This window comes from Streptococcus sp. k-402 (genome assembly GCF_013277515.1).
Taxonomy (GTDB): Bacteria; Bacillota; Bacilli; order Lactobacillales; family Streptococcaceae; genus Streptococcus.
The window spans coordinates 1-57,671 of sequence record NZ_VMNB01000013.1 but is presented as its reverse complement, the minus strand read 5'-3'; the positions used below and the strand labels follow the sequence as shown (position 1 = coordinate 57,671).

48 protein-coding genes, 4 pseudogenes and 1 riboswitch (1 of these 53 running past the window's edge) are annotated in these 57,671 nt (G+C 39.3%); of the genes and pseudogenes, 8 read left to right on the top strand and 44 right to left on the bottom strand.

The window, feature by feature from the left end; all coding sequences use genetic code 11:
• The 19 genes and pseudogenes from HT724_RS08995 to HT724_RS08905 form a co-directional block, all read right to left on the bottom strand.
• Window positions 1-770: the 5' portion of a hypothetical protein gene (locus tag HT724_RS08995; RefSeq protein ID WP_173276316.1), read on the bottom strand. It extends 34 nt beyond the left edge of the window; only the first 770 of its 804 coding nucleotides appear in the window; its start codon is at window positions 768-770; its stop codon lies beyond the left edge, outside the window.
• An 80-nt stretch (window positions 771-850) separates the two neighbouring features.
• A pseudogene (locus tag HT724_RS08990) lies at window positions 851-1,801 on the bottom strand (WYL domain-containing protein).
• A 136-nt stretch (window positions 1,802-1,937) separates the two neighbouring features.
• Window positions 1,938-3,803: an AAA family ATPase gene (locus HT724_RS10485; protein WP_173276315.1), complete on the bottom strand. Its 1,866-nt coding sequence runs from the start codon at window positions 3,801-3,803 to the stop codon at window positions 1,938-1,940.
• Between the two features lie 300 nt (window positions 3,804-4,103).
• Window positions 4,104-4,496: a 30S ribosomal protein S9 gene (rpsI, locus tag HT724_RS08980; RefSeq protein ID WP_000075964.1), complete on the bottom strand. Its 393-nt coding sequence runs from the start codon at window positions 4,494-4,496 to the stop codon at window positions 4,104-4,106.
• A gap of 18 nt (window positions 4,497-4,514) precedes the next feature.
• Window positions 4,515-4,961 carry a 50S ribosomal protein L13 gene (rplM, locus tag HT724_RS08975; protein ID WP_001044624.1) on the bottom strand — a complete coding sequence of 149 codons (447 nt, stop codon included), beginning with the start codon at window positions 4,959-4,961 and terminating at the stop codon, window positions 4,515-4,517.
• A gap of 216 nt (window positions 4,962-5,177) precedes the next feature.
• Window positions 5,178-6,377 (bottom strand): ABC transporter permease, encoded by a 1,200-nt coding sequence (locus HT724_RS08970; RefSeq protein WP_173276314.1) that lies wholly within the window; start codon window positions 6,375-6,377, stop codon window positions 5,178-5,180.
• Window positions 6,374-7,267 (bottom strand): ABC transporter ATP-binding protein, encoded by an 894-nt coding sequence (locus tag HT724_RS08965; RefSeq protein ID WP_173276313.1) that lies wholly within the window; start codon window positions 7,265-7,267, stop codon window positions 6,374-6,376. Before HT724_RS08965 ends, HT724_RS08970 begins: the two co-directional genes overlap by 4 nt.
• Before the next feature lie 235 nt (window positions 7,268-7,502).
• Entirely contained in the window at window positions 7,503-9,908 is a 2,406-nt protein-coding gene (pheT, locus tag HT724_RS08960; RefSeq protein WP_173276312.1) for a phenylalanine--tRNA ligase subunit beta, read from the bottom strand.
• A 76-nt stretch (window positions 9,909-9,984) separates the two neighbouring features.
• Complete coding sequence (locus HT724_RS08955; RefSeq protein ID WP_173276311.1) at window positions 9,985-10,494, bottom strand: N-acetyltransferase; 510 nt, start codon at window positions 10,492-10,494, stop codon at window positions 9,985-9,987.
• Complete coding sequence (gene pheS, locus HT724_RS08950) at window positions 10,494-11,540, bottom strand: phenylalanine--tRNA ligase subunit alpha (protein WP_173276310.1); 1,047 nt, start codon at window positions 11,538-11,540, stop codon at window positions 10,494-10,496. Before pheS ends, HT724_RS08955 begins: the two co-directional genes overlap by 1 nt.
• A 270-nt stretch (window positions 11,541-11,810) precedes the next feature.
• Complete coding sequence (locus tag HT724_RS08945) at window positions 11,811-12,260, bottom strand: GNAT family N-acetyltransferase (protein WP_173276335.1); 450 nt, start codon at window positions 12,258-12,260, stop codon at window positions 11,811-11,813.
• Between the two features lie 4 nt (window positions 12,261-12,264).
• Window positions 12,265-12,607, bottom strand: a pseudogene (locus tag HT724_RS08940) (chromosome partitioning protein ParB).
• Window positions 12,608-12,634: 27 nt separating this feature from the next.
• Window positions 12,635-13,285, bottom strand: a complete 651-nt coding sequence (locus tag HT724_RS08935) for a phosphatase PAP2 family protein (protein WP_173276309.1) — start codon at window positions 13,283-13,285, stop codon at window positions 12,635-12,637.
• A complete protein-coding gene (locus HT724_RS08930) occupies window positions 13,275-13,838 on the bottom strand; it encodes an ECF transporter S component (RefSeq protein WP_084861966.1) in 564 nt (187 codons plus the stop codon). The genes HT724_RS08935 and HT724_RS08930 overlap by 11 nt, the downstream gene beginning before the upstream one ends.
• A gap of 163 nt (window positions 13,839-14,001) precedes the next feature.
• A riboswitch (FMN riboswitch) is annotated at window positions 14,002-14,220 on the bottom strand.
• Window positions 14,221-14,279: 59 nt separating this feature from the next.
• Window positions 14,280-14,783, bottom strand: a complete 504-nt coding sequence (locus tag HT724_RS08925; RefSeq protein ID WP_000181382.1) for a tRNA (cytidine(34)-2'-O)-methyltransferase — start codon at window positions 14,781-14,783, stop codon at window positions 14,280-14,282.
• 192 nt (window positions 14,784-14,975) lie between these two features.
• Complete coding sequence (locus HT724_RS08920; protein WP_173276308.1) at window positions 14,976-15,806, bottom strand: energy-coupling factor transporter transmembrane component T; 831 nt, start codon at window positions 15,804-15,806, stop codon at window positions 14,976-14,978.
• A complete protein-coding gene (locus HT724_RS08915; RefSeq protein ID WP_173276307.1) occupies window positions 15,791-17,473 on the bottom strand; it encodes an ABC transporter ATP-binding protein in 1,683 nt (560 codons plus the stop codon). The genes HT724_RS08920 and HT724_RS08915 overlap by 16 nt, the downstream gene beginning before the upstream one ends.
• Window positions 17,474-17,641: 168 nt before the next feature.
• Window positions 17,642-18,187, bottom strand: a complete 546-nt coding sequence (locus HT724_RS08910; protein WP_000795928.1) for an ECF-type riboflavin transporter substrate-binding protein — start codon at window positions 18,185-18,187, stop codon at window positions 17,642-17,644.
• Window positions 18,188-18,202: 15 nt separating this feature from the next.
• The gene (locus HT724_RS08905) at window positions 18,203-19,051 is read right to left on the bottom strand and encodes an S-adenosyl-l-methionine hydroxide adenosyltransferase family protein (protein WP_173276306.1); all 849 of its coding nucleotides are present in this window, start codon (window positions 19,049-19,051) and stop codon (window positions 18,203-18,205) included.
• A 188-nt stretch (window positions 19,052-19,239) separates the two neighbouring features.
• Between HT724_RS08905 and trkA the strand changes: the two genes are divergently transcribed.
• Both trkA and HT724_RS08895 read left to right on the top strand, forming a co-directional pair.
• Window positions 19,240-20,589, top strand: coding sequence for a Trk system potassium transporter TrkA (gene trkA, locus HT724_RS08900; RefSeq protein WP_173276305.1), 1,350 nt, complete (start codon window positions 19,240-19,242; stop codon window positions 20,587-20,589).
• Window positions 20,590-20,592: 3 nt separating this feature from the next.
• On the top strand, window positions 20,593-22,032 hold the full coding sequence (locus tag HT724_RS08895; protein WP_173276304.1) for a TrkH family potassium uptake protein: 1,440 nt from the start codon (window positions 20,593-20,595) through the stop codon (window positions 22,030-22,032).
• Between the two features lie 125 nt (window positions 22,033-22,157).
• On the opposite strand, the gene HT724_RS08890 is transcribed toward HT724_RS08895, so the two are convergent.
• The 5 genes from HT724_RS08890 to HT724_RS08870 all read right to left on the bottom strand — a co-directional run bounded on the left by HT724_RS08890 (window position 22,158) and on the right by HT724_RS08870 (window position 29,051).
• Window positions 22,158-23,837, bottom strand: coding sequence for a PTS transporter subunit EIIC (locus tag HT724_RS08890; protein WP_173276303.1), 1,680 nt, complete (start codon window positions 23,835-23,837; stop codon window positions 22,158-22,160).
• Window positions 23,838-23,906: 69 nt separating this feature from the next.
• Window positions 23,907-25,319 carry a 6-phospho-beta-galactosidase gene (lacG, locus tag HT724_RS08885; RefSeq protein WP_173276302.1) on the bottom strand — a complete coding sequence of 471 codons (1,413 nt, stop codon included), beginning with the start codon at window positions 25,317-25,319 and terminating at the stop codon, window positions 23,907-23,909.
• A 9-nt stretch (window positions 25,320-25,328) separates the two neighbouring features.
• Window positions 25,329-25,673, bottom strand: coding sequence for a PTS lactose/cellobiose transporter subunit IIA (locus tag HT724_RS08880; protein WP_000836780.1), 345 nt, complete (start codon window positions 25,671-25,673; stop codon window positions 25,329-25,331).
• Window positions 25,674-25,840: 167 nt separating this feature from the next.
• Window positions 25,841-27,727, bottom strand: a complete 1,887-nt coding sequence (locus HT724_RS08875) for a DUF4838 domain-containing protein (protein ID WP_173276301.1) — start codon at window positions 27,725-27,727, stop codon at window positions 25,841-25,843.
• 1 nt (window position 27,728) lies between these two features.
• Window positions 27,729-29,051, bottom strand: coding sequence for a PTS sugar transporter subunit IIC (locus HT724_RS08870; protein WP_050090535.1), 1,323 nt, complete (start codon window positions 29,049-29,051; stop codon window positions 27,729-27,731).
• Window positions 29,052-29,218: 167 nt separating this feature from the next.
• Between HT724_RS08870 and HT724_RS08865 the strand changes: the two genes are divergently transcribed.
• From HT724_RS08865 to HT724_RS08855, 3 genes are all read left to right on the top strand, one after another.
• On the top strand, window positions 29,219-30,442 hold the full coding sequence (locus HT724_RS08865) for an ROK family transcriptional regulator (protein WP_173276300.1): 1,224 nt from the start codon (window positions 29,219-29,221) through the stop codon (window positions 30,440-30,442).
• Between the two features lie 1,012 nt (window positions 30,443-31,454).
• A complete protein-coding gene (locus HT724_RS08860; protein ID WP_050259685.1) occupies window positions 31,455-31,739 on the top strand; it encodes a hypothetical protein in 285 nt (94 codons plus the stop codon).
• Window positions 31,732-32,289, top strand: a complete 558-nt coding sequence (locus tag HT724_RS08855; protein WP_173217915.1) for a DUF6036 family nucleotidyltransferase — start codon at window positions 31,732-31,734, stop codon at window positions 32,287-32,289. Before HT724_RS08860 ends, HT724_RS08855 begins: the two co-directional genes overlap by 8 nt.
• 263 nt (window positions 32,290-32,552) lie before the next feature.
• On the opposite strand, the gene pflB is transcribed toward HT724_RS08855, so the two are convergent.
• A complete protein-coding gene (pflB, locus tag HT724_RS08850; RefSeq protein WP_000260631.1) occupies window positions 32,553-34,877 on the bottom strand; it encodes a formate C-acetyltransferase in 2,325 nt (774 codons plus the stop codon).
• Window positions 34,878-35,114: 237 nt separating this feature from the next.
• Between pflB and dinB the strand changes: the two genes are divergently transcribed.
• Window positions 35,115-36,176, top strand: a complete 1,062-nt coding sequence (gene dinB / locus HT724_RS08845; protein ID WP_173276299.1) for a DNA polymerase IV — start codon at window positions 35,115-35,117, stop codon at window positions 36,174-36,176.
• Between the two features lie 32 nt (window positions 36,177-36,208).
• Here the strand turns inward: dinB and HT724_RS08840 are convergent, their stop codons facing one another.
• The gene (locus tag HT724_RS08840; RefSeq protein WP_020900044.1) at window positions 36,209-37,054 is read right to left on the bottom strand and encodes an undecaprenyl-diphosphate phosphatase; all 846 of its coding nucleotides are present in this window, start codon (window positions 37,052-37,054) and stop codon (window positions 36,209-36,211) included.
• 61 nt (window positions 37,055-37,115) lie between these two features.
• Window positions 37,116-39,005, bottom strand: coding sequence for a DUF2207 domain-containing protein (locus HT724_RS08835; RefSeq protein ID WP_173276298.1), 1,890 nt, complete (start codon window positions 39,003-39,005; stop codon window positions 37,116-37,118).
• A gap of 138 nt (window positions 39,006-39,143) precedes the next feature.
• Here HT724_RS08835 and HT724_RS08830 point away from each other — a divergent pair, with 138 nt between their 5' ends.
• Entirely contained in the window at window positions 39,144-40,709 is a 1,566-nt protein-coding gene (locus HT724_RS08830; protein WP_173276297.1) for an ABC transporter substrate-binding protein/permease, read from the top strand.
• Window positions 40,709-41,449 (top strand): amino acid ABC transporter ATP-binding protein, encoded by a 741-nt coding sequence (locus HT724_RS08825; protein ID WP_050154979.1) that lies wholly within the window; start codon window positions 40,709-40,711, stop codon window positions 41,447-41,449. The genes HT724_RS08830 and HT724_RS08825 overlap by 1 nt, the downstream gene beginning before the upstream one ends.
• Before the next feature lie 106 nt (window positions 41,450-41,555).
• Here the strand turns inward: HT724_RS08825 and HT724_RS08820 are convergent, their stop codons facing one another.
• The 17 genes and pseudogenes from HT724_RS08820 to HT724_RS08740 form a co-directional block, all read right to left on the bottom strand.
• Window positions 41,556-41,771 (bottom strand): hypothetical protein, encoded by a 216-nt coding sequence (locus HT724_RS08820; protein WP_001130036.1) that lies wholly within the window; start codon window positions 41,769-41,771, stop codon window positions 41,556-41,558.
• 106 nt (window positions 41,772-41,877) lie between these two features.
• Window positions 41,878-41,991: pseudogene (locus HT724_RS10330) on the bottom strand (SPFH domain-containing protein); the annotation flags it as partial.
• A 538-nt stretch (window positions 41,992-42,529) separates the two neighbouring features.
• Window positions 42,530-43,780, bottom strand: coding sequence for a threonine ammonia-lyase IlvA (gene ilvA / locus HT724_RS08815; RefSeq protein ID WP_050242204.1), 1,251 nt, complete (start codon window positions 43,778-43,780; stop codon window positions 42,530-42,532).
• Between the two features lie 50 nt (window positions 43,781-43,830).
• Entirely contained in the window at window positions 43,831-44,187 is a 357-nt protein-coding gene (locus HT724_RS08810; RefSeq protein ID WP_173276296.1) for a ketol-acid reductoisomerase, read from the bottom strand.
• An 83-nt stretch (window positions 44,188-44,270) separates the two neighbouring features.
• The gene (gene ilvC, locus HT724_RS08805; RefSeq protein ID WP_000290683.1) at window positions 44,271-45,293 is read right to left on the bottom strand and encodes a ketol-acid reductoisomerase; all 1,023 of its coding nucleotides are present in this window, start codon (window positions 45,291-45,293) and stop codon (window positions 44,271-44,273) included.
• A 65-nt stretch (window positions 45,294-45,358) separates the two neighbouring features.
• On the bottom strand, window positions 45,359-45,835 hold the full coding sequence (gene ilvN / locus HT724_RS08800; protein ID WP_001253803.1) for an acetolactate synthase small subunit: 477 nt from the start codon (window positions 45,833-45,835) through the stop codon (window positions 45,359-45,361).
• Complete coding sequence (locus HT724_RS08795; RefSeq protein ID WP_000411738.1) at window positions 45,828-47,528, bottom strand: acetolactate synthase large subunit; 1,701 nt, start codon at window positions 47,526-47,528, stop codon at window positions 45,828-45,830. The genes ilvN and HT724_RS08795 overlap by 8 nt, the downstream gene beginning before the upstream one ends.
• A gap of 200 nt (window positions 47,529-47,728) precedes the next feature.
• Complete coding sequence (locus tag HT724_RS08790) at window positions 47,729-49,396, bottom strand: DAK2 domain-containing protein (protein WP_173276295.1); 1,668 nt, start codon at window positions 49,394-49,396, stop codon at window positions 47,729-47,731.
• A 2-nt stretch (window positions 49,397-49,398) separates the two neighbouring features.
• Window positions 49,399-49,764 carry an Asp23/Gls24 family envelope stress response protein gene (locus tag HT724_RS08785; protein WP_077804357.1) on the bottom strand — a complete coding sequence of 122 codons (366 nt, stop codon included), beginning with the start codon at window positions 49,762-49,764 and terminating at the stop codon, window positions 49,399-49,401.
• Window positions 49,765-49,911: 147 nt separating this feature from the next.
• Window positions 49,912-50,100 carry a 50S ribosomal protein L28 gene (gene rpmB, locus HT724_RS08780; RefSeq protein WP_001140948.1) on the bottom strand — a complete coding sequence of 63 codons (189 nt, stop codon included), beginning with the start codon at window positions 50,098-50,100 and terminating at the stop codon, window positions 49,912-49,914.
• A 105-nt stretch (window positions 50,101-50,205) separates the two neighbouring features.
• On the bottom strand, window positions 50,206-50,880 hold the full coding sequence (locus HT724_RS08775) for a hypothetical protein (protein ID WP_057488297.1): 675 nt from the start codon (window positions 50,878-50,880) through the stop codon (window positions 50,206-50,208).
• 4 nt (window positions 50,881-50,884) lie between these two features.
• The gene (locus HT724_RS08770) at window positions 50,885-51,331 is read right to left on the bottom strand and encodes a LytTR family DNA-binding domain-containing protein (protein WP_173276294.1); all 447 of its coding nucleotides are present in this window, start codon (window positions 51,329-51,331) and stop codon (window positions 50,885-50,887) included.
• 219 nt (window positions 51,332-51,550) lie between these two features.
• Window positions 51,551-52,054 carry a phosphatase PAP2 family protein gene (locus HT724_RS08765; RefSeq protein ID WP_173276293.1) on the bottom strand — a complete coding sequence of 168 codons (504 nt, stop codon included), beginning with the start codon at window positions 52,052-52,054 and terminating at the stop codon, window positions 51,551-51,553.
• A 95-nt stretch (window positions 52,055-52,149) separates the two neighbouring features.
• Entirely contained in the window at window positions 52,150-53,910 is a 1,761-nt protein-coding gene (locus tag HT724_RS08760) for an ABC transporter ATP-binding protein (protein ID WP_173276292.1), read from the bottom strand.
• A pseudogene (locus HT724_RS08755) lies at window positions 53,900-55,669 on the bottom strand (ABC transporter ATP-binding protein). Before HT724_RS08755 ends, HT724_RS08760 begins: the two are co-directional and overlap by 11 nt.
• Window positions 55,644-56,114: a MarR family winged helix-turn-helix transcriptional regulator gene (locus HT724_RS08745; RefSeq protein ID WP_173276289.1), complete on the bottom strand. Its 471-nt coding sequence runs from the start codon at window positions 56,112-56,114 to the stop codon at window positions 55,644-55,646. Before HT724_RS08745 ends, HT724_RS08755 begins: the two are co-directional and overlap by 26 nt.
• A 176-nt stretch (window positions 56,115-56,290) precedes the next feature.
• The gene (locus HT724_RS08740) at window positions 56,291-57,007 is read right to left on the bottom strand and encodes a YebC/PmpR family DNA-binding transcriptional regulator (RefSeq protein WP_000532883.1); all 717 of its coding nucleotides are present in this window, start codon (window positions 57,005-57,007) and stop codon (window positions 56,291-56,293) included.
• Window positions 57,008-57,671 lie beyond the last annotated feature (664 nt).

Here is a 57,671-nt window from a genome sequence, read left to right as displayed (position 1 = left end):
TCGACTCCCGCTTGATGTAAAATATCATATCTAGCACGACTTACTTCTGATTCATCGATTAAATTAAGAAGATGATCAATTTCTTTTCTTCCTTCTTCACTTAACTTTGGCTTTATATCATCTAAATTTTTTTGTAGTCTTAAAAACAATTGAATAGCTACTTCGTAATCTTTTTTCTCTTGTAATTCTTGCTGCTTGGCTAAAAATTCTTTTTCTTTCTCTTCGTTTTTCTTCCTATTTTGTTCAGCCATGTCACAAAGTATTTCATAATCCACTGTTTGAGTCTCAAAATCTTTTTTTACCAACTCCATCATTTGAGGCGTAATACGAATACGATTATAAGCTTCTTTTACTAAGGAAGTGATTTTATCCCAATAAGGTACTTCTGAGTCTTCTCGGAACATTAATATTTCTCGATCCGTTATGACAATTTTCTTTTCTTCATCAATGAAATAGCCTTTTTCTTTGTAATTATTTAAATCAGAAATATACTTCTCTAATCTCCACTGTTTGACAATTTTTTTACCACTGTCAGATAAATCAGAGTCGACCACATATCCATATAACCAATCAGGAAAATCAATATCACCTATAGTCCATCTTTGTTTCTCATCTGAGTATATTTTATTTCTTAATTCTCTGTCGGGAAATTTAACTTTATTAAAAACATACTTAATAATCTCGTCACCCTCTTGAATGTATTCGTTCCAATACTTGCTATACTTAGCGTAGGGGCTAAATGGACGAGTTCTATATATAACTCTACTCATTTCATCTTCTCCTTTAGTTGGTGAAATTCACAGTATTCTTTTATAACAGACAAAAATTTCTCCCAGTCTTTCTCAAACATCTAGTCAATGTAATTTTCTTCCATTTTCTTAATAAGAATCTTCATATCATCAATTAACGACTGTGGAGACAATACCCTTAAGGATCCCGCTTGGCCCAATAGCCACCTCTTCAGCCCTGGTGTATCCTGACTCACAAATTCAATAATATTACCATTTGATGTTTTTTCAATAATTTTTGCTGTAGGAAATTGATCAACAACAATTGCCGGATCATTAACGAATAAGACTCTGATCTTTAACTCTTTGCCTATGAATGGATCTACACGTTTATTACGAATGTCTCCATCACGAAATTTTCTTCCATATGAGAGAGAAGGTTTCTTTTCTTTAGATTCTACCCAACTAAGAATTCTATCTAGTTTCAAGGTCATATATGAATCAAAAACTAAATTATAAGCTACTATGTAAAAATAATGGGTATCATAATAGAGCGATACCGGGAAAATGGTATGATACTTTTTAGTATTATAGGGAGATTGATATTAAATATCTAGTACCAATTCCTTACGAATCATTTCAGACCATTCCCAAACCTTATCAATACGATTTTGTGTATCTGACAATGGTGCATAATTTAGCAACTCACTTGCAATAATACTGGAAACTTCATTTTGCTCATCTTTTGAAACAAGTGCTAATAAACTATCAAGTAATGACTTGTTTTCTTCCTTATTCAAAGAACGATTTTCTAGTAAAATCTTTGAAATTACAAGAATATCCTTTTTATTAAACAAAGATTTTCCTTTTAAGTATCTTGTATGGTGCTTTGCATCATAAGCAAGCTCTGCTGCAACCATTGGTTGTGTATCTAAGAAACCAGACAAGAGAGAAAAATCTCGTTGTATAGTTTTTTCACTAACACCAAATTCATCAGCAAGCTGAGCCTTAGCTAAATGCGCGCCAGACTGTAAGCGTAAAAATATAGTTAATAAGCGTTCTTGGTCGTTCATATAATTCTAATCCTTTACCAATATTATAGCATTTCCAATGATTCAGATTCAATCAATTTCTTAGTTCAAATCTTTTACTGATCGTACTATTTTTTAAATACCGATTTCTTCTTTTAAAGCCTACTATAGTTTTTTTCTACCTTCCAAATCCTATCAACGATATTGATTTTGATGATTTTGCTTCAAGAGCTACAATAGCCTTATTAATATCTATCAATGTAATTTGATTTAAAAAGTTTTCATCTTCTAACTGAATCTTATTGCCTTCAATCACTCGTTGTGCTTGACAGAAGATAATCTCATCTACTAATTTGCGGACGTATCTAGCATTTCCAAAATTGTTACAATTGATAACTTCTGAAAAATGATGAAGTAGTACCATCTTACAATCGTCAGTTAATTGATAATGTCTTTTATTGATCATCAATTCTAAAATAGCAATTAGTTGATCAATTGTATAATCAAAAAATTTTATTTCTCTGGAGATTCTAGAGGATAATCCTGGATTAGTTTCAATGAATTGGGCCATCAATTCTTCATAACCAGCAAAAATAACCAAAACCTCATCCCGACGATTTTCCATTTCTTGTATAATCGCTGAAATAGCTTCGTGTCCAAAGTCTCTCTCACTACTCGGAATAAGACTATAGGCCTCATCTATAAAGAGTACTCCCCCTTTTGCGTCATCAAAAGCTCTTTTTACTTTTGGAGCAGTTTGGCCAACATATTCACCGACCAATTCTGTTCGCCCCACTTCCACTAACTTATTCTCTTGAATTATCTTATTATTGTATAAAATTTCTGAAAAAAGCCTAGCAACTACTGTTTTGCCAGTTCCAGGATTTCCAGAAAAAACAAGATGTCGATTTAATACTTGGTTACTAAATCCATGAGCTTGACGCAATGCAGAAACCCGATTATATGCTAACTGCTGATTTAGGACTATTTTCACTTCTTCTAAACCAATTAATTCACTCAACTTTTTCTCCGCATTTTCTTCATCTTCAACTGACGATTCATTCTGGAGAATAAATCCATCGAGATTTAATTCGTTTTTATCTGAAGGATTATAATTATTTCGTACTGCAAATTCAACAAGCTCTTGAACAAAAAGACGAACTTCTTTAGCATCCTTTAGTACTTTATTTTCAGCTATTAATCGCTCAAAATCTTCGTTAGTCAATCGAACACCTTTTTGATTTAGCATTTGAAGACCAATACCTTTAAGTTCCGATTCATCATACTGCGGAAAATTAACTATTGATACCTTATTAAAATCTTCAAGCAACTCTTTTCTAATAGATCCCGCCTCCTGAATATTTCTAGAGATAATAATATTAAAGGAATTCCCCTTCTTCTGTCGAAAATTATCAAAAATGTCTGATTTTGTTTTTGATCTTGCCGAAAGATAATCAACTAATACAGGGAAATCTTTTTCACCTATTTTAGGAACAAAATATTGATTGCAATTAACAAATATCGCATTCATTCCAAAGAGAGACTCAAGAAAATTGATTGCAAACTTTCTACCCGAACCTTTCTCACCAGTAAAAATATAAAAGTGTTGCTGTTGTTCATTATTGTTTATTTTTTCTTGAAATGAAAGGTATGTAATTAGTCCTTGAACAGCCTTCTTAAAATCGGTAAGACCAAAAATGTTTTTCAATTCATCCAGTTTTTCAAAATTAGGCTTTAGATAATGAGGCATTGTCTCTTTATTTGCACTCAATAAGAATTTTACTAGTTCTCTTCTATCACTTGTTTCAAGTTTCTTTATAAAATCACTTTCTGTTAGAGTTTTAACTTTTTTTAATGTAAACTCATGATCAAAAAAATCCTTTATTTTCCCCATGATTTCTTGATCATTGTAATTTTCTTGAGAAATAAGGTAATAAGCGTCATCCTCTTTAAATAGCAATAAACGATTAGTCTTAATAAAATCTTCTGTTTGAGTTTTTAAGAAATCATCAGGATTCTTAAACTCAACTTGATAATAATTCATTTAATTTCACCTCTTTTTATTGATAATTTAAGTTTACAAAAAAGAGTGGACGTTTATTGTCCAGTTAATTATTTTTCAAAGACACGAAAAAAGCACCCATAAGGTAAACTTTTGAGTGATTTGAAACGTTGATAGTATAGTATTGATTAACGTTTTGAGGCAACTGACTTCGTCAGGTTGCAGCCACATTTGTAAGCGACTAAAGTCGCAACAACTGTATCAATTGCACCAATTTAGCAAGAAAGTACAAAAAAGAACACCCCGAAAGGTGCTCTTTGTAAGTATAGTAATTCTTTCGAATTAACGTTTACTAAATTGTGATGCTTTACGAGCTTTCTTAAGACCTGGTTTCTTACGTTCAACTTTACGTGAGTCACGTGTAAGAAGTCCTGCGCGTTTCAATGAATCGCGGAAGTCTGGGTCTACTTGAAGAAGGGCACGAGCGATACCGTGACGGATAGCTCCTGATTGACCAGCGTATCCACCACCTACAACGTTAACGAAAACGTCGTATGAACCTGCAGTTGAAGTAACTGCGAATGGTTGGTTGATGACAAGACGAAGGTCAGCGTGTGGGATGTACTCTTCAACATCTTTTTTGTTAACAGTGATTTTACCAGTTCCTGGAACAAGGCGAACGCGTGCAACAGCGTTTTTACGACGTCCAGTACCTGCATATTGTGCTTGTGACATACTTTATTGTTCCTTTCCTTAGATAAGTCCTGAAATATCAAGAACTTCTGGTTGTTGTGCAGCGTGAGTGTGCTCAGCTCCAACAAATACTTTCAACTTCATACCTTGAGCGCGTCCAAGAGTATTGTGTGGAAGCATACCTTTAACTGATTTCTCGATCAAACGTACTGCATTTTTAGAACGAAGTTCACCTGCAGAGATTTGTTTCAATCCACCTGGGTGGTTTGAGTGAGTGTAGTAGATTTTATCAGTTGCTTTTTTACCAGTCAATTTAACTTTTTCAGCATTGATAACAATCACAAAGTCACCTGTATCAGTGTGTGGTGTAAATGTTGGTTTGTTTTTTCCGCGAAGTACGCTAGCAACTACTGCAGAAAGACGTCCAAGTGGTACATCAGTTGCGTCAACTACGTACCATTTACGTTCAACTTGGCCTGGTTTAGCCATAAATGTTGTTTTGTTCATGATTTCTCCTATATATAGTTCGATTTTTGTTTACGGTGATGGGTGTTCCTTCCCATCAAAAAGTATTTGGAAGGTTCCGGGGCCTTTCAAATGGGGTAAACAATACCGCCTACTATAATACCAAATTTCACCCCTAAAAGTCAATAGATATGAAAAATATTTTTCTAAATTCCACTCTTTTTATCTCTAAAAAAACCTCGCTTTCGCGAGGCTCTTCTATTTATAAGATAAGGCACGTTTAAAGGTTTTCCAAGGACCTAAATCATCTGTTTGCAGAACGAGGCTAGCATACATACGTCCGATAAAGACTGTTGCCGTTACTGCAAAAGCAATCGTAATCGCAAGCGAAATCCAAGCTTCTAACCCATTTGCATAGCCATTAATAGCTCTAAACGGCATGAAGAAAGTCGAAATAAAGGGAATATATGAACCAATCTTCAAGATGAGATTGTCACCAGCTGCACCTAGAGCTGTCACTCCAAAAAAACCACCTAGAATCAAAATCATCAAAGGCGACAAGGCTTTCCCTGCATCCTCAGGACGAGAAACCATAGAACCTAGGAAGGCTGCTAAAACAACGTACATAAAGAGGCTAACCAAGACAAACAATAAGGTGTTGAGCGAGAAAGCCTCTCCTATATGGTTTAAAATACCAGATTGTGCCAAGATTGGTAGGTCTTTAAAGAGAAGAATGGCAGCAAGTCCACCCACGACGTAAATGCCAATATGGGTCAAAATCACAAGCAACAAGGCAAGCATACGAGCATAGAAATAATGACTGGCTCGAATGCTGGAGAAGACCACCTCCATGATTTTAGTACCTTTCTCACTAGCCACTTCCTGGGCAGTGACACTAGCATAAGTAATTAAAATCATATAGAGAAAGCCACCAACCGCTGTAGCCGCGATTGTTTGAATCATTTTTTTATTTTCCTTGGATTCATCAATTTTCTCCGTAAAGTTAACTGTTTGTTCCAAGCGTTTTTCCTGTTCTTGTGACAAATTGGCTGCCGAACGATTGAGTTGATCTTGAAGCTCATTTAACTTGCTCGTTACTCCTAGCTTAATAGCAATCTCAAGGGAAGTTTCACCGTGATAAACTGCCTTCAAGACACTATCCTCTTGGTCAATGGTCATATAGCCTTTTAATTTTTCATCCTTGATAGCAGCTTGAGCACTTGCTTCATCCTGATAATCAAAATTGAGACCATTGGTAGATTTAAGACTGTCTGTCACAGCTGGAACAGTGCTGACTACTGCTATCTTGCCACTCTGAGCCATAGAAGAGCCTTGAAGATAGCCAATTCCCCCAGAGAGACCGATAAACAAGAATGGTGAAATCACCATAAAGAAGAAACTCCACGATTTGACATGTCGAAGATAGGTTTCCTTCATTACAACCCACATATTTCTCATACTTCCACCCCTGATTCTAGTTTAAAGATTTCATCGATTGTTGGCGCTTGCTGATCAAAGGTTGCGATATATTGCCCTTGAGTCAAGATTGGGAAAAGTTCCCTTCCAGCGCTCTCATCCTCCAAGATCAATTTCCAACTGCCTTGTTTGGTCAAGCTCACCTGTTTAACATGAGGAAGTTTTTCCAATTCTTCCTTGCTTCGTTCACTTGAAACAAAGAGACGCGTTTTCCCGTATTGATTGCGGACATCCTGAACTGGTCCATGCAAGACCACACGGCCATCTCGAATCATTAGAATATCGTCACAAAGCTCCTCGACGTTGGTCATGACATGGTCAGAAAAGATAATGGTTGCCCCACGTTCTTTTTCCTGAAAAATAACTTGCTTGAGCAATTCTGTATTGACTGGATCCAATCCACTGAAAGGCTCATCCAAGATAATCAAGTCTGGTTCATGAATAAGAGTAATGATGAGCTGAATCTTCTGTTGATTTCCTTTTGACAGACTCTTAATTTTATCTGTCAGCTTCCCTTTCACTTCCAACTTCTTCATCCATTGAGGGAGTTTTTCCTTGACCTCCTTGGCATCCATGCCTTTTAGAGTCGCCAAGTAGCGAACCTGTTCAAGGACTGTCAATTTAGGCATGAGACTGCGTTCTTCAGGCAGATAGCCAATCCGAGTATAGGTTTCCTGACGGATATCCTGCCCATCCAGACTGATGTCTCCTTGGTATTCTAAAAACTTCAAAATACTATGGAAAATCGTTGTCTTCCCAGCACCATTTTTCCCGACTAGTCCCAAAATACGACCTGGTCGTGCTTGAAAGTCAATACCAAACAAAACTTGCTTGGATCCAAAACTTTTCTCTAGATTTCTTACTTCTAGCATCTTTCACCTCCGAAATGTCTTGCACTCATTATACTCTTTTTTGATAGCCTTTACAATGATTTCTGTCCATTTTTATCATCCTCATTTTAGTAAAAAATCTTAAGGTACTTTGAGTTATGAGTACATTATACACTGGTAAACTCCAATTTATCTTCTCTGTTCCTCAACTGTCTATTTTTAATCCTGAATTGTTATTTGAAAAGCAAAAATCCACCCCGAAGGATGGATTGATACTTTAACGCACTTCTGCATTGACTTTTTCTTCAAGTGATGCTTGGATTTTTTCCATGTAGCGTGCGACTTCTTCGTCCGTTAAGCTGTCTTCTGGATTTTGGAAGGTCAAGCTATAAGCCATTGACTTCATACCAAGTCCCAATTTTTCGCCTGAGAAGACATCAAAGAGTTTGATATCTGTCAAACGTTTCACGCCGGCAGCTTGGATAGCATCTATAACTTCTTGATGAGTCACTTCTGCCTTAAGAAGGAGGGCAACGTCACGGCTAACTGCTGGGAATTTAGTAATTTCCACAAATGGAGTAGCTGGTTGAAGGGCAGCTTCGATGGCTGAAAGGTTAAGCTCAGCTACATACGTTTCTGGAATATCGTAAGCTTTAGCAGTGACTGGATGCACTTGACCAAGGAAACCAAGCACTTGGTCACCGAGTGAAATCACAGCTGTACGACCTGGGTGAAGGCTAGCGATTTCAGATGTTGCTGTATAAGTTACTTGGAGTCCCAAACGAGCAAAGAGGGCTTCAAGGATTCCCTTAGCATAGAAGAAATCAACTGGAACTGCTACTGTTTGGAAATCTTTTTCAGCAACCAAGCCTGTCAAGGCAAAGGCAAAACTGTTGATTTCATTTGGAAGTTCTTCTTTTGGATTGCCAGTTTGTTCAAAGACTTTTCCAATCTCGTAAAGAGCCAAGTTTTTGTTCTTACGAGCCACATTGTAAGCAACTGTATCTAGGATACCTGAGATCATATTTTGGCGGAGGACAGAACGATCCACTGTCATTGGCCACATAAGTTCCGTAAGGTTACTTGGTTGAGCTGTGAACTCTACTGCTTTTTCAGGAGTTGTCAGAGCATAGGTGATGATTTCTGTCAAACCTGCCCCTTCAGCAATAGTACGAACTTGACGGCGGAGTTTTTGTGTAGCTGTCAATTCACCAGCTGTCCCATCGTCTTTTGGAAGACTGGTTGGCAAGCGGTCATAACCATAAATACGAGCGATTTCTTCAAAGAGGTCTGCTTCAATAGTGATATCCCAACGACGACGTGGGACGCTGACTGTAAAGCTTTCTGCATTTCCAGAAAGACCAAAGCCAAGACGACGGAAGACGTCTTCTACATCAGCATAAGAAAGATCAGTTCCGAGGACACGGTTAACATCAGCAAGAGTTGAAGAAACTTCTACGTCTGATGTGTCAAGTTCCCCAGCTGAAACAATACCTTTACGCACAGTCGCACCTGCAAGTTCTGCAATCATGCTAGCCGCCGCATCAAGGGCTTCGTTAACAGTTGTCACATTGATCCCTTTTTCAAAGCGAGAAGATGACTCAGAACGAAGGTTGAGGCGACCACTAGTCTTGCGGATAGATTTTCCATTGAAAACAGCAGCTTCAAGGACGACACGAGTAGACTTTTCAGAGATTTCTGTTGCTTGACCACCCATAACACCTGCAAGGGCTACTGGCTTGTCTGCGACAGTGATGACTAGGTCATTCACGTCCAAGTCACGTTCTTCACCGTCTAAAGTCACCATTTTTTCACCAGCACGCGCTTCACGCACACGGATGTCATTTCCTTCAAAGGTATCCAAGTCAAAGGCATGCATAGGTTGACCAAAGTAGAGCAAGATGTAGTTTGTCACGTCTACAACGTTATTGATGGGACGGATTCCTTCGTTCATGAGAAGGTTTTGCAACCATTGTGGACTTGGTGCGATAGTCACATTGTCCAAGATACGGGCTGCATAGTAAGGTGCCTTGTCTGTTTCAATGCCCACAGAAAGAGCATCTGTTGCAGCTTGGTCAGTTTCTGAAAGAGTAAATTCTTTAAAGTTGACTGCCTTGTCATAGATAGCTGCCACTTCGTGAGCCACTCCACGCATAGAAAGGGCATCTGCACGGTTTGGGGTGATAGACAGTTCGATGATTTCATCATCCAAGTCTAGGTATGAAAAGACTTCATCCCCAGGAACGGCATTTTCTGGCAAGATTTGGATGCCATCTGCGAATTCCTTAGGTACAACTGAGTCAGAAATTCCCAATTCACCAAGCGAACAGATCATCCCAAGTGACTCAAGACCACGGATTTTTCCTTTTTTGATTTTGTAGTTGTCAGCGATACGAGCTCCTGGAAGAGCCACCATAACCTTGATACCAGCACGCACATTCGGTGCACCACAGACGATTTGACGGGCTTCTTCTTCGCCAACGTTAACCTGACAAACATGAAGGTGAGTTTCTGGCACATCTTCGCAAGACAAGATCTCACCGACGACAATTTTCGAGAGACCGGCAGCAGGTGATTCGACACCTTCTACCTCGATCCCTGTAGTTGACATTTTTTCAGCCAACTCTTGTGATGGCACATCAATGTCCACCAATTCTTTTAACCATTTATAAGATACAAGCATAATTTAGTTTTCCAGAATGACAGTTGTCACTCTAGTTCTTTTCCTTTCCTATCATTTCAATAGAAGAATCCTCTTCTTACCTTAATTTCTTTTTCAGTAACCAATCCGTATCTACTTTTTGACCAACCATAAAATGATGTTGGCTAAATTTTTTAAAACCATATCGGTTATAAAACGCTTGAGCTTTTGTATTATGCTCCCAAACACCTAGCCAAGCCCAGAAAAAACTATTTTTTGTAGCAAGTTCAAGAGCAAATTCAAACAGTTGCTTACCGAGTCCAAATCCTTGGAATTTTTGTAGCACATAGAGGCGCTGAATTTCAAAAGCATCCTCTAATTCTCTCTCAGTCTGAGCACTTCCCCAGTTGACTTTGAGAAAACCAGCTATCTCCTCTTCATGCATAATGAAATAGGTTTCGGATTCTGTATTTTCCAACTCAGTTGACAAAACTCTCAGACTATAAGCCTCTTCAAAGTATTCCTGTAACTGCTCTTCCGTATTATCATGCGCAAATGTTTCACGAAAGGTTTGTTTGGCTATGTTAGCCAACACCTCAACATCTGCCTTTTCTACTTTTCTAATCATTATTTAAACTGTTCTGAGAAGCGGACATCTCCTTGGTAGAATCCACGAATATCGTTGATTCCGTAACGGAGCATAGCTACACGCTCTTGTCCAAGACCAAAGGCAAATCCAGAGTAAACAGTCGCATCGATACCACTCATTTCAAGGACACGTGGGTGAACCATACCGGCACCCATAATTTCGATCCAACCTGTTTTCTTACATACGTTACAGCCTTCTCCACCACACTTGAAGCAAGAAACATCCACCTCAACAGATGGCTCTGTGAATGGGAAGTAAGAGGGGCGCAGACGGATCTGACGCTCTTCACCAAACATTTTTTTCACAATCAACTGAAGGGTTCCTTGAAGGTCTGCCATAGAGATGTTTTTCCCAACAACCAAGCCTTCGATTTGGTGGAACTGGTGACTGTGGGTCGCATCGTCTGTGTCACGACGGAACACACGCCCTGGCGAAATCATTTTCAAAGGACCTTTAGAGAAATCATGGGCATCCATAGCACGCGCCTGAACTGGAGACGTGTGAGTACGTAGCAAGATTTCTTCTGTGATATAGAAAGTGTCCTGCATATCACGAGCTGGGTGGTCTTTTGGAAGGTTCATACGTTCAAAGTTATAATAGTCTTGCTCCACTTCAAAACCATCCACGACTTGGTACCCCATACCGATGAAGATATCTTCGATTTCTTCACTGGTTTGTGTCAAAACGTGACGGTGACCAGTCGCAACTGGACGACCTGGAAGTGTCACATCGATACTCTCGCTAGCCAGTTGAGCCGCAACTTTCTTTTCTTCCAAGAGCTTAGCTGTTTCTTCAAAAGCAGCTGTCAAGACATCACGAGCTTCATTGACGTGTTTCCCAATGATTGGACGCATCTCAGCAGAAACATCTTTCATCCCTTTGAGGATTTCAGTGAGCGAACCTTTTTTACCAAGGACTGAGACACGCAATTCTTGCATCTCTTTTTCATTTTCAGCAGTAATCTGCTTCAAGCTTGCCAGCGTTTCTTCACGAAGCGCTTTTAATTGTTCTTCAATAGTTGACATAATTCCTCCATCAGTCTCTCGTAGATAAAAAGAAAACCACATGCCAAAAACTCCACTCGGAGCGTTGACACGCGGTACCATCCGTTTTCATCTGACAAGTCAGACCTTCATTTCTAAATCCATGCGCAAGTGAATTCACCCAGCTTTCATATAGAGAGCTTGCAGTCACGGCTCTCCTCCCTGATATACTTCCATTGGGCTACTAGTCTTGCGGATTGCTATTCAATTACTACATAGTTTATCAGATTTTGAGTTAAAAAACAAGTTAGATTAGACTAATTTCAATATAAAACTCATTCCTTTTTCTGTTGCTCCATTTTCCACAAATCCAAGCGACTTGAAACACCTCCTAGAAGCATGATTGTAGGTGTAGATTTCCTTGACTCTCAATTCTTTCCATCCTTTTACTCGAGCCAATTCAATTAAAGCACTTAGAATCTTTTTTCCAAGTCCTCGATGTTGGTAAGCGGAATTCCCAATCACAATGGGGAGATTATCCTGAGATAGTGTAACATCCCCAATTGGAAACCATTCCCCCTTCTCCTTGACTTCAATCCAAAAAAGTTCACCATGCTGATCCAAATGGGAATACATAGCTTCCAAAGTTTCTTGACTATAAGGTCTCTTCACACCATCTACGAGGTGAACCAAGTTCACATCCTGATACCAAGCAAAAGCTTCTTCACAATGATTGACCTTATAATAAGGAACAAGACGCAGTGCATTATCTATTTGTAAAATCCGTTTCATCTGCTTTCCTTTTCAACAAAAGAGTTGCTGCTTGATTAAAACCATCACACCAGTTATACCATTTTGCTTCATACTCATTTTTAGCTAAGATATGATTTTTTAAATCCAGAACAGAGTAAATTTTTCTTTCTTCGCAGGCTTGCGCATAGAGATGATATAGTTCATCACCACCATCTCTATCCCACTCAGCAGAAATCGTATCCCTACCTGCCAATAAAGTCTGATAAGCCCTGTGATGCCCATCTGTAATCAACAAGCAGTTTCTTTTCTGATAAGTATAGTTGAGTCGGATGAAGATCTGCTATATTGACTTTCATTTCTTTCTCCTCAAAGGAATTTGATATTCACTTCTGCTTACCTTTAAATCGCCATTGGAAGCGGAGCTTGTCATAGAAGGGAAACTCTATAAACAGGACTCCCAAGCCGACACAGAGACTGGCAAGGACATCTGATGGGTAATGAACTCCCAGATAGACCCTCGATACCAGCACACTGACTAGGTAGAGACCTAGCACGATTTGCACGATTTTTCTCCAGACTGGATCTTTCATCCGTTGACTGAGGATGACAATCAGAGTGCCGACCATCAAGGTTACAGCCAGAGAATGCCCACTTGGAAAGGAAAATCCCTTCTCCTCAACCAAGTGTAAAATAGCTGGTCGTGGGCGCTGGTAGATGTTTTTAAAAGTCACGATTAAAAGACCCGCTAAAGCCAAATTCCCCAGCATAAAGAAACTTTCTATCTTCCATTTCTTACGATAAAAGATAAAAGCTACCAGCATAACCCAAGTGATAATTACTGGGATATCAATCAAGCGTGTGATGGCTCGGAAAAGAATAGTCAAGTAATCTGGCAAGTCTCCTCGAACAACAGTCTGTATCGGTTGGTCAAAACCGACCAGCGTGTCAGGGTAAAATTTGACCATGTAGCCAAGAATAACGAAAAGTAAAAGGGCAAAACTGCCCTTCATTAAAAATGTTTGTTTATCTCTCATAATGTTTTAAGGTTGGTTTCAAGAGAACATACAACAACCAGAATGAAACGGCAAAGATTACACCCTCAATCAAGTTAAAAGGTAATACCATGGTCATTAGGTAGTTGGAAAGTCCCAAAATTTTTCCAATATCAAAGTTAGCAAACTTAGCGTACAAAGGAACAGCATAAACATAGTTGAGAACCAACATTGCCACGGTTAAACCAATAGTCCCAGCTAGAGAGCCTAGCAGGAAACGAAGAGTTGTCCGTTCCTTTTTCCAAATCAAAGCAAATACGATGACAAAAACTCCCAAAGCTACGATATTCATTGGCAAACCAATGTAAGTATTCACTCCCTGGCTGTTAAGAAGCAGTTTCAAGAGTGAGCGAAGCAAGAGAACTCCTAGAGCAGCAGGCAAATCCATGACCACCAGACCCACAAGGACTGGCAAGATACTAAATTCGATCTTGAGGAAGGATGCCGCTGGCAAGAGCGGAAAGTCAAAGTACATCAGCACAAATGAGATGGCTGATAGAATTGCAATGGTCGAAAGTCGACGTGTGTTTGTCATAACAGGTTCCTCCAATTTTCTATAAAATCAGAAGAAGTTAGAAAGGATTCCTCTATCTATTCTCACTTTTTATATCCCAAATCTTCCCTCTCACTCTATTAAGAAAATTCAAGCAAGCGGTTACAGTTTAGCTATAAATCTATCAGAACAGACAAAGCCATTCTTTCGTCTTCTCCCATCCAGACTATACTGTCGGTTGTGGAATCTCACCACATCAGCTTGCGCTCGCGGACTTATTTGGCTAAGATATTTTAGATTTATCTAGGCGTCGCAGTCGAAGATAATACTTAAAGTATATCGAGACAAGACAACGACGAGAAAGCTAAAATAGATAGTCAAATTTACCGCCGGTCGGGAATTTCACCCTGCCCTGAAGACTCTTTTATCATAACAAAAAACGCTTGCAAGCGCAAGCATTTTGTTCATTTTCATTTTCATTTTTTATTTCAATTTATCCACTTCATAGGTATGAACGAGCTCAAGACCTGCAAAGTTCTGCTGGCGGAGGGCTTCGTAGACAATCATGCAGACGGTATTAGACACATTGAGACTACGGACATGTTCATCATTCATGGGAATACGGAGAGCCTTTTCAGGATGTTCTCGCATAAAGTCCTCCGGCAAGCCCTTGTCTTCACGTCCAAATAGAAAATAATGGTCCTCGTCAGTCGATAAATCCACATCAGAATACACTTTCTCAGCAAATTTTGAGATCAGATAGAGTTTGCCCTTCATCTGAGACATGAAATCCTCCAAACTCTCGTAAAAATAAATCTCTAGTTTATCCCAGTAATCCAATCCAGCTCGCTTCATCTTGCGGTCATCAATAGGAAAGCCCATAGGCTTGATGATGTGGAGGGGAGAATTGGTCGCAGCGCAAGTACGCGCGATATTGCCTGTATTTTGTGGAATTTGAGGTTCAAATAATACAATGTGATTTGTCATGACTTGCTTCCTTTCACCATTGCAAAAAAATAGCCACACTGCCCGGAGTCAAGCTCAGCAAACAGCGTGGTTAAGGCATCGTTAACTTACCTCACAACAGGTTTGAAGTAAATCAGCGAAACTACTTTCTTAGTATAACACTTTCAGAATCATTGTCAATAGAAACGACTTGATTTTTTCAATTTTTTCAAGCTATTTCCAAGGGTTGTAAAATCGTCCCTGATTCTGCAAGATAAGTAGTAAACTAGCTACTAAAAACAAGGCTGCCAAGAGCAAGGTAAGATAGTCTCCTTTTTTCAAGGCCTGATAACTATACCAAGTGCGTTTTTTCTCTTTCCCAAAGCGACGAAGCTCCATGGCGGTCGCGATAGTATCAATGCGTTCTAGCGAGCTAAAAATCAAGGGCGTAATAATGCGCAGATTGCCTTTGATTCGTTTCATAAGAGAAGCTTTCTTGGATAATTCCATCCCACGCGCTTCCTGAGACATCTTGATAGTAAAGAATTCTTCCTGCAAATCTGGAATATAGCGCAAGGTCAGGCTGACAGAATAGGCAATCTTATAGGACACACCGATTTGATTTAAACTGGAAGCAAACTGACTAGGGTGGGTTGTCATCAAAAAAATAATAGCCAGAGGAATGGTACAAAGGTACTTAATAGCCAAATTTAGCAGATAAAAGAGCTCTTGGCTGGTCAGAGTGTAGGCACCGATTCCCTGCCAAATCACACTTCTCTCTCCGTAAAGTCCAACCCCATACTCGGGAGAAAAGAGATAGACCATCAAGACGTTTAAAACGGCAAATACCGTCGCAAAAACTGCCACAAAAGAAACATCTTTGAAGCGGATCTCTGACAAATAGAGGAGAAAGACCGAAAAGATGGCAATCAGAACAAGCAGTCTGGTATCATAGCTAATCATGGCCGCCAATGACACGAGGATGAAAAAAAGGAGTTTAGCAGCTCCTGACAAGCGATGAATCACAGTATCTCTATGCTGGTAACCAATTAATTTAGCTTGCATCCTTCTCTCCTTTCTTTGTAAAATGCCGTTAAAGCAAGTGGATCCACGTCTAGTTTCTTGGCCAAGTTAAAGATAGAGGTTTCTTTTAGATTGGCTTTTACTAACAGCTCAGGATTGCTCAAGAGACTAGCTGGATCGGTATCGGCAATCAATTCCCCATCCACCATGACAAGGGCCCGATCTGAATAATCCAGCATCAATTGCATATCATGCGTAATCATGACAATGGTATGACCTTTTTGATGCAGTTCTTCAAGAAATTCCATAATCTCAGTATAGTTCTTCTGGTCTTGACCAGCAGTCGGTTCATCTAAGAGGATAATTTCAGCCCCTAAGACCAAAATTGAAGCAATGGTGACACGTTTTTTCTGACCAAATGACAGAGCAGAAATGGGCCAATTACGGAATTCATATAGACCACATATTTTCAAGGTTTCATAGACTTTCGTTTCAATTTCCTGCTCGTCCACACCTCGCAAACGAAGTCCCAGAGCCACCTCGTCAAAAATCATATTGGTTGAAATCATTTGATTAGGATTTTGCAGCACATAGCCTACTCGTTCCGCCCGCTCTGTAACAGAATCTCCTTTTATATCCTGCTCTTCCCAAAGATAGCGGCCTTCCGTCTGGATAAAGCTACTTAAGGCCTTGGCAAGGGTTGATTTCCCAGCCCCATTTTTCCCGACAATGGCAATCTTTTCGCCTTTTTTGATGTTCAGATGAAGAGATTTTAAAATCGGTCTATCATCATAAGAAAAAGACACGTCCTCTAATCTAAAGAGCGACTGTAAATCTGGGGTTTCTTTTGCCAATTCCGTCTGTAACTGAACCTGACCTTTTGAGATGGACAAGTTATCCAGATCTGCTAATTGTTCTTCCTTCTTTAAATCCACACCCAATTGACGGAGAGTCGTTAGATAAAGAGGTTCTCGAATTCCATTTTGTGTCAATAAATCAGTCGCCAGTAGCTGGTCAGGGCTCCCATTAAAGAGGATACGACCATCGTTTATCAAGACAATCCGATCGACAGGGCGATGCAGAACATCCTCCAAACGGTGCTCAATAATAAGGGTCGTCGTCCCCTCCTCCTTATGAATCTGGTCAATCAATTCGATAATATCCTGACCTGACTTGGGATCCAGATTGGCGAGCGGCTCATCAAACAAAAGAATCGGACTTTCATCAATCAAGACACCAGCCAGACTGACCCGCTGCTTTTGTCCACCTGACAAATCCTGGGGACGCTGATTCAGTAAAGGAAGAAGGTCCAGCTTTTCAGCCCATTTATGAACACGGCTTTTCATCTCTTCTAGTCCTGTTACATCATTTTCCAGAGCAAAAGCCAAGTCCTCTGCCACAGACAGGCCGATAAACTGCCCATCTGTATCCTGCAAAACTGTACTGACTAAATGAGATTTATCGTAGATGCTCATATCAAAGGCCGCTTGCCCCTTAATCAAAAATTCTCCAGACATCTGACCCTTGTAAATATTTGGAATGATTCCATTTAAACACTGACCCAAGGTAGATTTACCTGATCCAGATGGGCCAACAATTAAGACTTTCTCTCCCTTGTAAATGGTCAAATTCATCCCTTGCAAGGTCGGTTCTTGTTGTGTTTCATACCGGAAAGAGAAATCCTTCCACTCAATTATAGCTTCTTTCATCTTACTCTCTTCATTCGCTTCTTAGACTTCTATTTTATCATAAATCGAACCCTTCTTGCAGTCTCTTCTCTTAAAATCTTAGCACCAAAAAGAGTCCTATCCTAGCTTACTTGCCTAACTAATCTATAAACATCGAAAAAGACTGGTTGCCCAGCCTTCTCCATCATTTTAGTCCTTTTTCAAACTTCCTGCACGAGTTTGAGTTCCTGCATAGGCAAGTAAGAGAAGAGTTCCTGCAATAGCTACAGATACACCATTAGCAATTCCCGCAACAATCCCTTGGGCAAATACTTTTTCTGCGGCTTCTTGATAAATCACAACATCTCCAAGTGGTGCCAAGACACCCCAAACAAGAGCATTTGCAAGTAGTTGAATGAGGTTAAAAATAAGAATATCTTTCCAGTCAAAGACACCATTGATCACGCGAACATACTTTCTAAATAGCCCCACAGCTAGACCAAAGAGACCACTAGCAATAATCCAAGTCCACCAAAGGCCGTAGCCAGCGAGAGAGTCCTTCACTGCATGACCAATTAAACCAACAAGTAATCCCACTAGAGGGCCAAAAATGATAGACAAGAGGCTCTGTACCGCATACTGAAGCTGGATGCTTGTATTTGGAACAGGTGTCGGAATGCTGATCATTCCGATGACAACAAAGAGCGCAGCTCCAACACCGATAGCAACAACTTGTTTAATTGATTGATTTTTCATCTATATTCTCCTATTTTATGATTCTATTTTCTTTATTTCAATGGTCCAAGATGAACCGACACCCACATTATAGGCCTTGGCAAAGGAACCTTGGTTGATAGCCAGACCTAAACGATAGAGAGAATTGATGTAAAGGATGGGTTGCCCAATTCTCACATCTGCAAATGATTTGCCATAAACAACCTGATTTTGATAGACCAGCATATCAGCATGATAGATGGTCACTTCAAAACGGTCACCAAATTCTGGTTCCAACTTGTAAAATTCTTCTCGTGTGATAGAGGTCCAAAGCGAGCCGAAACGCACATCCAGAATATCAATAGCTCCCCTTACCAGATGATCTTCAATGATTGTCTCTACGACTGGAAGCTCCACAATCTGATCCACACTGAGCTCTGGCCCCACTTCCTCAAAAGTAATGTGACCGCTGGCTAGTTTAGCACCAGTATAAGCATAAACATCACGACCGTGGAAGGTATAAGAATGCTCTGTATTTTGACGTCTATTGGCCACCTCAGAAATCTCACGAATGGCTACAATGCCAACGTGTTTCTTGATAAAAGAAAGCGTTCCATTGTCTGGCGTGACAATGTATTGATTTTTTGCAGTCTTGGCAACTACACTCTTACGTTTCGAGCCGACACCTGGATCGACCACCGATACAAATGTCGTTCCCTCAGGCCAGTAATCCACCGTCTGAAAGAGACGGTAACTCCCCTCAAAAATATTATAAGGCGTGATATCGTGCGTCAAGTGATGAATTTTTAAGGTTGGAGATTCTTCTAAAGCCACTCCAATCATAGCCGATACCGCACCATCAACCAGACCAAAGTCTGATTGTAATACCAGTAAATTATTATTCATTTTATCTCCTTGTATATCCTTTATCATACCATATTTCAGAGAAAGTCGCTAATAGCTATTTCAATTGGTTAGGGTATAGTTTTACCTTATAGCAAATTTCCTACTAAAAGCTCTGGTTATTAGCTAGTAGGTGCATTTTTTCTTGAAAAAAGGTATGATAGTTACATCATGAAAAAGTAGGTTTTATTATGAAAATTATCCTTGTCGGAGGGGGAAAAGTTGGTTTTGCCCTCTGTCGCTCCTTGGTTGCAGAAAAGCATGATGTTTTGCTGATTGAGCAAGACGAAGCCGTCCTCAATCATATTGTCAATCGCTTTGATATCATAGGTATCCTTGGTAACGGGGCGGATTTTGCCATCCTTGAGCAAGCCAGTGTCCAGGATTGTGATATCTTTATCGCCCTGACTGAATACGATGAAGTCAACATGATTGCAGCCGTTCTAGCCAAAAAAATGGGAGCTAAAGAGACCATCGTTCGGGTGCGGAACCCTGAATATTCTAACTCTTATTTCAAGGAAAAGAATATTCTCGGTTTTTCTCTTATCGTTAACCCTGAGCTCTTGGCTGCCCGCGCTATCGCGAATATCATTGACTTCCCCAACGCCCTATCTGTCGAACGTTTCTTTGGGGGACGGGTCAGCTTGATGGAATTCACTGTTAAATCCTCCAGTGGTCTTTGCCAAATGCCCATTTCTGATTTTCGGAAAAAATTTGGCAATGTCATTGTCTGTGCGATAGAGAGGGATCATCAAATTATCATTCCAAGCGGTGACATGACTGTACAGGATAAAGATAGAATCTTTGTCACTGGTAACCGTGTTGACATGATGCTCTTCCATAATTATTTTAAATCTCGTGCCGTAAAGAGCCTTCTTATTGTTGGAGCTGGTAGAATTGCCTATTATCTACTAGGTATCCTCAAAGATAGTCGTATCGATACTAAGGTCATTGAAATCAATCCCGAAATCGCTAGTTTCTTTAGCGAGAAATTCCCAAATCTCTACATCGTTCAAGGAGATGGTACCGCAAAAGATATCCTGCTGGAAGAAAGCGCCCAACACTATGATGCCGTTGCAACTCTAACAGGAGTCGATGAGGAAAATCTGATTACCTCTATGTTCCTTGACAGCGTAGGTGTACAGAAAAATATTACCAAGGTCAATCGTACCAGTCTACTCGAGATCATCAATGCGCCTGATTTTTCAAGTATCATCACCCCTAAAAGCATTGCCGTAGACACGATTATGCACTTTATTCGTGGTCGGGTTAATGCCCAGTATTCAGACCTTCAAGCCATGCACCATCTAGCCAATGGCCAAATCGAAACCCTGCAATTCCATATCAAGGAAGCTAATAAGATGACTGCCAAACCTCTTTCTCAACTGAAATTGAAAAAAGGGGTTCTTATTGCAGCCATTATTCGAAAGGGCAAGACTATTTTCCCAACTGGGGAGGATATGTTGGAAGTTGGAGACAAGCTCCTAGTAACAACTTTGTTGCCAAACATCACCAAGATTTATGACTTGATCGCGAGGTAAGAAATGAATAAAAGTATGATTCGCTACCTCCTTTCAAAATTACTTTTGATTGAAGCTGTTCTCCTCTTAGTTCCTGTTGCGATTGCTGTCTATTACCGTGAATCGAGCCAAGTCTTTACAGCCCTCTTTACAACGATTGGGATTCTCGTATTACTAGGCGGTTCAGGAATTTTACAAAAGCCAAAAAATCAACGAATTTATGCCAAGGAGGGAGTCTTGATTGTTGCCCTCTGTTGGATCCTTTGGTCCTTCTTTGGTGGTCTCCCCTTTGTCTTTGCTAGACAAATTCCCAGCGTTATCGATGCCTTTTTTGAAATCAGTTCGGGCTTTACAACTACTGGAGCAACTATTCTGAACGACGTTTCTGTTCTCAGTCGTTCCCTCCTCTTCTGGCGAAGTTTTACCCACTTAATTGGAGGGATGGGGGTGCTTGTTTTTGCGCTTGCTATTATGGATAATGCCAAGAATAGCCACCTAGAAGTGATGAAGGCTGAGGTTCCTGGCCCTGTTTTTGGCAAGGTTGTATCCAAACTCAAAAATACTGCCCAGATTCTCTATCTCCTTTATCTAGCTCTCTTCTCCCTCTTTGTCATCATCTATTATCTAGCCGGCATGCCCCTTTTTGATAGTTTTGTCATTGCCATGGGGACAGCAGGTACAGGAGGATTTACCGTCTATAACGACGGAATTGCCCACTATGGTAGCTCACTAATTACCTATCTGGTTAGTGTCGGAGTTCTGGTTTTTGGGGTAAATTTCAATCTCTACTACTACCTCATGCTCCGTCGTGTCAAAGCCTTCTTTGGTGACGAAGAACTTCGTGCTTACTTGGTCATTGTACTGCTTTCTACAGGCTTGATTAGCCTTAATACCCTCTATCTCTATCCAGGATTTTCCAAGAGCTTTGAAATGGCCTTCTTCCAAGTTTCCAATATCATTACAACGACTGGTTTTGGTTACGGAGACATTACCAACTGGCCCCTCTTCTCCCAGTTTATCCTTCTCTTCCTCATGGTAATCGGTGGCTCTGCTGGATCAACTGCAGGTGGACTCAAGATTATTCGAGGCCTCATCCTTTCAAAAATTGCCAAAAATCAAATTTTGTCAATTCTATCTCCCCACCGTGTTTTGACCCTCCATGTTAATAAAACGGTGATTGACAAGGATACCCAGCATAAGATTCTCAAGTACTTTGTCATCTATGCTATGATTTTGCTATCGCTTATCTTTATTGTCAGCCTAGATAGCAATGATTTTCTGGTCGTGACCAGCGCTGTCTTTAGCTGTTTCAATAACATCGGGCCTATTCTAGGAACCACTTCTAGTTTCTCAATCTTTAGTCCCATCTCAAAAATTCTCCTCTCCTTTGCAATGATTGCAGGGCGCTTGGAGATCTACCCAATCCTCCTTCTCTTTATGAAGAGAACTTGGTCTAAGAGATAAAATATAAAATCCCTCTTTTTACAATTGTGAAAGAGGGATTCTTATATTAAAAAAGGGGGAACGTTTTTAAATCCCATCTTTTCTTTACGCATAGTCCTTACTTAAAGAAAAGATGGAAAAACTAACTACATAACTTGGTAATGCTCCAATACAAATTGTAAGGCTTTACTTGGATTCTTTGTTAAATGAATATATTCCATTCCTCTGGTAGCAACTATCTGAATACCTAATCTTTCTGCATCCACCTTCATCTCTCTATAATAACTCCGAACTTGTGGAGCCAGAATGATCAAATCATAAACACCCATAATATCATAATGAGCTCCGTACGCTCCTGAATTCGCAATCACTCTAACTTCTGCTAATTGAGCCCCCTCGTTAATTGCATTGGCTAATTGCGCACTTGTTCCAGACCCTGCACAAAGAACCAGTACTTTCAACTCCTTACTTTTTATTTCATCTAACTCACCAGGCATTATTTCACTTGTATCCTCCTCTAAAATAATATCATTTGAGCTTGAAACATCTTCTTTCATCAGTAACTGTCTATCATACGCTCTACAGAATGGTAAATAAATCAATATGTCGACAACTAAAATCAAAGATAAAAATACAAAGGAGATAGGTTGAAAATTCGTTCCAATTAACAATCCCAAGGGACCAGGAAAGGCCCAAGGTAACTGGATATAAAATCCATTCATTCCAAAGAAATCAATAAAGACCTTTCCTAGAAATACATTCACTGGTGGAGTCATCAAAAAAGGGACAAAAAGATAGGGATTCAAAATAACAGGCATACCAAATAGAAGAGGTTCATTTACAGCAAATAAAACAGGAGTAATTGTAGCTTTACCTACCGATTTTAATTGTTTAGACCGCATAAAGAAAATCAAAATAAATGGTACAACAAAGGTAGCCCCCGTTCCTCCAATAGCAGCGATATAATTCCCGAAATTAGGTGTTAAAGAATGATAAGGGAACTGCCCATTTGCAAGGAGTTGAGCATTCTCTTCCATATTGCTCAGTTGTAAAGCTGTAACAGCAGGTAAGACAATAGATGGTCCATGAATTCCAACAAACCAAAGCAAAGCACACATAAACCAAATCAACATCATAGCAGGATATGATTCTGCACCCTTAAAAATAGGAGTCAATAGTTGTTGAAATACTTGGGCAAAAGGAACATCTAAACTAAACCGAGATACAATATCTAACAAACCACTAATAAGTAAAACAAAAGAAAAAGGAAAAATATCTCTAAAAGCTTGTGATATAGCCCCAGGAACTTCCTTAGGTAAATGAATAGTAATGTCTCGCTTAATACAGAATCGGTAAACATTTACAGTAATAAAGGCACTGACAAACGAAGTTATCAATCCTTGAGATCCTAAATAGTTTGTCGACAAACTTGTAGATCCCGTCTTCTCATCAACTACAAGCGTTACAGTTAATACAAGATAGCCACATATGGCCGCCAACATTGCAGAAGTATCATTTATTACCTTTCCAGGAGGCATTTTTCTATTAACATTTCCAGCCAATGACTTTGCAACTGTCCCTGAAACAATAACACCCAAAACTCCCATGGTTAGCATATACACTTTCCTCATCCAGGCAATAGCTGGACTCGGTAACTCTACTCCGAAATTTTTAGGAATCATAATAATAATCATCAAAAAGCTTGAAAACATAATTAAAGGCATAGTAGCAATGAATCCATCTTTAATAGCCATCATATAATTATTAGTAGAAATTTTTTCAAATTTCCCTTGTTGCTTTTCAATGGCAGCGACTAGCTTATCCATAAAAACTCCTCCTGTAAAAAATTTAAGCTCATAGTTAAAACATATTAAATATCAGTCAAATCGCTAACCTTAATTCCGTTTTAGCCCTTTTACCCAAAGAGCACTTTTCTTAATATATCTCTTCTGTGTTTCATAATCAACAAAGAAAAGACCATATCGCTTATTGTAGCCATTCGCCCAAGAAAATTGATCTTGCAAAGACCATATAAAATAGCCTTGAATATTGACTCCCCTATCTCGAGCCTCTAAAACTTTGTGTAAATGTTGCTCAATATAACGGATTCTCTTACTGTCATCAATAATATCATTCTCGCCCTCTGGCTTAACCTCTTTAAGGGCTGTACCATTTTCAGTTAAATAAATGACCGGATGTTGAGGATATTCTTCTTTGATACGAAGCAACATATCAAATAAGCCTTGAGGATAAATATTCCAATCCCAATCTGTTGTCGGAATACCAGGCTTTTTTACAAATTCACCTAGAGCATTTAATTTAAAAGAGGACTGTCCTTTTATTCCTGTTGAATTAAATTCTTGTCTATTTTCACCTTTGTATTCACTAATAAATTCTGAACGATAATAATTCATCCCAAACATCGTATTAAGAGGTGCAGCTCTTTTCATAATTTCTAAATCACCATCTTCAATAATAAAGCTAGAATTATTAGCTTCCAATATTTGATTCAAGTGAAAAAGCGTGTCATCACTGTAGTAGCCCAAAAAAGTTCCATCTAATAGAAATTTATTATTATAAACATCATACCGTTTAGCTGCCAACATATTTTCTTTTTGCCCATCAATAGGATAGCCTGGTTTTAAAGCATGAATACAACCTACCTTTCCCTCAATCCCTAATTGATGAAATTCGAGGACTGCACGAGCATGCGCCAACAACATATTATGATTCGCTTGATTTGCTTCAGATAATTGAAAATGGTGATTTGGAGGAAACTGACCTCCTATATATTGACCTGCAGCAAGAGACATCAGTTCATTGATTGTAAACCAATGCTTGACTTCTGTAAATTCTTGAAAACAAAAGCGAGCATATCGTATGAAACGATCAATATTCCCTCTATTCAACCAATCCCCTGTTTCTAACATTTTCTGAGGCGAATCAAAATGATGTAAAGAAACAAACGGAATCACATTATATTTTAAGCAGGACTGAAATACTCTATGGTAATACTGAACAGCCAATATATTAGGCTCCCCATCTATATCAGGAAATATGCGAACCCAAGAAATAGATAAGCGCAAAGCCTGTAAACCATGTTCTGCCGCCAAGGCTATATCTTCTTCGTAACGATAATAAAAATCACTAGCTGGATCTGGTAAGAACGGACTATTTTCTTGCAAATAAACATCCCACATATTTATTCCTTTGCCATCTACCCTAGTTGCACCCTCCACTTGATAAGCAGCGGTGGCTGCTCCTAATAAAAACTCTTTTGGTAGGGCATTAACCTGTAAATTTTCCATGACTAATCCTCATTGCAAACCAATGTGTTCTTCAATCTTTCGAATTCGTTCATATTCATCAATAAAAAACTTTACCTGATCATACAATAGCATCGTTGTCATCAAGGTATCTTGACCATGAATCATGATAAAACTCACTTCAAAATTATCTCCAGATGCCTCCTCCGCTAATAAATTAGTCTGTTCTCGATGGGCAGATACTATTGAGTCGTTTGCAGACTCAACCAATTCTCTTGCCTGTTCAAAATATCCATCTCTCGCAAACGCCAAAGCATCCATCAAATCTGACCTTGCATCTCCTGCGTAAGCGACAATTGTAAAACCAAGCATATTTATTTCTTCTTTTGATTTCATCTTTCTTCCTCCTCAATCTTGATCCATCTTTCACACATCATTATTAAAATGACTTCGCTACGATACAAATAGAAAGTTGACCCTAAATATCTTAAAAATCCTTAAATTTCATAATATTTAGGATCAATCTTCTCTGAATACCTTAGTTCATTTTCTATACTTATGATTTATAAGTGGAAACCAGCGTAATTTTTTGCTACTTCAATTACACGATAAACATCCAAATTAGATTGGAATAGTAATTCGTGCCCACGGATATAATTCAAAACATTTTTCCACTCATCTTGAGCTTGCCTTGTTTTTCCAGTTGCTTGAAGATATAAAGCCTTCGCCATCTTAACAACATATTCACGATGATAACTGAGCTGTTTCCATTCATCCTTTTGACTATTTAATAACTTAGAAATATTTTCCTCAATAATTGGTAAAAAATTATCAGCTAGATTGTAAGCTATATAATAATGATTCGCTAAAACATCATTTTGACGACTGCCAATTGCATTAAAATAATCACATGAGGAATAACTAGATAATTTTTCTAAATATTCAACAACAGACTGCCAATTTGATCCATACAAAGCAGAAAAGTATTCTTCAATCAATTCTTCATAACTTCTTGTCTTCTTCCAGAGCATTTGCCCCATAACATAATTAGGAAAATTATGAGGGAATCCTGCACGTAATTCTTGACAAGAAATGTAACCGTTCAAATGTAGGTTGGAAAGATAAGATACATCTCTGTAAATAGTTTGACTAATTTTCATATAGCCTAAATCGCCATAATGAGCACGCCCTAAAGGATAGTCATATACGAAACTATCTCCTTTAAATGTTTTTTGCCACTCAAAAAGATAAGATAAATTTTCCTCAAGAGAATTCGGAAGTATAATTTTATTACGCAGATAAGGTTTAGGCGTAGGTATGGAATTGTCAAAATCTACATCTGCATAACTCATTTCAAATGTTCTTGTAATCGGTGCAAACATCATGGTAAAGCGTTCAGGATTATCTAATTTTTCTTTCTGAGGTGCCCATAACAACTCATGGTAAAGCAGAAAACAAATCTTTGTATCTAATCCCTCACTCATTAAAGCCCTATCCAATTGATTGAGAATACGAATATACTGATCCGAAACCAATTCTTGTCTACAGTTTTTGCATTCACAAATATTATTACGAGCATCCGACAACCATACATGTAAGTAATTCACATCAGGTCTTTTCTTGGCATAATCCGTAATAATTTCTACCATCTTATCCGCCACATCTGGATTTGAAAAATCCAGGCTGGTTAAAATCGGAGCCGTATTAAACAATTCTCGTTTCCCGTTTATTTCAGCGACATAGGGTTTCTTCTCCTCTGAAATACTAAGACCTGATTCCCAGCCAAATTTTGAAGAATAACCTAAAACCTCTCCTGTCCATCCATGACCAACACGATGATGAATAAGACCTCTTTTTTGCAATTCTTTATCCAACCTATCACTCAATTCTTGTACTAATTCATTTGAGAATTTTTCTTTATTTAGATATGGATTAAATTCATGTTCATACCAACGTTTCAAAAAAGAGTAAGGATTTTCAAACTGAATGAAAAAACTGTTCATCCCAATCTTAGGTAGCCAATCAATGAAATCTAGTATATTTTCAAATGAATCCGCTCCCTCTATACATACTCCCCTATGATAGTAACTGGCTGTTTCATCTATAGATAGCTGTTTATCTAAAAAATCTTCAAATCGTAACTCTGGAACAAAGTCATGTCCGCGCCCTGGTCTAGTATACACAACCCCAAATTCATGAAACATTCGGTAAATTCCAATAAGTAAACCTACAATTGTATTAGACTCAATTCTTCCCTTACCCTTGTCTAATGAGATAAGAACATGGTCTTTTCTATCCTCTTTATTGACTAATCCTACAAAAATATCCGCTTCCTTCTCCTCGACAAGTTCTATGTCAGTCTTAAAGACCCGATTCATATAGTAACTCAATTCCTCTAAGGCGAAGCTAGAATAAGCATTTTTCTGCTGATCAAATACTCTGATAACCATCTTATTTCCCTCCAACAGTAGCTTTTTCTTTTTCAAGATTGCGTTTATCTGCAATTTTGAAGAATGGATAATAAATTGCCACAGAAACCAAAATTAACACAACTTGTAATAGAGCTCCTCGCCAACTAGCCCCTGTCGCAAGGAATCCTCCTATGATCGGTGGCATTGTCCACGGAAGGATTACACCTGTTGTATAAGGTACTAATCCTACAGCCATTGATACATAGGTAATTAAGGCATTGATTGTAGGAGTAGCAATAAACGGAATCAGCATAATCGGATTTAAAACCGTTGGAAACGTAAATAGAATAGCTGTATTGATATTAAAGATAGACGGTATAATAGCTAGCTTACCTAATGTTTTATTAGCACGACTCTTACTAAATAGGAAGAGACAAATCGCAAGACCAATAGTCGCTCCACCGCCACCAATAAATACAAATAAATCTTTAAACGGTAATGTAATAATGTGTTGTAGGGTTTGTCCTGCAGCCACAGCTTCTTGGTTTTCTGTAGTAAATTGTAACCAAACTGGGTCTACAAAAGCATTTAAAACTTGTCCCCCATTAACTCCACAGAACCAAAAGAATGAGTTTACAATAACACATAGAATCATACCTGGAAGCGTTCCTGCAATTAACTTAAGCGGTGTTCCAACAATTGCACCTAAAAGTCCGTTGAGACCTCCTGCAACTCCTGCCGCTTCAAGACCTTTTAAGACCAGAGCCCACAAAACAAAAGTAGTAAAACCAGGTAAAAGAGCTGAAAATGATTTACTTACTACATCTGGGACACCACTTGGCATTTTTATCGTAATTCCGCGCTGGATAAACATACGATAAATCTCTGCTGTAACCAATCCAATGGTAATCGCCATAAATAAAGAAGATGCATTCAGGCTAGAAAATGGTATTGCGCCGCCAAATAACTGCTTGACCTGCTCCCCATTTTTATCATAAACCATACTCGAAAAACGAGGTGCCATCAATACAAAACTGGATAAGGCTATGATCCCTGCCGACGGACCATCTGTACCATATCCTTCCGACAACCTGTAGGCAATACCGAAACAAGCGACCAAGGAGATAATCGCTACTGTTGACTGATTCATAGTTGTCAAGATACTTAGCAATCCAACACTATTCAGCCAATTTGTAAAAGCCTCTTGAGGCCAACTGATTAGAATAAGAAATAAAGAGCCGACTAAAATCAAAGGCATTGCCATCATAAATCCTTCACGAATAGCTTTCAAATGCCGTTGGTTGCCAACTTTTTCACCAAACGGAGCGACTTTCGTTTCTAAAAACGTTAAAATATTGTTCATCACCGGAACTCCTTTTTTTATTTTTTATAAATTAAATATACCACTAACAGAAAGCGTTGTCAATATATTTTTTGCTGTTTTTACAATATTTTTTTCTTTGTATAGAATAATAATTTTAATTGATTTTTTCTTATGTTTAATATAAAATAAACCAAAGGAGGAAACAAATGATTACAAAACAATCAGCCTTTTTACAAAATAGAGCCACTATACTGGAGTTTCTATATCGAAATCCAGCAACATCTCGTACAGATATTGTTAATGAAACAGGACTTACTCCAGCAACAACGACTAACATCATAAAAGAGCTAAGTGAACAGTCCCTCATATACGAAACTGGTGATGAATTTAGCGAGTTTTCCGGATCTGGAAGACGTAGAAAAACTATTTCTATTACAGATAATATCCCATATGTTGTTGGAGGTATTGAAATAAACGTCCTAGGTATCTTTCTCAGTCTATGTGACTTACAAGGGAAAACTCTTTTCGAGACAGAAATTTTGAATGAAGATTATCCTATTTCAGAAATCAATTCCACCATTACCAATATGATAAAAACAGCTATAGAGTACGTCCCTTTGGAGACAAAATTACTTGGATTTGGCTTATCAATACCTGGACATTATAACAAAGACTCCGGAAGCATCATTACAAACAATCCCATATGGGAATCATTTAATTTATTAAATGTAATTAAAAAATTCGATTTCCCTTTTATTGTAAAAAATAATATCGATTGTATGGCTATAGGACAATACCTTTTTAACCCACACAATACCCCCGATAACTTTATTTTCCTACACGCTGGATTAGGTATTTACACTTCCTTTTTCACAAAAGAAAAAATAGGAGCCTCTAAAAATCCTTATATCGGAGAAATTGGACACACCATTGTCGAATTGAATGGGCAATATTGTGAATGCGGAAAAAAAGGTTGTTTACAAACATATATTTCGGATGCTTGGTTAATCAAACATGCCCAATTATTATTTAAAAATTCTCAACTAACTGTACTAAAAAGCCTTGTAAAAACTGAAAAAGACATTTATTTAGATACTCTTTTAACAGCTTACAACTTAGGCGACTCCGCTTTACGTCAACAAATTGATAAAGGAGTCAATTTATTGGCCACTTCTATTGCAAATCTTCTCCTCATCAATCCTGCTGATAAAATCTATATCAACAGTCAATTGCTTAATTATCAACCTTTCACTCATGAAGTCAGGGATAAAATCCAAGATCAGCTCCACTTCGTTCCCTTTACTCGTAATATAGAAATTGAAATTTTACCTTACAACAAACATCGTGGAAGTATAGGAGCTTGTGCATTAGCTATCGTTGCTTTTTTCATAGAGCATAACAATGTATTACAAGATATTATTTCACCTTAATATATATTCGAAATCTATAGACCTGTTTAAATCAACTATAACCTGTAGTAAATATCTCGTATTTAGACAATATGAAAACAAGACGACTTCCATATAGGAAACCGCCTTCTCGCTATGTTGCATGAAACTGTAAAAATAGATGAAATTGATAGCGGTAGTCAGATCAAGAGGCATCATAACTCTAAAAAGTCACAATATATAAGTTCATCCTCGGAAAAATATCATTCTAATTGTTGAAATGCCTACATGAAAAGGAACGTTAAATGCTCATGAAACAAGGAATACAGGTATCAAAACTGTGACAAAACAAGTCCCTAAATTTACTAAAGACACTACTCAACTTTACACCTGTAAATGGTTGTTGTATAATAAAGTTACAAAGATGTACGACCACACTGTTGTAAATCATAGTATTCGCGAATATATTACTGATAGCATTTCTACAAATACAAGTATAGGGATTGGATGAGATTCAAACGAAATATGTCAGTGTTTTGGCATTCCTAGCCTTCATATCATTTAAAGAATTGTATAGACAAAATTTTTCCCAATACAGACACTCGTAACAACTGCTTCATTTTTCTACCAACATATTTAGGAACAAGATAAGATACAAGAGGATCAATCCATAAATCAGTTCTATACCAATCTAAGACAAATAAGCTAAAAAAACGATTGATAATAAGCAAATAGATTCCAAATTTTCTCTATCTCCTCATTTTAATAAACAATACTAGTGTAACTATCCTTCCAGTCAGAAGCTTGTCAAATCACACCGAAAATTCTTCTAAAATTTATCTCGTTAGGCAATCAAGCAAAAACTCGACGATAGTACAAACATTATCATACAGGATTGACTTCCTAAATTATATACTTTAGTAAGATTTTTGGATAAGAAAAAAGGTTCATTTTACATTTCTAAACACTCTTTTCTAATACGAGCTAAGTAAAAAAACTACATTTTTAAATATAAACTACAATAAGATAAACTAAATTCCATAGGAGGAAGACAATGGATTGGTACGATTATATGATACAGGCATCCAAACAATCACAATTCAACGCAAGCCATTGGTTTCGCTATTTGCGAAAAGTTATTTTTGAAGACTATTCTTATTTAACAAACCAAGATGTAGAAAAGTTGCTAGACTCCAAAGAACTAACTCATTTTCAAAAAATTAGCTTGAAGTATGCCTTTCAAGAGCATACTCCAACTCATAAATATGTGATTTCATTAAATAAACCTGCTAAGTTAACCAATGTTCAAAAATTGATGGAGAAATACAAGCATGGATAAAATGAAACCGGTCTTCCAAGCCCTAAATAAGGAATTAATTCGGGAAAATCTGACTTTAACAATTATCTGTGTCGGTGGTTATGTCTTAGAATATCATGGTTTACGTGCCACACAAGATGTTGATGCTTTTTATGACCAAAATCAGAAAATCAATGAAATTATTGCTCGTGTAGGAAAACAGTTTAATCTTAACACCCACGAAGAGTTATGGCTCAACAATCATGTTGCAAATATGAACAAACAACCTCCCTTAAGTTTATGCGAATCCTTGTACTCATTTGAGAATCTGACCGTTTTAGTAGTCCCTATTGAGTATGTGTTAGGAATGAAGATGATGAGTATCAGAGAGCAGGATTTGAAAGATATTGGTGCAATTATTAAATACAAAAACTTTCATTCACCATTCGATACCTTTAAATATTTAAAAGACATGGGATTTGATACTATTGACCTCTCTGTTCTATTAGAAGGTTTTAGTTATGCTTATGGTATGGATTGGTTAGAAAAATTTTTTAAAGAAAATCAAGATAAACTTCGCGAATTTTATTAACAGTATCAAACAAGATGATTGTCAATTAGCCAGTCGTCTTGTTTTTATGATGAAATGAAATAAAAACTGAACAAATCGCTTAGAGAATTCCAGTCAATTTCTAGCACTGTTTGAGCCGTTTCAGCAGGCTATTTCAGATTCGGTCCACTATTCCTTCCCAAAAACATTGCATATTGCGCCGAAGGAATTGCTCACACTATCCCAAGCACAAAACCCTCAGTCGACTGACCGAGGGTTCCTTATTTCATTACTTAAACACTTGATTAGCTCAATGCATCCAAGGCGTCATCCATTGAAAGAACTTCGTGGAAGACACGTTGTGTCAATTCAGTTTTTTGTTCTGGAGTGAGGTATTTAGTGTTTACACAGTATCCAGAGATACGTACGATAACGTCTTCACCTGACATGATCTTTTCGTAAACATCGTTCAAGTCCATAACGTTCAAGTTAACGTGTTGTCCACCGTTTTCAAAGTAACCATCAAGGATTGTTACCAAGTTATCAACTTGTTCGTCACGAGTCTTACCAAGAGCGCGAGGTGAAACTTGAGTAGTCAATGAGATACCATCAGCTGCATAACTAAAGTCAAGGCTAGAAAGTGAGTTCAAGTTTTGCAACCAGCCACCTTTAGCTTTGTTAGATGGGTTAGCACCTGGTGAGAAGAATTCAAGTTTAGACAAGTTTACAGAACCATCTTCGTTGAGGTATACACCTTTGTGGACTGGTGAGTTACCAGTTTGTTTAGAGTAAGCAACGTTAGATGTGATTGTCAAAAGTGATACAGTAGCTTCTGCGTCTTTATAAAGTTTGTGGCTACGTAGACGAGTTGTGTAAGCTTCGATCAACCATTCTGCCAATTCGTTTGAACGTGGGTCATCTTCACCCCAACGTGGGTATTCACCGATTGTTTCGTAATCGTAGATGTAGCCATTTTCGTCACGGATTGGTTTAACTGTAGCGTATTTGATAGCTGACAATGTATCAACAGTGTTGGCAAATCCACAGATACCGAATCCCATGTTAGCGCGTTGTTTAGTTGGCAAGAAGGCCATTTGAACAGCTTCGTAATTGTACTTATCAGTCATGTAGTGGATGATGTTCAAAGCATCTACGTAAGTGTCAGTCAACCAGTCAAGAGATTTTTCAAAGTTAGCTTTAACTGATTCAAATTCAAGAACTTCGTCACGGATTGGTTCGATGTCAAATACTTTGTAGTCTTTGTGAACATCGTCGTAACCACCGTTCAAACCAGTAAGAAGGGCTTTCAATACGTTTACACGCGCACCGAAGTACTGGATGTTGTGGCGTTGTTCTTCATTTTCTGGGTCAAGTGGAGACACACAGCATGAGATACAGCTCATTTCACCATATCCGTCTTTAGCCATTGTTGTTACACCTTCGTATTGGATAGAAGAGTGTTTGTGGCTCATGTGCATACAGTAGCGACGGAAGTTGTATGGCAATTTGTCAGTCCAAAGAACTGTCAAGTTTGGTTCTGGTGAGTTACCGATGTTGTCAAGAGTGTTCAAGAAACGGTAGTCCATCTTAGTAACACGGTGACGACCGTCGTTACCCATACCAGCCATAGAAGTTGTGATGAAAGTTGGGTCACCTGAGTACAATTGGTCGTAAGCTTTTGTACGAGCAAATTTAACTGTACGAAGTTTCATAACGAAATCATCAACGAATTCTTGGATTTCTGATTCAGTAAATGTACCACGAGCAAGGTCACGTTCTGCAAAGATGTCCAATACGATTGGTACACGTCCTAGAGATGTAGCAGCACCGTTGATAACACGGCAGACAGACATGAAGGCGATGTTAACCCATTGGATAGCTTCTTTAACGTTCATCGCTGGTTTGCGAACGTCAACTCCGTAAAGGTCACCCAAGCGAACAACTTGTTGCAATGCTTGGTATTGAAGGTTGATTTCTTCACGAAGACGGATTGTTTCTTCATCGATTTCTTCGATTGCATTCCAATCGTTTACTTTTTCTTGCATCAAGTAGTCTGCACCGTAAAGAGCAAGACGTGCGTAAACACCGATGATACGTCCGCGTGAGTATGCATCTGGAAGACCAGTTACAGTGTGAGCGTGACGAGCGCGACGAATGTTTGAAGTGTAAGCACGGAAGATACCGTCGTTAACTGTTGTTACGTATTTAGTGAAGATTTCGTGAACAGCTGGGTCTGGTTCGTATCCATTTTCTTTCAAAGTAGTTTCAGCCATACGGATACCACCTTTTGGCATGAAGTTCAATTTGAAGAGTTCATCGTTTTGGATACCGAAGATAACTTCATTTTCTTTATCGATAAATCCTGCTGGGATATCAGCGATAGATGTTGGACGAGTGTCCATTGGGAAACGAGTTTCTTCGTAGTGAGCCTTAGTTTCTTCTACAATTTTTTTGATGTGAAGTGAACGTTCTGTTGGTCCTGCGAGGAAGCTTTCGTCTCCATCATAAGGTGTGTAGTTAGCTTGTACAAAGCGTGATACACTTGCTTTTTCTTTCCAATCTACGCCTTTGAAGCCTTCCCAAGCTTTGTCAAAAATATCTTGTGCTTCAACAACTGTCTTAACAACCATGTTAATGTCCTCTTTTTTCTTTCTAGTAACAACCATCTGTTACATTCATGAGTCAAGTATACCATACAGTAACCGATTTCAACAAGTGAAAATTCCCTATTTTTACACTTTCTTTTCTAAAACAGTCTACATTTTATTTCAAACTGTATTATATTTTTGAAAAAATAAAGTCCTTTTTTCTTTTTTTCAGAAAAAAGGGTATAATAAAAGAAAATAAGCGGTAAAAAGGGGCTAGGTATGTTGATTTTTCCTTTGTTAAATGATTTGTCAAGAAAAATCATCCATATTGACATGGATGCTTTTTTTGCTGCGGTAGAAATCAGGGATAATCCTAAACTCAGAGGAAAACCTGTCATTATCGGCAGTGACCCTCGGCAAACAGGTGGGCGTGGTGTCGTTTCCACTTGTAGCTATGAGGCGCGAGCTTTTGGTATCCATTCTGCTATGAGTTCTAAAGCAGCCTATGAACGTTGTCCCCAGGCCGTCTTCATCTCAGGGAATTATGAAAAATACAAGACTGTGGGACTCCAGATTCGAGCTATCTTTAAGCGTTATACAGATTTGATTGAACCCATGAGCATTGACGAAGCCTATTTGGATGTAACAGAAAATAAACTCGGTATCAAGTCAGCGGTCAAAATCGCTCGCCTCATTCAAGAGGATATCTGGAAAGAACTTCATCTAACTGCTTCTGCTGGCGTTTCTTACAATAAATTCTTAGCTAAAATGGCCAGTGATTATCAAAAGCCACATGGTCTGACAGTGATTCTACCTGACCAGGCTGAGGATTTTCTCAAACAAATGGATATTTCCAAGTTTCATGGAGTAGGAAAAAAGACAGTCGAACGTCTTCATCAAATGGGAGTTTTTACTGGCGCTGACCTACTTGAAGTCCCTGAGGTAACACTAATAGACCGCTTTGGCAGACTGGGCTATGACCTTTATCGAAAGGCTCGTGGCATTCACAATTCCCCAGTCAAGTCCAATCGTATCCGTAAATCAATCGGCAAGGAAAAAACTTACGGGAAGATTCTCCGTGCCGAGGAAGACATTAAAAAAGAGCTGACTCTTCTATCAGAAAGAGTCGCTCTCAATCTACATCAACAAGAAAAAGCTGGAAAAATTGTCATTTTGAAAATCCGCTACGAGGACTTTTCAACTCTTACTAAACGAAAAAGTCTAGCTCAAAAAATACAGGATGCTAGTCATATAAGCCAAATCGCCCTGCAACTCTATGAAGAGTTAAGTGAGAAAGAAAGAGGTGTCCGCCTGCTGGGGATTACCGTGACTGGATTTTAAAACCTTGAAGAGTTGCCCCTTCAAGGTTTTTCTTATACAAATAAACGGACAAAACTGTAAAGTAGCAAAACACTACCAAGCACGATGCGGTATTTACCGAAAAGGGTAAAGTCGTGTTTTTTCACATAGCTGGTCAAGAAGCGAATAGCGACCATGCTGACTGCAAAGGCGACTCCCATCGCAACCAAGAGCAAGAACAATTGCCCAAAGCTCAAGAGTTGTCCTGCTTTTACAAATTTGAAAATCTTTAAGGCGCTAGCGCCAAACATAACAGGAATCCCTAGATAGAAGGTAAATTCTGTCACAACAGAACGACTAGTTCCATTCAACAAACCACCGACAATCGTTGCTCCAGAACGGCTTGTCCCTGGCAAAAGGGCAAGAACTTGGAAGAGCCCGATATAGAAAGCTGTCGTATAAGGAAGTTTGTCCAACTCTGTTACACTTGGTTCAATAGCACGAGCTTTATTGCGCTTTTCCAAATAGATAAAGGCAATCCCGTAGATAATCAACATGAGGGCAACAGAAACCATGTTATGGAAGTGGGTATCAAACCAATCATCAAATTTAAAGACACCAAGTAAAGGTAAAGTAGCAACCAAGACCTTCAACCACAATCTCCAAGTCTTACGAACTTCCTGCTTATCCTTAGTCGGTTTGAAAGGATTGAGTTTGTTAAAGTAAATCACCATAACCGCTAAAATCGCTCCAAGCTGAATCACGACATTAAACATGGACATAAAGGCTTCATTCTGATTTTGGTATTGGATAAATTCCTCTGCTAAAATCAAGTGACCTGTACTGGAAATCGGTAACCATTCCGTAATTCCTTCAACAATCCCGAAGAAGATAGATTTTAAAATTTCAATAAGATACATAGATTACTCCTTTTTTCTATCTTCCATTATAGCATATTTTTTCAGCCAGTGATAGCTCTCTTTAAAAGGCGCCGATACTGCCGCCACCTCCGCCTCCAGAGAAGCCACCGCCAGAACTTCCACTTCCAGAAGATACGGAGTAGGTACTTGCTGTATTTGCGACACTAGCATAATGGCTCATTTGCGCGCTTGAATGATAAAACATACTATGCCAACCATAAGCTACATAGAGGTTGATATCTGGATTTTCCACTTGAATATGGTGAACCTTCATCAAATGGCTGACCTTGTCCGCATAGCCAAATAAGGTTGCATAGACCAAGAGGCGATTCCAGACCACAATACTTTCCAACTCTGCCTGATCCAATCGTGCAATCTCACGCAACATATTTTCAAAACTGGTCCAGAGATAGTAGACTTCTGCTCCTGCTTCATTTAGGACACCATCACGATTATCTAGTCGAAGTTTCCAATAATAGAAAACAGCCAAAACCAAACCTAGAAAACCAAGTATTGGCAAGAGGAAGTAAAGATAGCCATAAACATCCAAACTGTACAAGAACAAACCAAATCCGATAAATAGGGGCAGGATAGTCAAGACCCCCATACCCACTTGCAAAGCCTTTTCCCCACCAGTTAAAGGACGATAGTAATCTGGAAGCCCCCAGAAGGTAACTCGATTTCTCACTCCTTCTTGCATCTGGTTCAATACTTCCTCAAAAGAAGATTTGAGCTGACGCCCCTTTGCTTGAATCCGTTTTTCATCAGAGACTTTTGCTCTACGATAAAGACTATCAGATACCTTGTAATCCGCAAACAAATTGGAAAGAGTTTCTTCTTTTTTGCCTGAAAAAGCCAGATTTAGACAGTCTTTCTCAAAGCTTGACAAACCATCTTCTTTTACTAGCCTCAAACCAACTGCATCTCCTTCTGAAATGATAGAGACATTTCCACGGTCTATCACATCTAGCAAGGTAGCTTGAATAAGTTGATCAAAGGTAAATTTACCTGCTCCTTTTGTTAGAGGACTCACTTCCTCCAAGGAGGTCGAGTAGACTGCTTCTGATAAAACCATAGGCTCTAATTCCATTGGTGGTTCATAGAGACGATGATTTTTGGCATATTTGACCGAAGGAGTGGTCTTTCTTCTATAAATAAAATAAAAGCAGACACTCAATAACAAGGAGATAGAAAGTATCGAAGGGAAGACCCAAGTAAGGAGTTGTTTACTTTTCTCTTTTTCTTTAACAATCGAGTCTTCTATCTTATTAAACTCTTCTAAACGATTCCCTTTCAAACCCTGATCCCTAGCGCTAGCAAAATCAGTTCGATGCCAGTATGCATGCAATTCAACTCCACGCTTAGCTGGAAGATTGTCCAAACGAATAGTATAATCAAGGCTACTCTTTTCAATCGTTCCCTCTCTAAAAAGTTTGCCTGTATGGAAAAAGAGTTTTTCAGCTCCCTTGTCTCCCCTTACATGAAATTCAAACTTGCCAATAGCCCCTGAACTATCTGTTAAAGGTTGCCAATTTAATTCAGCAATGTCATCATATAGAAAAAGCAAATTTTTCAAGTTCCAAACGAGGTCAACTTCAACTGTGTCGCCTTCTTGACCTGGATTATAAACTTTAACAGTATAACCATCTGCTCCTTCTATCACTTCGCTCGTAACATCTGTCAGTTCAGCACCATTTTTCGCAGCCTGAACCTTTGGATGAGAATCAATCTCAAATCCACTAGGCATCTTGCCAGCACGTCCAAGTCCCACGATTTGGCCCTTAAAGTCCTCCTCAAACTGATAAACTATCTTTTGTCTAAATTCTGCCGTATTGTCTGCATGAATATACAAATCACCTTGGTAAGAGTTTATCTTGAAATCAATGGCAAAAACAGAGAGTGGCAGAAGGCAAAACAAACCTAACACCAGTAAGAAAAAAGTTTTTTTCATCAACTAATCCCCCTTTTTATCTTTCTTATTATTATAGCATTTTTTCGTAAGTAAAGGCTTACTTATGTTGAAAAATTACGCATTTTTCGATAAAATAGGAGACAGTTATTTTTTAATAGATTAGAAATAGGAGAAATCATGAGAAAAATATACTTATCTATTTTCACAAGTCTCTTGCTGATGCTGGGACTTGTCAATGTTGCTCAAGCCGATGAATATTTACGCATCGGGATGGAAGCAGCATATGCTCCCTTTAACTGGACCCAGGACGATGATAGCAATGGGGCTGTCAAAATCGATGGGACTAACCAGTATGCTAACGGATACGATGTCCAAATTGCCAAGAAAATCGCTAAGGACTTAGGCAAAGAACCTTTGGTTGTTAAAACCAAGTGGGAAGGTCTAGTCCCTGCCCTTACTTCTGGTAAGATTGACATGATTATCGCGGGTATGAGTCCTACTGCTGAGCGCAAACAAGAAATTGCCTTTTCAAGCAGTTACTACACTAGCGAACCAGTTCTACTAGTCAAAAAAGATTCCGCCTACGCAAATGCTAAATCTTTGGATGACTTTAACGGTGCAAAAATCACTTCTCAACAAGGTGTCTACCTTTATGACTTGATTGCACAAATCCCAGGTGCTAAAAAAGAAACAGCCATGGGAGACTTCGCTCAAATGCGCCAAGCTCTTGAGGCTGGTGTCATCGATGCCTATGTTTCTGAACGCCCAGAAGCTCTGACTGCTGAAGCTGCGAACTCTAAGTTCAAGATGGTCCAAGTAGAACCAGGTTTCAAAACTGGGGAAGAAGATACAGCTATCGCCATTGGACTTCGTAAAGATGACAACCGTATTAGCCAAATCAATGCCAGCATCGAAACCATTTCAAAAGATGACCAAGTTGCCTTGATGGATCGTATGATCAAGGAACAACCTGCCGAAGCTACAACAACTGAAGAGACTAGCAGTAGTTTCTTTAGCCAAGTCGCTAAAATTCTTTCTGAAAACTGGCAACAACTTTTGCGTGGTGCTGGTATCACTCTTTTAATCTCAATCGTCGGAACCATCATCGGTCTCATTATTGGACTTGCCATTGGTGTCTTCCGTACTGCTCCTCTATCTGAAAATAAAGCCATTTATGGCCTACAAAAACTAGTCGGCTGGATCCTCAATGTATATATCGAAATTTTCCGTGGTACACCAATGATTGTTCAATCGATGGTTATCTACTATGGAACTGCCCAAGCTTTCGGGATCAACCTTGACCGTACACTAGCTGCTATCTTCATCGTTTCAATCAATACCGGTGCCTACATGACTGAAATCGTCCGTGGTGGTATCCTAGCGGTTGACAAGGGACAATTTGAAGCTGCGACTGCTCTTGGTATGACCCATAACCAGACCATGCGTAAGATTGTCCTACCTCAGGTTGTCCGCAACATCCTACCAGCAACTGGTAATGAATTTGTCATCAATATCAAAGATACATCTGTATTGAACGTTATCTCTGTTGTCGAACTTTATTTCTCAGGAAATACCGTGGCAACACAAACCTATCAATACTTCCAAACATTTACAATCATCGCCGTGATTTACTTTGTCCTCACCTTCACCGTAACACGTATCCTACGCTTCATCGAACGCCGCATGGACATGGATACCTATACTACAGGTGCTAACCAAATGCAAACGGAGGATTTGAAATAATGACACAAGCAATCCTTGAAATTAAACACCTCAAAAAATCCTATGGACAAAACGAAGTGCTAAAAGACATTTCTCTGACTGTCCACAAGGGAGAAGTCATCTCTATCATCGGAAGCTCTGGAAGCGGAAAATCAACCTTCCTACGCTCCATTAACCTACTTGAAACGCCAACTGATGGACAAATCCTTTATCATGGACAAAACGTCCTCGAAAAAGGCTATGACCTCACGAAATACCGTGAAAAACTAGGGATGGTGTTCCAATCCTTTAACCTCTTTGAAAATCTTAACGTTCTCGAAAACACAATCGTCGCTCAGACAACAGTCCTTAAACGCGAACGCACAGAAGCTGAAAAAATTGCCAAAGAAAACCTAGAAAAAGTCGGCATGGGAGAACGCTACTGGCAAGCGAAACCAAAACAACTCTCAGGTGGTCAAAAACAACGTGTGGCCATCGCTCGCGCCCTCTCCATGAATCCTGACGCTATTCTCTTTGATGAACCAACATCAGCTCTCGATCCAGAAATGGTTGGAGAGGTCCTCAAAATCATGCAAGATCTGGCTCAGGAAGGCTTGACTATGATTGTCGTAACTCACGAGATGGAATTCGCCCGTGATGTCTCTCACCGTGTTATCTTTATGGATAAGGGTGTGATTGCTGAAGAAGGTAAACCAGAAGACCTCTTCACTAATCCTAAAGAAGACCGTACAAAAGAATTCCTTCAACGCTATCTCAAATAAAAAGAAAAGGCTGCATCAACCATGCAGTCTTTTTGCTGTTCAAAATGAAAAGGCAGATTCTCTATCTCTACTACTTGAGGGTCAAGAATCCGCCGTTATCCAAAGATTAATCTTCAAATTTTTCATGATTTTTTTCATAGAAATCAATTAGGCCTAGGGCTGTTTCAAATGAAATATTTTTTACTTTTGCACGACCCTGCGCCAGAGCAATGATAGACATTTCACGCGCATTCGTTTCTTTAGAGATACGGTAGCCTGTGATTTTCTTATCACGAACCCAGCCAACAACTGATTCTACTTTTTCAAAGTTTGACTTAGCCATGTTTTTCTCCTATTTTCTTCTTTACAATATTTAATTGTATACGTTTTTACTACTTTTGTCAATAAAAAAACATATATTCAACAAAAATAATTAGTTCAGAATTTTCTTACTTCCTTTTTAAAGCCGATAATATATAGGTTTTGCTAGCCTCTACACCATAAATATTTGCTAATAAAAATATTGTATTATTACCCTCTTGAGGTGCAAAATTATTCAAGCTCTTAAAAAAATGCTTCCCTATTTCCGTAAGATAGCTTATTTCTTCGATTTAAGAACTGAAGATGACAGCCCTAACCTTTAGAAATCAAAGCCTTCACTAGCTCAAAAACTCCTATCTTTCTTCCTCAAGAAATCATCTGATAGATAGTTATTCCTTATATTATTCAAACTCATCACGCATTTGGATATTGAGGTGCTAGCCTAGAAGCAGACACCCGATTCTCTAAACCATCCTTAATAAAGATGACAAGACAGATAAGCTCAGTCAGTTGCTCATATATCCTTTTAATATGGTATATTTGTCAATAAAAAGAAATCAAATCACATCTTAAAGACCGTGTGAGTTTACTTTTCAAAATAGATGGGAAATCAAAATGAAGGATGGAAATCTGAGCCAAACATCATAAGTGCTATAATGAGCAGAAGTAAGAATTGCACGATAAGCTTCCTAAAACCATAGGAATCGCCCCCTTTCTTCATCTTCATTATAGCACCTATACATCAGTTGTGCAAATAATATGATATTTTTTTATTAGTCCTCAGACAAGCATATTATAAAGCGTTTCATTCCCATTTAAGTTAATATAAGCCGGATCAAAACCTTCCATTCTACGGATCAAACCTGCATAATCATGCTTATCTGCTAAAGCGATCCCAATTAATACTGGGCCTGTTCCCTTGCTAGCTCGTTTGATATACTCAAATCGTGTGATATCATCATTTGGCCCCAGGATATCATTTACAAACTCACGCAAAGCTCCTGGACGCTGTGGAAAATTGACCACAAAGTAATGCTTGATCCCATCATAAATCAAGGCACGCTCTTCCATTTCTGGCATACGGTTGATATCATTATTTCCTCCAGAAATGATACAACAAATGGTTTTCCCCTTGATATATTCAGCTAAAACTTCTAAAGAAGCAATACTAGCCGCTCCAGCAGGTTCTGCAACAATCCCTTGCTTAGAGTAGAGGTCAATCAAGGTTTCAGAAATCAATCCTTCATCGACACCTACCAAAGTTTGAACATGTTGACGAGTTGCCTCATAGGTCAACTGTCCTACCTTTTGCACAGCAATCCCATCCGCAAATTTGTCAATTTCCTTGAGCTTAACAGGCCCACCAGCTTCAAAGGCAGCCTTCATGGAACGCGCTCCATTCGCCTCTACCCCAATGACTTCAATCTCTGGATTTGTTTCTTTGATATAAGTAGAAACTCCGGCAATGAGACCTCCACCACCAACAGGAACCAAGACAGCATCAAAATCAATCGATTCTTTTCGAGCTTCTTCTAAAATCTCATAAGCAACTGTTCCTTGACCTGCCTGGACATGAGCATCATCAAAAGGATCAATAAAGGTACGGTTTTCAGAGACTGTAAATTCTTGAGCTGCTTTAGCTGAAGCATCAAAGGTATCTCCAACTAGTTTAATGGTCACGAAATCCCCACCAAAAAAGCGAACTTGACCAATTTTTTGTTGCGGAGTAGTAATGGGCATAAAGATAGTAGCAGGAATTTTCATCTCATTACAAGTATAGGCAACTCCCTGCGCATGATTTCCCGCAGAAGCGCAAACTACTCCACGTTCACGCTCTTCCTTGCTGAGTTGGGAAATGGCATAATAAGCACCACGAATTTTAAAAGAACGAACACGTTGGGCATTTTCTTTTTTCAAATAAATCTTAGCACCATACTTCTCCGATAAATAATGGTCATAATCAAGCGGTGTATTCACAACCACACCGTTCAAGACCTTGTGAGCCTTGATAATATCTTTTGAACTTAACATATAAAACCTCTTTTTCTATAAAAAACAGTCACTAATGACTGTTTTTTTAGTTATTCATCTCCAAAAACTTCAGCAACACTTTCATGATATTTATGAGCCATACGAATCGAAAACTCTTTAGGAAGTTCATAACGATTTGTAGAAATCCAATCATATAACCATTCTGCCAAACTTTCTTCACTATCATTACGATGGAAGATAAAATAGTTTAAAATTTCTTTATGTTCTACATCATTCAAATCTAACGTGTCTACAAATTGACTACGAGGAACAAAATTAGAATCTAATTTTCTTAGTTGATCTGTCAATTCTCCCAATTGTAAATCCAACTGAAAAAATAGTTTTTGCAGTTGCCTATCAGTTTCATCACATCCTGTCTGGATAGAAAACAAATTGGTAATATTCATATGATTTCAACTCCTAAATAAGTACATCTAATATCCCACGAATAGCTGAAGCTACTATTTTAGCAAAATTCTTTGCTTTCTAATTAGTTATAGATTTTGAATGCATCATCGTCGTTTTTACCAACGAATGGCATTGCTTTACGCAATTCTGCACCAACTTTTTCAATTTCAAGGTTCGCTGCTTGTTCACGGTAAGCAGTCAATTTTGGACGTCCAGCTTTATAGTCATTTACAAAGTCATTTGCAAATTTACCATTTTGGATGTCTGCCAAGACAGCCTTCATATTTTCTTTAACTTGTTCAGTGATTACACGTGGACCTGATACATAGTCACCGTATTCAGCAGTGTTTGAAATAGATTGACGCATTTTCTTGAATCCACCTTCGTAGATCAAGTCAACGATCAATTTCATTTCGTGAAGAACTTCAAAGTAAGCCAATTCTGGAGCGTAACCTGCTTCTGTCAAGACTTCGAAACCTGCTTCGATAAGGGCAGTCAAACCACCACAAAGTACAGCTTGTTCACCAAACAAATCTTCTTCAGTTTCTTCTTTATATGTTGTTTCAAGAAGACCTACACGAGCTGCTCCAACACCTTTACACCAGTCCATAGCAATGTTTTTTGCATTTCCTGTTGCATCTTGGTATACTGCGTAAAGAGCTGGAACACCAAATCCTTCTTCATAAGTACGACGTACCAAGTGTCCTGGTCCTTTAGGAGCACACATAAAGACATCCACATCCGCAGGAACTTTGATAAATTCAAAGTGGATGTTGAAACCATGAGCAAATCCAACTGCGTTTCCAGCTTCCAAGTTTGGAGCGATTTCTGCTTCGTACAATTCTTGTTGGATTTCGTCTGGTGCCAAAATCATGATAACGTCAGCCAATTTAGTAGCTTCTGCTACTGTGTAAGTGTCAAATCCATCTTCTTTTGCTTTATCAAAAGATTTACCTGGACGTACACCGATGATGACATCGCGACCTGAGTCACGCAAGTTTTGAGCATGCGCATGTCCTTGTGAACCATAACCGATAACGGCAATTTTTTTACCGTCAAGTGCTGCTACTTTAACATCTTTTTCGTATTCCATTTGAACTGCCATAGTTTTTCTCTCTTTTCTATTATTTATTGCCTTTTAGGCTGGTTTAACAAATTTAAGTTAGATTTTTAATCGCGGGTAAATCCAGTTGCACCCGTTCGAGCGATATTGCGAATACCGTATGGTCGAATGACTCGCAATAAAGCTTCACTCTTTTCAGCATTTCCTGTCATCTGAATGGTAATCGAGCTTGGCGCTACGTCTACCACTGTTGCACGGAAAGGTTGAATAATTGCTAGAATCTCAGCTCGCTTCTCAGCTGGCGCTGACATCTTAACCAAAATCACCTCGCGCTCCAAATGAGGCTTGTCTGTAATATCACGAATGCGAATCACATCAATCTGACGATTGAGTTGCTTGATGATTTGCTCCACTTCATCATGTGAAGCCACATCAATAATAATGGTGATACGCGATACATTCGGATCTTCTGTTGCTCCAACAGAGATGCTTTCGATATTAACCTGACGACGAGATAGGACACCTGTAAAGCGATTGAGGACTCCTGAACGATTTTGTAGTTTTGCTGTTAACATTCTACGCATGGAACTTCACCCCCAACATCTCATGATTACTCTTACCAGCTGGTACCATTGGTAACACCTGTTCCTTACGAGAAATATCTACCTCGATTAGCATAGGAACATTCTCAGTGATGACTTCAAGGTCTTGAGCCAAGGTCTCAGGATTGTCAAACTTATAGTTTTTAATGCCATAAGCTTGTGCCATCAATTGGAAATCAGGAAGGGTGTCAAAGACTGACTCTGATGTTCTACCTTCATAGAAGGATTCCTGCCACTGGCGAACCATTCCGAGTGAGTGGTTGTTCAGCATAACCACCTTGATTGGCACCTTGTAAATGTTCAAAATAGCCAATTCCTGGTTAGTCATTTGGAAACCGCCATCCCCAACAAACAAGACTACTTCCTTATCTGGGTTAGCAATTTTAGCTCCAATTGCTGCTGGAATTCCAAATCCCATGGTCCCTAAACCACCTGAAGTCACTAACTGACGTTCATTTTGATATGGATAATACTGGGCTGTCCACATTTGGTGTTGACCAACGTCTGTTACCACAATGGCATCTCCATTCGTCAATTCACCAATTCGTTCAATAACGGCTTGCGGTTGAACCACACGCTCTTTCTTGTCATAAGAACGAACGCGGTTCTTGTCTTTAGTAACTTTTTCAATCCATTTCTCAGTATTGTTATGAACTGTTGGTTCTGCCAGCAACATTTGCAAGGCCTTCTTAGCATCTCCAACTACAGGAATATCTGCACTGATAATCTTGCCAATCTCAGCTGGGTCAATATCAATGTGAGCAACCTTGGCATTCTTAGCGAAGGTCTTAGGATTTCCTGTCAAACGGTCATCAAAACGGCAACCAATACTAATCATAAAATCAGCTTCTGTCATGGCAATATTAGCTGCGAATGACCCATGCATGCCTCCCATTCCAAGGAAGAGTGGGTGACTCGTTGCAATCGTTCCTTGTCCTAAAAGGCTGGTTACCACTGGAATCTGATAGCGTTCTGCAAATTCATTTAATTCTGTAGCTGCTTCAGCATAACTAATCCCACCACCAGCTAGCAAGACTGGCTTTTTAGCCTTGGATAATTGCTTCAAAATTTTCTTGATTTGCATATCATTTGGCTCAAGAGTTGGCTGATAGCTTGGGAGGTTCACTTCTGGTGAATAGATGAAGTCCGTTTCTAAAGCAGATACATCTTTAGGTAGGTCAATTACGACTGGCCCTGGGCGACCTGTAGTTGCGATATGGACAGCTTCCGTAATGATTCGAGGGATATCAGCTGTCTCACGAACTTGGTAATTGTACTTAGTGATTGGCATGGTAATTCCCACAATGTCTGCCTCCTGAAAGGCATCTTTCCCAATACCTGCTCGCGCCACCTGACCTGTAAAGACCAAAAGGGGAACGCTATCGCTCATGGCATCCGCAATCCCTGTAATGGCATTTGTTGCTCCCGGTCCGCTAGTGACGACGGCAACACCCAACTTTCCAGTTGATTTGGCATAACCTTCAGCTTCATGCAGACAACCTTGCTCATGGCGTCCTAGAATGTGGCGAATGCCTTTAAAATTATATATCGCATCATAAAAAGGCAAGACTGCACCACCAGGATAACCAAAGATGGTATCAATTCCTAAATCACGAAGTGTTTCCAAAACTAGGTCTGACCCCGTCTTAGGAGATTCTAAACTGATTTTCTCCATTGTTCCCCTTTCTTTCCTCTTAAAAATAACTTGTTACTATCATACCATTTTTTCAAAATTTTTCAAGAGAAAAGAAGCAATTTTCTGAATTTTCTATTTTAACGTTTATTTATGAATGTTATTTTTATTTTTATTAAAAAGATACCGATTTTATTATTTAAAAAAGAAAAAAGAACTGATTTCTCAGTTCTTCATCAATCTTATTCCACACTAAATAGGTATGGGTAAACTGGTTGTTGACCTTGGTGAATCTCGACTTCAACGTCTTCGAATTCTTCTGCGATTTCTTGGGCAATCTCATTGGCAAGTTCTTCGCTTCCGTCTTCACCGACATAGAAAGTTACGATTTCACTATCTTCATCCAACATATGTTTCAATGTTTCAGTCAAAGTTTGGTGCATGTCAGGGTTTGAAACAAGAATTTTCCCATCCACCATACCAAGGTTATCGTTTTCATGGATTTCTAAACCATCGATGGTTGTATCACGAACGGCTGTTGTGACGCTTCCGCTAACAACATCGCTAAGAGCAGCAGTCATACGCTCTTGGTTTTCTTCGATGGACTTGCTTGAATCAAAGGCAAGAAGACTTGTCAACCCTTGTGGCAAAGTACGAGACTCTACCACTACTGCTGGTTGCTCTAAAACTTCTGCTGCAGATTGAGCTGCCATGAAGATGTTTTTGTTGTTTGGCAGGAAGATGATGTTACGAGCATTGACCTGTTCAACAGCCTTGATAAAGTCTTCAGTTGAAGGGTTCATAGTTTGACCGCCTTCAATAACATAATCCACGCCTTGAGAACGGAAGATATCTGCTAAACCTTTACCAGCAACGACAGCAATCAAAGCATACTCTTTTTCTTCAGCTGGTTTGCTAACTTGAGCAGCTTCTTTCTCAACCTGGGCTTCGTGTTGGTTACGCATATTGTCAACTTTTACCTTGACCAAGCTACCATATTTGAGACCTTCTTGCATGACAAGTCCTGGATCTTCTGTATGGACATGGACTTTGACAATTTCATCATCATTGACAACAAGGAGAGAATCCCCAAGTTCATTCAAGTAGTTACGGAACTCGTCGTAATCAAAATCTTTGGCATAGGTTGGACCTTGCTTAAGAGCTACCATGATTTCAGTACAGTAACCAAAGGTAATGTCCTCAGTCGCTACGTGACCAGCTACAGACTTGTGGTGCTCCGCATTGATCATCTCACTCATGTTGGCAGGAGTGGCTACAAAGTCCTCAGATGCAATATATTCGCCAGTAAGGGCTGAAAGGAAACCTTCGTAGATAAAGACCAATCCTTGACCACCTGAGTCCACAACACCAACTTCCTTCAAGACTGGAAGCATGTCTGGCGTTTTAGCTAGAGCTGTTTTAGCACCTTCCAAGGCTGCACGCATGACTTCAACAGCGTCATCTGTTTGCTCAGCTTTTTTCTTAGCACCGATAGCAGCCCCACGAGAAACTGTCAAAATCGTTCCTTCAACTGGTTTCATAACTGCCTTATAGGCAACTTCCACACCTGATTGGAAAGCAAGGGCCAAGTCTTGACCTGTTAACTCGTCTTTATCCTTGATGGCTTGTGAAAATCCACGGAAAAGCTGAGACGTAATAACACCTGAGTTCCCACGCGCACCCATCAAAAGCCCTTTAGCAAGAATGCTCGCTACCTCGCCAACTGTAGAAGCTGGCTTGTCTGCAACTTCCTTAGCACCATTTTCAATGGTCATTCCCATATTTGTCCCAGTATCTCCATCTGGAACTGGAAAGACGTTTAATGAATTGACATATTCAGCTTGCTTATTCAAGCGAGTTGATGCAGCCTGCACCATTTCTTGAAATAAGCTAGTAGTAATTTTTGACACGGTTATTCTCCTACAACTTTGATATTTTGAATGTAGACATTTACAGTCTGAGCAGTAATTCCAAGTTGGTTTTCCAAACTAAAACGAACACGCTCTTGAATGTTTTTTGACACTTCGCTAATCTTTGTTCCGTAGCTCAACACGGTATATACATCAACTGCAATACTGCCATCTTCGGCTGCCTTTACAACAACACCTTTGGAATAATTTTCCTTACCTAGAAGGGCTTGGAAATTATCTTTGAGGGCTTTTTTACTAGCCATACCGACCACACCAAAAATCTCAGTTGTTGCACCACCTACGATAGTTGCAATCACTTCATCTGTTAGTTCGATTTGACCATCTTTTGTATTAATTTTTACAGTCATCCTTTTTACCTCAACTAGTTGATACTCTATTTTATCATATTTCAGCCCAAGTGTAAAAGCAGAATACTGTATCAGCGGATATTTACTCTATTTTTTTATACCCACAATAAAAGAAAAAAGACCCTAAGGTCTCCTTTACTTTTATTATTAAACGCGTTCAACTTTACCTGATTTCAAAGCACGAGCTGAAGCCCAAACTTTTTTAGGTTTACCATCGATAAGAACAGTAACTTTTTGAAGGTTTGGTTTTACGGCACGTTTTGTTTGGTTCATCGCGTGTGAACGGTTGTTTCCTGATACAGTCTTACGACCTGTAAAGTAACATACTTTAGCCATTGTGTTTTCCTCCTATTAGATCTAATATAGCGGATGTGCTAGCACCACATACCGTACTATGTTATCACACTTTCTTCATTTTTGCAAGGGAATTGGAAGATTTTTTTATTTAACGTAGACAACTCCCAATTTCCCAAAAGCCACATCTCCACGGATAATCAAGGTTTTGCTGGTTGGGGCTAGAGAAGTATCTGCCTTGGCTACACCACAGAAAGTTTCCACCTTCAAATCAACTCTCCAGTGTTGGGGAACATAGATAACTGCATTGCCAAAACCAACTTCTACTTTCAGGGTTGCAGTATCTCCTAACATCTCTGCATTGTCATAATATATCTTGGCATTTCCAAAACCAACTTCTACTTGGTCTTCTACCAATTCTTGGTTTTGCTTGTAGAAAGTCCCAGTCCCAAAAGCGACTTCCTTATCTGTAAGAATGGTCTTTTCACCATCATACCACCATTTTTTCCCATTCCAAGTTCTGTTAGAATGAGTGAGTGCGCTGACACCCATTACGATTAAAATACTAGCCCAGAACAATGACTGATTTGGAATCGGTAAAATATCATAAAAGTGGTTAGCAATCATTAAGGCTACTAAAGTTGTAAAAACTGCTGATGTCAGATGACGACGAAGCAAAGCTTCAACTGATTGATAGGCAAAAAATGCAATACCAAGTAAAGGCCATATTTTACCATCCAAAGAAGGAATGCCAAAATTTCCTTGCAACAAAATCCAGGCCGCTAAAACCAATAAAACAATACCAAATGCTTTCTTTTTCATGTTCTTACCTCATGTTTCTTAGATTTTCTTTTAGGAGGGATTGGTAATGTCGTGAGACATGAACCTCCTTGTGGGTTTGATAAAAGGAAATGGTGCCCGTTCCTGAAAAGGACTTGTCAACCGAGTAAACTTGCCGAATATTAGCAATGGTCGACTTGGATACCCGACTAAAATAACGAGGAAGGATAGACTCTAACTCATAGAGTTTAAGCCGAATCTCGTAGGCATCTTTCTGGGTATGGGCATAAATCTTGCTACCTTCCGTCTCAAAGAAGAGAATTTCCGACAAGTCCAGATAATATTCACCTGTTCCCTTGTAAAAAATCAACCGAGGAGACTTGGACTCTTGTAAGAGTCGCTGTAATTCCGCAATCTCGTCTGTCAAAGCCGCTGCCTTGATGACAATTTCAGTTTCCTCTAAATTGCTGTCAATTTCGATTCGTAACTTCATTCCATCTCCTTTCTGACTCTACTATATCAAAGGAAAAATAAGAAAACAAGAGCAAAAAAGCAAGTGGTTACTTTAGACCCGTAAGTGGTTCTAGGACCGCCTTATACTCTTCGAAAATCAAATTCAAACCACGTCAGCGTCGCCTTACCGTACTCAAGTACAGCTTGCGGCTAGCTTCCTAGTTTGCTCTTTGATTTTCATTGAGTATTAACTTACAGGTCAAAATAGAAAGAAAAGCACACCCCACACAAGACCACAAATATAACCAACTACTACATCCTTGGGATAATGCACGCCACCTAGGACTCGCACAAGTCCGAGGAGGGCTGACAAGACTAACAAAACAACCCCTACAGATAAACTAGCATGAAAGTAAGCCATAGAAATAATGGTTGCTGAAAAGACATGACGGCTGGGCATAGACTGACCAGGACTATCTCTGTCTAGTAGCGGGACAATTTCCCAAACTTCATAAGGCCTAGGGGCATTGATTTTCTTACGGAGGAAGGACAAAATCACAAAACCTGATGCAGGGATAAACACATACATCAAGACCTGTTTCCCAAGTCCTTGTTGGAGATAGATAATTGCTAACAAGGTCAGATAAACTATAGGCATAACTACTGTCATGAACCGATTGAAAGTTCTTAACAAGCTCAGAAGAAAGGGCTTATTTTCAATGTTACCAGCAATGTGGTCATACCATTCTTGATAATTTTTCATATATTTTCTCATCACTTACTCAAATTTTGCTTATAGGGAAGCACTTGTCTTCTAGTATAGTGCAGAAAAAGAAGGCCGTCAAGCCTTCTTTCGATTTATTCTTCTGCTTCGTCTTCTGTAAATTGACTGTTGTAGAGGTCAGCGTAGAAGCCTCCTTGTGCCATCAACTCATCATGATTGCCTTGCTCAATGATATTGCCATCTTTCATGACAAGGATCAAGTCAGCATTTCGGATAGTTGACAAGCGGTGGGCGATGACAAAGGAAGTTCTGCCATCCATCAAACGATCCATAGCTTTCTGAATCAATTCCTCCGTCCGAGTATCAACAGAAGAAGTCGCCTCATCCAAAATCAAGAGTGGTGCATCTTTCAGCAAAGCACGAGCGATAGTCAAGAGTTGTTTTTGTCCGACAGACAAGGTCACCGTGTCGTCCAAGACGGTATCATAACCATCTGGTAGGGTCATGATAAAGTGGTGAATTCCTACAGACTTGCTGGCTTCAATCACGCGCTCATCACTAATACCCTCTTGGTTATAGATAAGATTGTCGCGAATGGTTCCTTCAAAGAGCCAAGTATCCTGCAAGACCATTGAAAAAGCATCGTGCACTTCCGAACGCTTCATCTCCTTGGTATCCACGCCATCGATGCGGATACTTCCCTTATCGATCTCATAGAACTTCATCAAAAGATTGACAATGGTTGTCTTACCAGCTCCTGTCGGTCCGACAATGGCAACCTTTTGACCTGCATGAGCAGTCGCAGAAAAATCATGAATAATGGTTCGCTCTGGTGTGTAGCCAAAGGAAACTCGATCAAAGACCACTTGACCTTTCATATCGCTCAATTGTCTTTCTTTATGGGATTCATCTTCCATTTCCTCTTCAGCTAGAAATTCGAAGACACGCCCCATGGCTGCGCTAGCCTGCTGCAAACTAGTAATACCTTGAGCAATTTGAGAAAGGGGCTGAGAAAAGATACGAACGTAGGCCATAAAGGCAACGATAATCCCGATACTAATCTTCCCATTCAAGGCCAAGGCTGCACCAACGATAATCACTAGGGCATAGCTAAAGTTCCCAATAAACATCATAATCGGCATCATAATCCCTGAAATAAACTGAGATTTCCAGATGCTGTCATACAGACGATGATTTAATGTCGCAAATTCTTCTTTGATGCTCTCAATAGCATTGTAACTGGTCACCACATTATGGCCAGAGTACATTTCCTCCACATAGCCATTTACAGCCGCCAAATCCTGTTGCTGACTCTTAAAGAAACCTTGCGATTTGCCCATAAAGACGGACACGAAAGCAAAACCGATAAGAGTTGACACAACCGTCACCAAGGCTAAAATCCAGTTCATCCCAAACATGGTTACCAAGACTGCCACGACCAGTAAACTAGATGAAAGAACTGTTCCCAGACTTTGATTGAGGGACTGGGCTGCAGTGTCAACATCATTGGTTACACGAGACAAGGTATCTCCTTGAGAGTGTCCATCAAAATATCCCAATGGTAGGCTATTGATTTTCTCTGCAATGGCTCTTCTCAAACGCTCTGAAAAACGTTGAATGGCTGTTGTAAACAGAAAGGCCTGCAAATAATTGGATAGAAGTCCGATCACATAAATCACGGCCAAAAAACCACCAATAGCTGCAACCGCCGCGACATCCACACTAGTTCCCAGACCATTTGCAATGATATTGGTCATTTCCTTGATGCGGGTTGGCCCATATACAGTAATGATATTGGATCCGATTGTTGCTAGAAAGGCTATCAGAAGGGCAAACTGGAGGCCTGCAAGATAGGGTTTACTCTGTTTCCAGAGAGACATTTTCTTATTTTCCATGTTCCAATTCCTCCTTCGATAGTTGTGAGTAGGCGATTTCTTGGTAAACTTCGTTATTTGCTAGAAGTTCCTTGTGGGTGCCTTGTCCCACGACTTTTCCTTGATCCAAGACCAAAATCAAATCTGCATCCATAATCGTTGAAATGCGTTGTGCAACGATAAGCTTGGTCATAGACTTGGTTTTCTCTGCTAGCTCTTGGCGTAGGACACGGTCTGTCTTGTAGTCCAAGGCTGAGAAGGAGTCATCAAAGATGAGGATTTCTGGCTTCCGAGCTAAGGCACGCGCAATGGCCAGACGCTGTCTTTGTCCACCTGAGAAGTTGGTTCCTCCTTGGGCTACTTCTGACTCTAAGCCCGCTTCCTTGTCTTCAATAAAGTTCTTAGACTGGGCCAATTCTAAGGCTTTCCACATGGCTTGTTCACTAAGCGGTGTTTCTTGGCTACGTCCAAAGTCTAGATTGCCCTTGACATCCCCAGAAAAAAGTACAGCTTTTTGTGGAATATAACCAACCTTATTACGCAAATCTTCCAAGTCATAGTCTTGAACATTGACACCGTCCACTAGAATTTCTCCTGCTGATACGTCATAGAAACGTGGAATCAGATTGACCAGAGTTGATTTACCAGAACCCGTTGAGCCGATAAAGGCCACTGTTTGGCCAGCTTCTGCTTTAAAGCTAACATGCTCAATAACTGCCTCCGAATTTGCCGCATAGCGGAAGGTCACATCCTTAAATTCGACCTGACCTTTGAGCTTTTCATCAGCCAGCTGCACTTGAGCAGGGTTGTGGATAGAAGAATACAGATCTAAAACCTGGTTGATCCGCTTAGCAGAGACCATAGTTCGGGGAAGAACGATGAAGAGTGCTCCCATGAGAAGGAAGCCCATGACAACCTGCATGGCATAAGACATGAAAACAATCATGTCACTAAAGAGAGGCAGACGCGCTATCGGAGCAGCGTCGTTAATCACATAAGCCCCAATCCAGTAAATCGCCACACTCAAACCACTTGAAATCCCCATCATGATAGGATTCAAAATAGCCATAAGACGGTTGACAAACAAATTCAAGCGTGTCAATTCATCATTTGCTGCTGCAAATTTTTCATTTTGGTATTCTTCAGCATTGTAGGCGCGAACGACACGAATACCTGTTAAACTCTCACGAGTGATACTGTTCAATTTATCTGTCAGCCCCTGAATCAAGGACTGTTTTGGAAAGGCTAGCGTCATCAAAACAGTCGTCATCAGGACGTTGACAATCACTGCCACAAGTACGGCCCAGAGCCAGTATTATGAATGGCCTAAAATCTTCCCAATAGCCCAGATAGCCATAATTGGACCACGCGTTACCACTTGCAAGCCCATGGTAATCAACATTTGAACTTGAGTAATGTCATTGGTAGTACGCGTCAAGAGACTGGGAATAGAGAATTTCTTAATCTCTGTCTGCGAGTAATCCAAAACTCGGTTAAAAATATCACTTCTCAGCCTACTAGTATAAGAAGCCGCCACTCGGGATGCAAAAAATCCAACTGCAACTACGGACAAGAAGGCAAGAAAGGACATTCCCACCATCATGCTTGCTGGCTGCCACAACTCATCTAAATTAGTTCCTTGACTACCTAGCAAATCCGTAATTTTCGAGATATAGGTCGGCACTTCCAACTCCAGATAGACCGAAAAGCAAGTAAAGAGAATGGCTAGTAAAATCATCCCCCATTCTTTTCTACTAATTCGTTTGGCTAATTTCTTCATTCTCTCCTCCTATTCCCTTGATATTTGCCTGTAGTTGACCGAGAACTTTCTCAAAAATCAGTAATTCATCTTCATCAATGTCTTCCATCAACTGCTTGTCTATCCGTTCAAAAAAAGCCTTAACCTGTTGCATCTGAGAACGTGCTTTGTCCGTCAAACGAACAAATTTTGCCCGCTTATCGCTAGGACTCGCCTCCAATTCCACCAAACCATTTTGCACCATACGCTTGACCAAATTACTAGCAACAGACTTGGTAATATTGAGTTCCTGCTCGATATCCTTAATCAGGACCAGTTCCTCTTTTTGTTCACAATGATCCAAAAAACGCACAACCTGACCTTGAGGCCCACCCATAAATTCAATACCACAACTTTTGGCTTCCTTTTGCACCATCAGGTGAATCTGATGACCAAAACGCTTAAAGACCAACATGGGTTTATCCATACTAATTCCTTTCTAACTATCACATTTAGTTCTCCTAGGAACTAAATAAGTTTCCATGAGAACTATTTTACCACTTTAAAAAGAGATGTCAAGAAAAAGTTTCCTAGAGAACTATTTTCTTGATTCAAAAAATCCCAAGTGATTTTTTCACTTAGGATCATGTTCTCTAGGTTAAATTAGAACCCGTCTACATTTGTGTAGATTTTTTGTACGTCTTCGTCGTCTTCAAGGACACTGTAAAGTTTTTCAAAGGTTTCAAGGTCATCGCCTGACAATTCCACTTCTGACTGAGGAATCATTTCCAATTCAGTCACTTGGAATTCTTCGACACCTGACTCACGAAGGGCAACGATAGCCTTGTGAAGGTCAGTTGGAGCTGTATAAACTGTGATTGTACCTTCTTCTGCTTCTACATCGTCCACATCCACATCTGCTTCAAGCAATTGCTCAAAGACTGCATCGGCATCTTCACCTGCAAATACGATAACTCCCTTGTTGTCAAAGAGGTATGAAACCGAACCTGAAGCGCCCATGTTCCCGCCGTTTTTACCAAAGGCTGCACGGACATTGGCCGCTGTACGGTTAACGTTTGAAGTCAAAGTATCAACAATCAGCATAGAACCATTTGGTCCAAAACCTTCGTAACGTCCTTCTGTAAAGGTTTCGTCTGTGTTTCCTTTAGCCTTGTCCAAAGCTTTATCGATAACGTGTTTTGGCACTTGGGCTTGTTTGGCACGGTCGATAACGAATTTCAAAGCTGAGTTTGATTCTGGATCTGGATCACCTTTTTTAGCTGCTACATAGATTTCTACACCAAATTTTGCATATACTTTAGAGTTAGCTCCATCTTTAGCCGTTTTCTTGGCTACGATATTGGCCCATTTACGTCCCATTAGGAATCTCCTTTTTTCACATTTTAATCTTTCTTATTATAACACAAGTTTTTTCGATTTTCACTAGAGGAAATGGATTTTATTTAGCAAATACAGCTAGGAGAGCACTTTTGTTGCCAAGATGACCTTGCCTTTCCATCCTTATCAACATTCAAAAAACAAACTAGACCATTATCTACAAATAGAAAGTTTCAGCCAAGTTTGACAAAGTCCGCTCAAACTACTGTTTAGAGTTTGTAGATATAAGCGATAAAAACCATTATACTGCACCTTTTGTTGACAGTCTACTCCAGACATATCATAGTTCAAGTAAATACTTTGAAATCCAACAGTTCTTATAGGCGCTATTGTATTCTAAGAAATCAATAGAAGAGTTTCTAAACAAAACCATAATTTATGTGTTCCTGAAACAGAAATCTATGCTCTTTTTGATTTCACATGATACTGAAGTTAGACTAGTACAACGGAACTTCTAAAACAAGCAAAAGGTAGCTAACTCCCTGTATAGCAAGGAATTTCACTACCCTTTTTACTTTTTCTTACAGCCCCTGTTTGATAGACTCATTTTAACATCACAAGCATACTCCAATGGAAATCGCGCTAGGCAAGAGATAAACTTTCAGATATTCACAGAGAGATCATCGCCTCTTTTTGTCGCAAACAT

Bases quoted from the DNA above. Each gene is read 5' to 3' on its own strand.
- HT724_RS10485 (WP_173276315.1), bottom strand. From the start codon at position 3,803: ATGAATTATTATCAAGTTGAGTTTAAGAATCCTGATGATTTCTTAAAA.
- rpsI (WP_000075964.1), bottom strand. From the start codon at position 4,496: ATGTCACAAGCACAATATGCAGGTACTGGACGTCGTAAAAACGCTGTT.
- rplM (WP_001044624.1), bottom strand. From the start codon at position 4,961: ATGAACAAAACAACATTTATGGCTAAACCAGGCCAAGTTGAACGTAAA.
- HT724_RS08970 (WP_173276314.1), bottom strand. From the start codon at position 6,377: ATGAGAAATATGTGGGTTGTAATGAAGGAAACCTATCTTCGACATGTC.
- HT724_RS08965 (WP_173276313.1), bottom strand. From the start codon at position 7,267: ATGCTAGAAGTAAGAAATCTAGAGAAAAGTTTTGGATCCAAGCAAGTT.
- pheT (WP_173276312.1), bottom strand. From the start codon at position 9,908: ATGCTTGTATCTTATAAATGGTTAAAAGAATTGGTGGACATTGATGTG.
- HT724_RS08955 (WP_173276311.1), bottom strand. From the start codon at position 10,494: ATGATTAGAAAAGTAGAAAAGGCAGATGTTGAGGTGTTGGCTAACATA.
- pheS (WP_173276310.1), bottom strand. From the start codon at position 11,540: ATGTCAACTATTGAAGAACAATTAAAAGCGCTTCGTGAAGAAACGCTG.
- HT724_RS08935 (WP_173276309.1), bottom strand. From the start codon at position 13,285: ATGAGAGATAAACAAACATTTTTAATGAAGGGCAGTTTTGCCCTTTTA.
- HT724_RS08930 (WP_084861966.1), bottom strand. From the start codon at position 13,838: ATGACAAACACACGTCGACTTTCGACCATTGCAATTCTATCAGCCATC.
- HT724_RS08925 (WP_000181382.1), bottom strand. From the start codon at position 14,783: ATGACAAATCACATTGTATTATTTGAACCTCAAATTCCACAAAATACA.
- HT724_RS08920 (WP_173276308.1), bottom strand. From the start codon at position 15,806: ATGCAAGCTAAATTAATTGGTTACCAGCATAGAGATACTGTGATTCAT.
- HT724_RS08915 (WP_173276307.1), bottom strand. From the start codon at position 17,473: ATGAAAGAAGCTATAATTGAGTGGAAGGATTTCTCTTTCCGGTATGAA.
- HT724_RS08910 (WP_000795928.1), bottom strand. From the start codon at position 18,187: ATGAAAAATCAATCAATTAAACAAGTTGTTGCTATCGGTGTTGGAGCT.
- HT724_RS08905 (WP_173276306.1), bottom strand. From the start codon at position 19,051: ATGAATAATAATTTACTGGTATTACAATCAGACTTTGGTCTGGTTGAT.
- trkA (WP_173276305.1), top strand. From the start codon at position 19,240: ATGAAAATTATCCTTGTCGGAGGGGGAAAAGTTGGTTTTGCCCTCTGT.
- HT724_RS08895 (WP_173276304.1), top strand. From the start codon at position 20,593: ATGAATAAAAGTATGATTCGCTACCTCCTTTCAAAATTACTTTTGATT.
- HT724_RS08890 (WP_173276303.1), bottom strand. From the start codon at position 23,837: ATGGATAAGCTAGTCGCTGCCATTGAAAAGCAACAAGGGAAATTTGAA.
- lacG (WP_173276302.1), bottom strand. From the start codon at position 25,319: ATGGAAAATTTACAGGTTAATGCCCTACCAAAAGAGTTTTTATTAGGA.
- HT724_RS08880 (WP_000836780.1), bottom strand. From the start codon at position 25,673: ATGAAATCAAAAGAAGAAATAAATATGCTTGGTTTTACAATTGTCGCT.
- HT724_RS08875 (WP_173276301.1), bottom strand. From the start codon at position 27,727: ATGGTTATCAGAGTATTTGATCAGCAGAAAAATGCTTATTCTAGCTTC.
- HT724_RS08870 (WP_050090535.1), bottom strand. From the start codon at position 29,051: ATGAACAATATTTTAACGTTTTTAGAAACGAAAGTCGCTCCGTTTGGT.
- HT724_RS08865 (WP_173276300.1), top strand. From the start codon at position 29,219: ATGATTACAAAACAATCAGCCTTTTTACAAAATAGAGCCACTATACTG.
- HT724_RS08860 (WP_050259685.1), top strand. From the start codon at position 31,455: ATGGATTGGTACGATTATATGATACAGGCATCCAAACAATCACAATTC.
- HT724_RS08855 (WP_173217915.1), top strand. From the start codon at position 31,732: ATGGATAAAATGAAACCGGTCTTCCAAGCCCTAAATAAGGAATTAATT.
- pflB (WP_000260631.1), bottom strand. From the start codon at position 34,877: ATGGTTGTTAAGACAGTTGTTGAAGCACAAGATATTTTTGACAAAGCT.
- dinB (WP_173276299.1), top strand. From the start codon at position 35,115: ATGTTGATTTTTCCTTTGTTAAATGATTTGTCAAGAAAAATCATCCAT.
- HT724_RS08840 (WP_020900044.1), bottom strand. From the start codon at position 37,054: ATGTATCTTATTGAAATTTTAAAATCTATCTTCTTCGGGATTGTTGAA.
- HT724_RS08835 (WP_173276298.1), bottom strand. From the start codon at position 39,005: ATGAAAAAAACTTTTTTCTTACTGGTGTTAGGTTTGTTTTGCCTTCTG.
- HT724_RS08830 (WP_173276297.1), top strand. From the start codon at position 39,144: ATGAGAAAAATATACTTATCTATTTTCACAAGTCTCTTGCTGATGCTG.
- HT724_RS08825 (WP_050154979.1), top strand. From the start codon at position 40,709: ATGACACAAGCAATCCTTGAAATTAAACACCTCAAAAAATCCTATGGA.
- HT724_RS08820 (WP_001130036.1), bottom strand. From the start codon at position 41,771: ATGGCTAAGTCAAACTTTGAAAAAGTAGAATCAGTTGTTGGCTGGGTT.
- ilvA (WP_050242204.1), bottom strand. From the start codon at position 43,780: ATGTTAAGTTCAAAAGATATTATCAAGGCTCACAAGGTCTTGAACGGT.
- HT724_RS08810 (WP_173276296.1), bottom strand. From the start codon at position 44,187: ATGAATATTACCAATTTGTTTTCTATCCAGACAGGATGTGATGAAACT.
- ilvC (WP_000290683.1), bottom strand. From the start codon at position 45,293: ATGGCAGTTCAAATGGAATACGAAAAAGATGTTAAAGTAGCAGCACTT.
- ilvN (WP_001253803.1), bottom strand. From the start codon at position 45,835: ATGCGTAGAATGTTAACAGCAAAACTACAAAATCGTTCAGGAGTCCTC.
- HT724_RS08795 (WP_000411738.1), bottom strand. From the start codon at position 47,528: ATGGAGAAAATCAGTTTAGAATCTCCTAAGACGGGGTCAGACCTAGTT.
- HT724_RS08785 (WP_077804357.1), bottom strand. From the start codon at position 49,764: ATGACTGTAAAAATTAATACAAAAGATGGTCAAATCGAACTAACAGAT.
- rpmB (WP_001140948.1), bottom strand. From the start codon at position 50,100: ATGGCTAAAGTATGTTACTTTACAGGTCGTAAGACTGTATCAGGAAAC.
- HT724_RS08775 (WP_057488297.1), bottom strand. From the start codon at position 50,880: ATGAAAAAGAAAGCATTTGGTATTGTTTTATTGGTTTTAGCGGCCTGG.
- HT724_RS08770 (WP_173276294.1), bottom strand. From the start codon at position 51,331: ATGAAGTTACGAATCGAAATTGACAGCAATTTAGAGGAAACTGAAATT.
- HT724_RS08765 (WP_173276293.1), bottom strand. From the start codon at position 52,054: ATGAAAAATTATCAAGAATGGTATGACCACATTGCTGGTAACATTGAA.
- HT724_RS08760 (WP_173276292.1), bottom strand. From the start codon at position 53,910: ATGGAAAATAAGAAAATGTCTCTCTGGAAACAGAGTAAACCCTATCTT.
- HT724_RS08745 (WP_173276289.1), bottom strand. From the start codon at position 56,114: ATGGATAAACCCATGTTGGTCTTTAAGCGTTTTGGTCATCAGATTCAC.
- HT724_RS08740 (WP_000532883.1), bottom strand. From the start codon at position 57,007: ATGGGACGTAAATGGGCCAATATCGTAGCCAAGAAAACGGCTAAAGAT.